Raw genomic sequence first — 52825 nt, forward strand, 5'->3', positions numbered from 1 at the left:
CCGAGCCTGCCGAGCCTGCCGAGCCTGCCGAGCCTGCCGAGCCTGCCGAGCCTGCCGAGCCTGCCGAGCCTGCCGAGCCTGCCGAGCCTGCCGAGATACGGCTACGCCGAACATCAATTTTTCGCGCCTGAACTGCGCATTCACAACCAATCTGAAATTGGGAGTTGCGTAGTCACTATGACTACGCTCTAATTGGTGCCAGGCCGCCCCGAGAGGGTAGGCGGGCAAGGGTTCCGAGCGAAGCTCCCCAAGTCACCCGCACGGCTAGTCCCGATAAGGGCATGAGGGCAGCAGCGGCATTTCTGCCGCTCCCACGCCAGCGCACCGGCATAACTTCGGGTGCGCGCCGCACCGGGCATCGGTGATTTCGCGAGAGACAAAAGCGAAATTTGCTGTTGACGTAGCCACGCCGGAGTGTTCCCACTCGGAAGGGCAGACGTCAGCGGGTGAACTTTGAGAACTCAATAGTGTGACTGAACGCGAGCCAAGGGCTACGCATGTCTTACGTAGCTTTTTCGCGAGTGCCGGAGCAGTCCGGTATAGACGATTCAGCGAAACACGTTGACGTGTCCGAGTAGATGCGCGTCGATTGTTCGTAGGTACCAGCGGGAGAACTGTGTTCTTCGCGTCGGACCTTGAAAACGGACGGGCAAGCTCGTGGCATGAGGACATGCACAAGCCTCAATGGTGAGCGTTCGGGGTTACGTGAAGATACACACCCGCCTGTCTGCTGCGGAACGCACGGGGCAGGGGTACGGCGGTAGGTCCCGCCAGGGAAAGCAAACGTAGCCCCAACAATTCTCGTCGCTAGAGGATACCTCTCTGTCTGCCTGTTGCGGATCGCACGGGACAGGGAACCGGCGGTAGGTCCCGCCAGGGAAAGCAAACGGCGACGAGAGAATGAGCGGGCACTCGGCGTGGCATGGTTTTGTAGGACTGTGCTCGGGGTTCGATTCCCCACCCGCTTACCACATCGGTCAATTCTTGCTGAACAATCGAACGGAGACGTTCTATGGATTCATTCATGCCGAACGCGCGCCGGAATGTGCGTGCGCACAGGGATACTGTCGGCCTGCTCACGAAGGGCAACCGCCGAAATACTGAACTCGACTTGAACCGTCCGACGCGTAGCGCCGACCACTGTGCGGTCTGCGGCGGTTCTTTCGAACCACGCGTTTACTGGAAGGGCTCGGAGTGGGTCAACGGTCGCACGCGTTCGGAGAAACGACCGAACCGGTGCGTCAAGTGTGAGTCGCGCAGCTCTGGCACGGTGGCGGGCGCGACGGAACACCGTAGTGTCATTCTGTCCGTTTTCGAGTGGGCCGACCGGGCACGTCGCATCGCTCCGCAGGATACGAAATCATTCTGGCGGAGTGTGCCTCACAAACTGCGAGGAGACGTGCACGCGGTCACGGATCTTGACTACCTTTCCGAAATCGCACGCCGCGCGGGTATAGACGAGTATGCGGGAACGAAACCGGACGAAATAGTTTTCGGGTTGCTCGGTGCGCGGGTTGCGGTTGTTTTCGATGAGTCCGGGCGTTTGATCAAAGCGCAAACCTCGGATGCGCGTACGGGCTACCGAGGGCGTTCGACGGTGATCGGACGGAACCGCGCTGCTAAAGTTGCGGACTTCATGAATTCGATTCGTGGGTGAAGTGTGCCCTTTTCCGGAACGCGCTAGTCGGTAGGTGAGCAGCCGTCGCAGCATCGGCGCGGCGGCTGTTGACTGATCAACTGGCGTTGATCGATATTCACTCGCACCGTATTTCAAGGGCGAATTACGCCTGGCGGAGGTTGAAGCAATGGACGACAGCAGCGTTTCTCGCGAAATAGCCGAGTCAGTGGTTACCGCAATCAAAGCACTGTTTCCGCAGTCGGATTTCTCGTACGGCCCGAACCTGCGCGACGCCGATCATGAGGGGTTGAGTCCGGGATCGTGGTCGATCGATTGGGAGGATGGCGCACCGGATGAGTGGGCGATCGAAGCCGCGCGTGAGCTGCGAGCGTTTGACGGGGCGTTTCTTGAGCCGCGAAACCATCTGATCCTCGGCGTATATCAGAACTGAACGGCCGAGTACGAACCGAATTCCAGCTTGCGCCTTGTGAAGGCGCAAGCTGGCTGGTCGGTTTGTCCGACTACCGAGAATCGGAGGGTATGGAATGAATGAATCTGTGAAATTGGATAAGCTCCCCCACCTACCGGCAATGAATTCCCTATTCGCAGCGATCGAGTCGGCAGAAATGGGGAGGCCCGCCGAGGTGGTCGAGGGGCATCGGCGGGTGTTCCGGCGCGTCGCGGCTCGTCTGGACTCCGACTCGCAGCGTGCGATGGCGATCGCGGTCCGCAATCACTACGCCGCCAGGCCAGTCCAGTGACGTCTGTTCCGTTGGTGCGATTGGACCGCCGCCCGCCGCTCAGCGTGAATCTGACACGCTGGGACTGGTCCGCGAACCGTGCCTACGCGGAGTTGCTGTACTCCGAATTGAGTCGTGGGTACGTCGTCGCCGTCGATGAACGGAGGTGGTTCGGGTACACGCGCACCTTGGGCCGATCGGAATACGTCGCGGCGGGTGAAGAGGTTTCGACGGTGATGGCCCTGGTCGAGCGGGCGCTCCCTCCTGCCACGAGCTGCAAGGCAATGAGCTGCGCGGGTACCAGCGACACGTGCGACGGGAAGTTGCACGTGGATGTGACCGGCTACACGTGGTTCGAGGACACGCGGAGTTATCCGGGTGCCGTACTCGGACATATCTACGGCTGAAATAGACATATGACGATAATGGCCCTCATGCATTGAGGGCCATTTCTATACGTCGAGCCGGGCGTGAACGCGGCGGCAGGACGAATTATTTCCTGCCGCCAATTCAATTCCGTGCCCGAGTAGAAAGAATAGGGAAATGCGTGGATCTGGCGAACGAAAAATAAATGTTGCGATGCAATGTGAGGTATCGCAAATAACGGAGGGCGGGCAGTCCCTGCGTACCGTGTCGGCGTACGGACTCACCGGCGTTGGCGTCAACCTTTCTGCGGCTAAGTCCGATTTCGTGGACCGCCTCGGCTACGCCATCGAAATGGCCGGTCGAGGGATTGTGGTCGTACAGGACCAGAAGTACAGCGTCGTGGTGCTCGCGGCGACGCTCGCCGGGTACACGGCGGTGAGGCTCATGGTCGACGAAAAATCCGGAAGGGCGTACGAATGGGGTCCCTGGTCCGAAGAATACAAATCCCCCCAGGATGAAGCCGCGCGCACTTTTCGGATCAACTCGGGCGCGGGAACTATCGTGTACCAGTCGGAACCAGATCTCGCTATCGAGGCGAAGTAACCGCGATGATATGGACAGCATATCGCAACGGAGATCGTCTGGGTTACGGTTTCGCGGACAGTATCGACGGATGTTTGTATGCGTGCCACCGCCTGTGCGGTCCGGCATCTCTGCAACGCATCGGCGTCCTCGGCGGTGAAGTTAAATTCACCGACTCGAGAACGGGCATGGCTGTGTATATTCGCCGCGAAGCGCCTGGGGATTTGCCTTTCAAGCAGGAAATGTGGATGGAGTACGCGCGGTATCTCTTTCACGTCGCGGCGACCGGACAGTTCTTCGCTGGTTACCAGAGAAGACCTCCTTGGTGGGCGGTGAATTTCGCGGACAATTTCGGGCACGAGGCGGTATTCGTCTGAGCCGGATGAAGCAGTTTGGTGGTGCGCAGCGAGCTTCGCTGCGCACCGCGATGTTGTCTCATCGGGGCAGCGGTCAGAGACCAGGAAGGACGCTACGAATCATGAGCAGGAGTCGCAAGGCGAAGGAGTCCAGGCGGAAGGAGTGGGAATTCCGTCGCGCGGTGAAGCGCGGTGGCGGACGCTTCGGTCGAGGTGGCCGTGCCGTCACGGTGATGCCTACGATCGGCGCGTAGCCGAGCGGTCCGCGTCCGAACCCCCTAGGGATGCCCTGGGGGGTTTGTGCATTCATAGGGAGGGATTCAAATGACAAATGGATCGATGACCCCGGCGAGACTGCGCGAGGTCATGGAATTCGACCACGTGATCCACGTGGACTCCGACGGGCGTGTCAGCGAACCGAAGGATGTGTACGCCCCCGATGTCACCGAGTCGAACGGCACCGTAGCCGTCGACCCCGTCGACTGGGAGTTGCTGACCGGGTGGACCGGTCAATGGAATTACTCCGGCCCGGTCATGCATCCCAGCGAGTTCGTCGGCGGCAGGCTCGCCGACCACATCCTCACAACGCCGGGAACGTACGTGACGGTTGTGGTGACTGACCTCGACGAACTGGACGCTGACGGCGAAAGTGCCTTGGCCGGATGGGCGATCGCTTACCGGGAGGATACGCGATGAGTTCCGTCGTCAACCCGTACGCCGTCGCTATCGATTCGGGGAACTTCCACGCTGGGGTCGCGTGCTGGGACTGCGTTCTCGCGCTCGCGAACGGCGAGAACGGACCCGCCGAACCGAGCTGGGACGCAGCGCGTTTCGCAGCGACCTGCCAGGAGTACGACGTCACCCTGGGCCACACGCACAGCGGACCGTACTCGACCTGCCCGCACGCCGGTCAGCCGTGCGCCGACGACTGTGACTGCGAGCGCGACACCTTCTCGCGCCGCGATTGCTCGGTGTGCGGATCGCATCTGCACGGCTGCCGCGAAGACGTGATCATGATCCGCTGGGCGGATCTCGAGCGGGGGGACGCGTGACCGCGATGACTGAGAAGTTCGACCCGGACGGATCGCTGAAGCTGCTGAGGAAGCGGCTGGAGGAATGGGCCCGGCAGGTTCCATCCTCGACGCGGGGCCCCGACCCGTACTACGGCGAGCCGGAATGCCCACAGTGGTGGCATCTCGCGCAGGTGCTAGAAGGCCATCGCGCACAGGAGATCTCGTCCAGAGCAGCCATGAGGTTGGCGCGGGAGCTGATCCAGCGGCACTACGTCGACCATCCGATCTGGAGCCGGAGCGCTCGGGGCGCGATGGTCATCAGCGCCTGGAACGGGGACTGGTGGGAGTATGGATCGCCGATTCCCGAATTGGGTACTCTGCCTGGCCCGTTGTGGGTGGTGTCTTCCAATGCCCCGGGCTACATGCCGGCGGACACAGACCCGCTGCGCGTTCACGTCTCGGGTGAGGCGGACGCTGGTGTGCTCGCACGGCACCTGGCGGATTTGATGATCCGCGACGGGGAGGCGCAGGAGGACGAGTTTCCTGATTCGGCCGATGATCTGGGCGGGTGGGCGTCGGACTGCGCCGTAGTGGAATCCCTGAGGCCGGGAGGGAGCATGCTTACCGATATCAGCTTCTCCCTTGCGCGCGCTATCGCGGCTGGTGAAATGTTCAGTTATGTCGTGAATTGGAGCGGCGATTCGGTGTCGTATTTCGCGACTCCGGTCGCTGATGAAGACGACGAAGTATGCAGTGACGAAGCATGCGATTACTGCTTCGTCGATAGCCCAGCGGTTGACGAGCTGGCGCACGACGCCGCATAGCTGTCCTTCTCATGATTGAGGTTGAAAGTATGATCCTGTATCGCTCGATCGTTTCTTACGACCGCGCCCGCGCAACCTGGCAATTGTGCGTCCTGTGGGACGATTCCGATCCCAACAACATCATCACTCAAGGGACGATCGCCGAGAACACACAGGAGGCGATCGACCAAGAACTCGCCTGGATGGGATTCCGCATAGTCGGAAGCGAAGGACCGGGGCTGCACCCTGGCGAGCGAATCGTCCAGAGATCCGACGCCCGCCATCCGTTTTTCGATCCGAAGTCCCGTTCGTGGCATTCGACTCCGCCCGGTACCTGATTTGGGGCTGGGCTGGCTGAACGGCACGCGGCGTTCGGCCTACCGAGCTACGAAACCAGACCGAAAGGAGAGCAAATGAGCGCAGATGAGCCTCACGCGATGGTGGATATCGATTCTGCACTGGACGCCGCGCGATCGATGGTGGTGGATGGCCTCGATATGAGCGAGCCCTACACGGACGCTATCGATGTCTTCGAGTCGGCTTTTCGCGCCGCACTGGACAACTCGACGCCCACCCTGGAGTCGGTGTTGGCCTCGCGTGGCGAGTCGGTCGAGGAAGTCCGGCAGTGGTGGGGCGGGTGGTGAACACGACCGGCGCGGAGACTGGCCCCAGCTATGCACTACTGAAATCGACGGGCGAGGAATCCGGTCCGCCCGTGCCCGCGGAGAGTTCGCGAGTCTGGACGGTGAACGTCTCCGGCCCGGAGCGACACGACGGCGAAGCGCCGTACACCTACGTTGTCTGCGCGGAATCGCTGGAGTTGGCGGTGCGCCACGCGTGGCTTGTGCACGTGTGGATCGACTACGCCGAGGGTGGCGCGATCACCCTTCACGAACTTCCGGATGTCGTGGTGATCGACTCGCCGGAGTTCCCCTGCCATCCGGGACCACCTCTGTTTCCCTCTGTGACCGACGACGTCGGCCGCCCCACGCTGTGCCGGGCACGTCACCACTACGTCCTCGGCGTCGACATCCAGCACTGCGGCTGCGAGTTCCACTGGTTCTGGATCGGAGCCGGGGTCGGCGATACACCACCGCCTGCGCACGCAGCACCGAGTGAGTACACGAAAGCCATTGCACATCAATCAGATCGGAGATCATGAAAGACTTGATTCTGCTGGGAGAAGCCCTGACCGAGTTCAACGACGCGTTCCAGGACACGCTGCTCATCAGCACCATTGCGGAGAACATGTCGTGCCGTGAGGTCGAGGCGCTGGCTGCCGTGTTGCGGGCCTCGGGGCACGATGACGTGGCACAGATGTGGATCGGCTCGCACGCCGCGTACGACGTGGACGGCGACCGACACTACCGGCCTGCTCCGGAACCCGAGACGCGAGTCGACCACCGGTTCGGCGACCTGCTGGTGAGGGCGATGGGGATCGGCCTCACGGCGACATACCACGGCACTATCAGGGTCCGCGACGCGGTCGGCGAGTATCTGTACGACGACTTCACCGTCAAGCTGAGCTGCCACGACAGGCGTGCGGAGTTCCCGTGGAAGCAGGGCATGGCGTACGCCGGGCGCGAACCCGAGGCGGGGATGATCCTCGACTCGCTGTTGGACGACGCGCACAAGTATCTGACCGAGCCCGCCGAGTTCCACGCCCAGTTCGGTGGCGGGGAGACCGTGCCGTGCAAGGAGGCGAGCGCTGCCATCGAGCGGTTCTTCGAGCTGGTCGGCGGTGACGTGGTGTGCGCGCTGCGCGATGACGGAGTCGAAACCCTGGTCGTGGTGCGCGATCCCGCCCGAGCACCGGAATGGACGCCCCCCGGCACCTTCGACGTGGTCCACGTCGGGTCCGGCACGGTTCTCAGCCGCCACACCGGCCAGGAGGGACGGCGCGAGGCCGACCAGGCGGCCGAGCATTGGAACAGCCGCCCCGAGCACGTCCGCGCGATCCTGCGAGTGCACGCGCGAAGCACCGAATCGAACCACCGACAGGAGGGTGGTGCGGCGTGAGCTGGGTTGTAATCAAAGAGGTTGGGTTCGAGTTGTTCGTCTACGCGACCCCGGACGCCGACGAAGCCGCGCAGCACCGCACCGAGTGCGCCGCCGACGGCGACCGCACCACCGACCCGTTCGAGATGGACGACGACACCGATTGGAACGCGCTCGAGTCCGCCCTCCTGAGCCACCGCGGCCAGCGAGTGACCTCGCCGCCGCGCGGCACCACCGCCGAGCAGTGGCACGACCTATGCGCTCACCTGAGCACCCTCGAGCTGGTCGAAGTTCCCGACACCTACGACGAAATCAATTACGCCTGAGCAGATTTGGACTGCCTGCCGACGCAATCACGTTGGTAGACAGCACAACTGAAGAGAGGAGATCCGATGGACCTGCTGATCGTGGTGGTCGCCCTTCTCGTGGGGACCGGCCCTTCGATGGCCGAGTTCGAGGCCGGCCCGCTCCACATCGCGCCCGCCGTCGTCGACGCACCGGCCGAGGACGATCCGACGTGGGACTGCCGCACGATGGGCAACCGCATCTGCGGCCCCCACCTGAGCGTGCGGCCGTGGGGGCATCAGAGCGGGCAGGTGCGATGACTCGCCCGGTCTTGCAGGCGGCGCAGGAGATTGCTACGCACCTCGGACCGGAGTGGACGGCCATCGAGAGGCCGTCCAGATTGGGCGCGCCCGCCGCCACCCTGGCCGGACCGGACTCGATGCGCCTGTCCCTGTCCCTGGTCGACCAGAGATGGCGGATCGACGGCGAACTCGGCGACCGATGGAGCGACGTACCCGACGGCGAGAAGGACACCCACGTGATCACCGCGTCCGAAGCCAAATCGGCACAGCGACTCGCGGGTGAGATTCGGCGAAGGCTGTTGCCGGACTATCAGCGAGTGCTCGCCTTGGCCATCGAGCGCAAGCGCCAACATGACGAACGGACAGCGTTGGCCCATCAACAGGCCGATCGGCTCAGCATGCTGCTCGGCGGCCACCGCTACAACAAGGGCCTTAGTTCCAAGTTCGGCGACCCGTACCAGCGCGGTGGTGAATTCCGTGTCCATGGCACCTACGTCCAATTCGAAATCAGGATGCCGAAGGGCGAGGCCGACGCGCTCGCGATGGCCGTCGCGCGAGTTCTCGGCCAGGCGAACGCGGCCAGCGATGAAACGGCCGCGCAGGCGGAGGCGGAGCTGTCGTGACAGAGCCCTACCGCGAGCACACGATCGACAGAGACGGCAGCACCTACCGCCTCGCCTGGTTCCAAGACGAGGACTCGGACAGCCCACGCGAATGGGATTGCAGTGCACGACTTCTCGTCTACGAGGCGCGAGGATTCCGACCACTGCTGGACGAAATCGGCACGGACACCCCCGAGGCGCGAGCACTGAAGCACGTCCTCCAGCAATACGGTCACACCGATGAGGACAAGGTGACCCGCGCGTTCAGCTTGTGGCGGGCGATCACCGGTGCCTCGGTGCAGCTCGTCACCGGGGCGATCCACTGCTGGCGTGAGGAATTCGCGTTCTTCGCGCTCGCCAACGACGACAAGACCGCGCACGCCGAGGCCCGCGAGTACGAGCAGTGGATCGCTGGCGAAGTCGCGCGATACGAGTTGCACGGCCCCGGCGGGGAACTGATCGCCGCAGTCGGTGGCTGGTACAGCGAGGACGACGCCGAGTACTGCTGGAGGGCCGAGCTGGAGGAGTTCCATGCCGAGCGACTGCGCCAGACGCGTTGCGTCGGAGCCGGTCTGATCGGGGTGATCTGATGCCGTGGCGCTGTCGCCTTTTCGGCCACCGGGTGAGGCAAACCGCCTACGGACTCCGCTACTGCCGCCGCTGCACCGAACCGGTGCCCCTCCGGCAGCGCATGTTGCCACCAAAGCGCTGCGGCATCGAACAGCGTTGCCTCCCAATTTTGGGGGCGTCTCGGACACGCCGTGTACCGAGACCGACTTGTGAGAGGAACCGTGAGTAAACGTCCGATGCGTACGGCTGCTGACCGGGCGCTTGTGGCGCTGACCGCCTGGGCCGGAACGCATGGCCCGGATTGCACCGTAGCCCAGATCACCGACCGCGACCAGTTGGAGATGCTGGGCGATTTCGTGGCCGACGTGCTCCATCTGGTCGATCGGCAGGCAGTTGACGTCGGCGAGGTGCTGGACATGGCATTACTGCACTACGGCGACGAGATCCGTGACGCGGCAAATGAAGCGTTCACTGTCGACAGCCTGACGGAGGAATCCGAGCTGAGCGAACGGCTGAACAGCCTGCTCGACCGGGCCGCCGAACCCGACGCACCTGGCTAGTCCCGACCACCAAGTCCCCCGGTATGCGGGGCCACGCGAACCCGTTCCCGCCCGCCGATCGCGCATGCCCTGATCCCTTACCTGACCTTCCAGAAGCAGGAGAAGTATGTCCTTACCCACGATCTTCTACACCCTGCCCGCAGATGCTGTGCGGGCAGGTATGTCCACCGAGGACGGCTGCGACGTACTGACCGCGAAGACGCGCACCGACCACAACGGCACGCAGTTCGTCCTCCTCGACGTCTATGTCCCGCGTCCCGACGAACCCGAGATCGACGCCGCTAACCGCGAGTTCACGGAGGGCCGCGTCTACCAGCGCGACCAGCGCGTCGAGCTGGCGGTGTTCGCCGACACCACCGTGGACGGGTCCACCGATCCACGCGCGGTCATCCCCCGAGGCGACGCGGAACCCGCCGTCCCCAAGGTGGAGGTGGTGATCCATCGGGACCCCGACGATGCGACAACCGTCACCGTTTACCTGAACGGACAGCCCGTCGACGCTGCCGAATTCCACGTCGATCCGGGCCGGGCCGGAAACGAGCCTGAAGAGGTCGCCGCGCAGCGCGCCAGCCGCGCCGACAACCTGGCCCAGGCATCACCTCGGGCCGCGGCACAGCTCGCCGAGCTGTACGGCCACTACCCCCTCCCAGGACCGCGTACCTTCGACCCGCAGCACGCACCCGACCCCGAGCGCAACCCGTTGGGCGCGACGCTGTGGGCGCTGGAGGCCGCAGCCGCCGCCGTGCAGCGCCGCGACCGCGAATATTGGCTGGCCATCACCGCGTGGGCGCGCGAGCACGACGTGCTCAACGCCGAGCAGATCGCCGATACCTACCGCCACACGGTCCGCAAAATGGCTGTGCCCCCGGACTTTTGGGAGGACGGGCAGCTCCGATGACGGAGTTTCATCGCCGCCGTGCCCGGGTCGGCGGCGGATTCAGCTGGTACTGCCAACTTCCCGCGACGCACTGGGCGACCGAGCCCGCGCCGAATGGCTGGCACCTGGTGTACATGCGGTGGCCGCACTGGTGGCTCGTCGGCCACCACCTCCGCATAGAGCTTCACACCCAATCGCTCGACACGGCGATGGATCGCGCCGGCATAGTCCAGGCCGCGCTGGAGCAAGGAGCCACCGCAGACACCCTGGGTCAGCATCTGGGCTGGTCCCGGCCAGGTATCCAGGTCAACGCCCACACCTGCGCCCGCTGCGGCCGCGTCGGCACGGCCGGATTCACCCTCGCCTCCGGAGAAAACTCAAGATCCACGCCGACGATGCACTGCCCGTGGGCGGCAGCGTGCTCCGAACACGTCGCCGCCGAAGTGGTCGCCTACGAGATCTATCGCACGAGTGCTCCGTTCGGAACTGCGGACCTCGACCCCCCGGGCTGACCTCTCCACTCCGGCCAGCCCATTCCACCATCGAAACAAGGAGGGTTCAACATCAGCAAGAGCACCACGAAGGACGATCGTGGACAGGTCGTGGCCGTGCTGCGCGGCCACACGAGCGCCGACACCGCCGTGGTCGTGGACGACTACCCGAACGGCCGATTCTATCGGGTGAAGATGCGGTACTGGGTCGAAGAGGCGACCAAGGGCCAGTACCGCGGCCGACAGCGACTGATCCACCAGTCCACCAACCCCCGAGTCGCGGGCGAGGTCGAGCGGTGGTTCAAGCCGCAGCGCGGGCAGTACAGCAGTTGGTGGATGTACCTGGTCCAGTACGAAAACGGCCACATCGACGGTGTGGGCTTCCCGGTCTACCTCGACGGCCCAAGCTGGACCCGCTTCTACAACACCGGGATCTGGACCCATCTCACCGAAAGCGAGCGGGCCGGATGCGTGTTCATGCTGGATGGCTACCCCCAGAGATCACCGAACTCCTGGCGCGACTGGCACACGATGGTCGACAAGGTGAGGGACCTGGGCGTGCCGACCCTCGAGGAGTGGAAGGTGATCAACGAGGGCAACTACGTGAACGAGGACGCCTACACGGCGCTGCGCCGGTACCTCGAGGCGGGTGGCCCCGACATCCGGCAGGAGAACTGGTGGAAGTGAACGACCTTCGCTTTCTCGTGGCACGCGAGGGTGCACCGGACCTCTTGATTGTCGGGTTCGTGCACGCCCTTTCCAGTCACCCCCGCCCCCGGACGCCGGTGACCCAGTTTCAGGAGATCGGGTCCGCCGACCTGCTCGCCGACGGAGCCCTGCCCTACGCCGTCGTCGTCGTCGACCACGACGCACCGGTGGACTCCGTCGACAGGGGTTCCAGGTCGCAGTATCGATCGATCCTGAGGCTGGGAGTTCGGTGGTATGTGCAGCCCGCCGAACTGGTCGAAAAGGAATGGGTACTGCACTCCGACCGTTTCGCGGCCGGGGCCACCAGCGTGCAGCTGCCATCGGCCGTGCGCGAGGCAATGGCCGCGGTCGCCGATGACGTCCCAGCAGCGGTGCGCGTACACGACTACTCGCTGAGCGAAGAGCGTCGCCGCGCTCCGCGCCGCTGATCGGCTCGGACTCCGCTCTCCCGCATCCCGATTCCGGGTGCGGGACTTGGGGTGTCCGATCACTCCGACCAACGACGACAGGAGAAGTGTTGACCAATTCGAGACACCGTGTCGCGGGCGGGCCGATTGCCGAGGCGGTCAGGGCCGTCGTCGGTGAGGAGGCATTGCTGTCCACCGAAGATACGGACCTCGCCGACGTGTCGAACGGGTTGTACTGGTTGCGATTTCACGATGGCGCGGAGGACGTGACCGGCGATCCTCGCCGGGCGTTGATCGCCTCCCAGGTGACCGTCATGGACGGCGACGACAAGTTGCTGTCGGTGGACGAATTCGCGCCCGGATTATGGGTCCGCGACGAACCGCCGCACGGCCTGTTGAACTTTCCCTCGTGGGAGGATGCGTTCGCCGCATCCGGTGTGACGCCTCAGTTTGTCCGCGCGACCGATCGTTGGCTGCGCGGATGTGGTGCCGACGAGCTGGAGCAGATCCTCGCGCATGTGATCGAGCAGCTGTACGTGTGGGCCGACGCGATAGCCGCCGGAACGGTGCCCCAGCGCCTTCGGGAGTCGGTGCAGGTAATCGCTGAGCTGGGCCAGCCGTACTCGATCGTGCTGTCGTCGTACCCGGTGATCGAACTCACCGCGCGCGGAAGGGGACACGTCGACCTGGTCGGCTACCTCGGTGGGCACTTCACGCGACAGTCGGCGGAAGAGGTCAGGGCCGTGTTCGACCACCTCATCCAGCGCAGCTGATGGACGGGTGCGACTCCGCGGATCTGCGGTCCCCGTCGATGATCGACACGGAACTCGCCGACGTCTACCAGCGGCTCGCCGAGGTGGATTGGCGAATGTCGGCGATCGATCGGCGACTGCGTCACCGCCCCGACGACGCCGCCTTGATCAACGAGCGGGTCGGTCTGGCCAGCGCGCTGCGGATCTTGTTGGCGCGCCGCGACGCGCTCGACGCCGTATTTCAAGCCCGCGGCGGCTGGTCGCGTGCATTCCTGGTGAACAATCCGTCCGGGCATGTTCACAGCTCGATGGATTGCGCGACGTGCAACCGAAACGGGCGAGCGACCAACTTCAAATGGCTCGTCGAGTACTCCGGTCGAACCGAGGAACAGATCATCGAGGCGGCCGGGTCACGAGCGTGCACAGTGTGCTATCCGGACGCGCCGATCGACCGGCCGAGCGTCTTCCGGTCGGATGAGGAGCTGGCCCGTGACCTTCGCCGCGCCGACCGCGAACATCGACGGGAAGCGGCGCAGGCGAAGGCAATTCATATGCCGGACGGATCGCCCCTGCGCGACCGCTGGGGCGTCATCCGCACCGAACGGGCTGCGGAGATCGCCGCGGTCGACGCCTTGGTCGACCTCATGTGGTACGGGACCGCCAGCGGCGGCGACGGATGGGCGTTCATCGACGCCGCAGTCGATGCCTTGGCCGCCAAGCGTGACGAGCCCGTGCGCGACGTTGCCGACCTGATCACGGCCAAGGCAATCAAGAAGTACCGCAGGGTGTTCGGCGACTCGCGCCGGACCGACAGCAGATAGGAGATCGGTGCCGTACTACCAGACAACGACAACCGATGCCGACGGACGGCATCAATACGGTCCCACCTATTTCCGGGACCGAGCATCGCTTCACCGGTGGCGTGTGATGTACGTCGGGGCACACGCGATCGCCCACGGATCGATCGATGATCTGACGATCACCGACGAGGCGATCAGCGAGCGCACCGAGGAGGGACATCGGCTCACCTGCCTGGAATGGGATACTCCCACCGTCGGTGAACCCGAATGCGCGGACTTCTGGTCGAACACACCCTCCCCGCTGTGCCCGTGCACATGCGAGGCCGGCGAGTGCGACGGCCACTACGTCAGTTCCGTAGGCCCCGTCCACCGCGGCATTTTGCTCTCGCTCCTCGAGACGGGGCAGATCAACAGTCAAGGTGCGGAACGGCTTTCGATGATCAACCATCCTCCGGGGAAGTCATGACGCGGCGGATCGCGCTGCACACCGACGCCTCGTTCCAACGCCACGACGGCACGTATGTGGTTCTCGTGGAGGATGGGCAAATGGGCTATAGCGAGCACAACGGGCCATGGGCGTCACCGGAGCGGGCGGAGGAGTACGTGCGCGAACAGAACGCCTTGCTGGGGCTTTCCGAACTCGAGGCGTACGCGATCTATTGGTCCAGCCATACCGGCCGCCCGGCCGCGGAGTGGATGGCCGACGCGACTGCCCGCCCGGAGTCCGAGGTCCAGTGCGCGCACGGCGGTCCGATCTCTGCCGAGGACTGCTTGGCGTGCGCCGAACAGGTACGAGTCGAGCACGTGGCCGATCTCGTCGGAATCACCAGCCCCGGCGCCGAACTGAATCAGATCCTGTGCCGGTCGTGCGGGTGCCGCATTGTGCACCGGGTCCACATCGGCACGCCGATCTGGTCGGGCCCCCGAGAAGGGTGATTCATCGTGTCGGTGTGGGCGAGCATGGGGCGGCGGCGGGCGATGAGTCGCCGCGACGATGCCGCCGCTGCGGCGTATCTGGCCGCGGTGGCGGAGGCCAGGCGAATGCGAGATCAGCTGATCGCAGACGCGCGGAAGGCGCTGAGCGAGGGCCGCTACGCTGACGCTGAGGAACTGGCCGAATCTGCGGCCAGGGCAGATAGTGCGTACTCGGCGGCGGTGTGCGATGTGCTGTAAGCCGTCCGGGTGCCTAGTCGGTGGTGCAGGCGGAGCAGCAGCCTGAACCGTGGCAGGTGTCGCAGGTCTCTCCGCGTACGTCGTCTCCCGCTCCATCGCATTCCGAGCAATCGCCGCTGTCACCGCAATCGCCGCAGGTATCGTCGTCTTCGACTTCGGGGAGATGTGGCGCTGCGGGAATCGGTCCGAGTCGAGTTTGCGCAGCGGCCAGGGCGTCGTCGATCTCTGGGAGCAGGTAGTCCCAGGCAGCCTGCGCTCTCGATCGGCGACCGGAGATATAGGTTTCGGGATCGGCCGTAGGGCCCAGTTCCGCGGCCCATTCCTCGGCCTCGCGACGCAGGTCGTCAACGCTCCGGGGGGTAGCCGCTACCGCGACCGCCACATCGACGCGAGGACGGGCACCGTCAGCTCGTACACACCAGATGAGGCGGGCCGCGTAGGAGCGGATAGTGGCAGCCAGGTCGGGCATCGCCGCGTTGCATGCTCGGCGGTGCGCTTCGGCGACCGTGATGTCGCGGTCTCGGGCAGTCAGAAGGTCGTCGCAGCGACGGCCGATCGAATCCGAATCATGTTGATTACCAGATATTTTCGTCACGACACCAGCGTCGTTCGGTGCGCCGAAGAGCGCAACCTAGCGCGCGTCGGCGCACCACGACGTGATACTGCCGCGTGCGGGGTCGCCAGAGCGCCGATCGCACCGCAGAGAGGCCGCCCGATGGAGTGGGCGGCAGTGCAAAACGCATTCGCGTGTCGTTGAAGCGGCCGAATCTGGCGGGGGCCAGATCCGACGCGCCAGCAACCTGTTATCAAATTGATACTTTAAGGGCTGTTGTGCTACCTCGGCATCAGCCTCACCATCTCGGCAGCCACGCAGTCGTGCCGTCCCGACGACGGGTGATGGACCCGAAGACGACATCGGCGAAGTGCATTCCGACGACCAGCGTTCCGGTGTCGGCCAGTTCGTCGACCAGCTGGCGACGGTAGTGGGCGGCCCGGTCGGGGTCGTGGTCGGCGGCGCACCGCCATTCGGGGTGGCGGACCTGGAGCGGGGTGTGCATGGCATCACCGATGACCAGCGCGGCCCGATCGCCGGAGTCGAGGCGGAACGCGCTGTGCCCGGCGCTGTGACCGCCCGCCGATACGGCGGTGATCCCCGGGGCGAGCAGATCGCCGTGACGGAACGTGATCACCCGCGGACTGAGCACGCCGAGCAACGCGGGCAGGTTCAGCACGCCCCGCGCCCACGGTGCCGTCTGAGCGAGCAGCGCATCAAATTCATCGGCCGTCATCGAGTTCCACCACAGCCACTCGTCCTCTGCGATCCGCAGCGTCGTAGTTGCCAGAGCGGGGTTGAGCGCCCAGCCGAGATGGTCGATGTGCATGTGGGTGATCAGCACCGCGTCGATACGTTCAGGCGCAGAGCCCACACGCGACAGGTTTCGCAGCAGCTCACCACCGTTCATCGCACCTGTCAGCCAGGAGTCGGGGTGATCGGGAACAGTGATCGGCCCCGCCCCGGAGTCGATAAGGAGTTGCTGGTCGCCGGTGTCCAGATGCAGCGCACCGATACCCGCGACCAGATGGGCGTTGTCGTCGAGAAACCGTGCGCGTCGGGACCATTCAGCGCGCGGAACGGATGGCAGCCAGCCGCGCGGCTTGAGCGCTACCACGCCGTCGGGCAGATAGGTCATGGCCATATCGGGCCAGCGCACCGAGCGCAGAAGAGGCGGGCGATGCCACCGTGCCCGGCAGCAGCTAGGGAGGTTCATTTTCAGCCTTCGCGAAGTTCGTCACCGGTATCGGTGGGCGGAAATGAGTTGGCGGGCATAGGCTGCGGCGGCGTGCGCGATAGTCCGGGGTAGCGACAGGCCCAGCACGTCGGCGGCCTCGATGAGGACCGCGTGGTCGTCGTTTCCGAATGGCAGGTCCGGGCCCTTCAGATCGTCTGTCACGGTGAGTCCTCGATGACGGTCACCTCCAGGCGGACCCCGAGGTGGCGCGCGACGGTGTCGAGGTCCGACAGCAGGGCGCGTGCTACAGCCAGCAGCTGCGTCATGGGGAAGTCGTCGGTTCCGGCGGAGGTCGCGGCGGTCGGCAAGCTGATCACGGTCGCGTGCATCAGCTCGAGGTGGACACCGCTGCGTCGGTCAGTGGGTGGCATCGGGATCACCTGCCCGAAAGACAGTGAGTCCGAGGCGATGCCACATGCGAACCACCGCGAGTCGATCGTCGATGACGCCGAGCACGTTATAGGTTTCCCGCAGCGCGGTGTCGAACAGCTCGAGCTTCACCAGCGCGTCGGGGCGGCGGTCCCCGGTCGTTCGCATGTGCAGTTCGTCGAACAGGATGTGGTGCTCTTCGAGCCAGGCGATGGTGTCTTCCTCGGTGCAGGCGTCGCGACCGGACAGGATGATGACGCTGTCGAGGCTGTCGCCGCCGGCGAGCGCGTTGACGATGCTCCTCGTCGGCGCGATCACCGGATCGGACCGAAGATCGTTGTAGTCGTAGGGATCTCGCCACCGGTTATCGGCGAGGGTGCCGTCGAGGTCGACGATCCAGGCTGGCGGCAGGGTCGGGTCGGGCTCGTACGGGGTGATGGCGAGTCGGTCGACCGCAGGAACGACGGGCTTCCACTTCTCGGGTGGCCACCGGCGAAACGACGCCGCGATCAGTTCGGGACCAACGCTTCGTCGACCAGCAAGCGCACGCGCCTCGTCGTTGGCGACGCAGTCGGCGAAAGGGGTTGCCATGTCGTGCAGCACGAACTCCGCGCCCCGCGCGGCAGCGAAATCCGCCCATCCCTGGGCGTGACGGTGTACGAGGTGGGTGGCGTCGATGACGACGTGAGCGCCTTGCCGCAGAGCTTCCTCCGCCGCGCCTCGCATCATTGCCGTGATCAGGTCCTCGTGCTCGCGTTCGAGCACGCCGGTGCGCCCGAGCGCCATACGCCGCATGTCGTCACGCCCGATCCGGACGGTGTTCGGGGTTTCACGGACGAGCTGGCGGCTGCGGCGGGTCTTTCCCGCGCCCTGGGGACCGCGCAGGATGGCGAGCTGTTGCGGTTGCATCAGTCCTCGATTCCGATCTCGGTGTCTGGAGCAAGGACGACCGGAGTCCGGCCGCGGACCGGGTCGTCGACGATCGCCAGGACGTAGGTCGAGTGGGTGAGATCGACCGTGCGGAGGGTGGCGCGGCGGCGCTGGCTGCCGGTGCCGGTCACCAGAACCCGGCCCTCGTGGGCGACGGTGAGCTGATCGGCCCTCATCGGCCAGCCGACTTCCGCACGACCTCCGAGCTGCGCAGCAGCGCCTCCGCTTCCTCACGGCGACGCAGGATCTCCTCACGCGTGACCACGATCTGGCGGGACTTGGACCCCATTCGGTTGAGCAGAGTGACCGACACCGCCACGGTGTCGCCGTCGCCGCTGACCTTCACATCGCCCCGCCACATTCGATCCACGGTGCCCAGCCTCTGGCGGATCACCAAGGCGGCGGCCACGAGGGCGGTGTGCTGTTCGAGCGTGCCGCGGCGCAGACGGATCACCGTCCTGCTCGGTGACATCCCCACCGAGGTGTGTTCGCCAGCGCGAAGCCGGATTTCCAGAGAGGGGCTATCGGTCATGTCAGGCTCCTGGAGGTGTGGGCAGGATGGGGCAGCGCGGACGCGGCGGTGATGAGCCGCATCGCGAGGTTGAGGGTGTTCGGCTGGGACAGGGCGATGGCCGCGCCGACGATCGGGTCGACGCGCGCGGGGTGGCCAGTGGCCGTGGGCCATTCGGTGAGTCCAGCGGCAAGGTGAGGCGGGGTTGGGGCGAGCTTCGACCGGCCGTGCGCGGTGAGAAAGTGCGCCTCGGGCGCGTCGAGCAATCGCTCGGCGATGCGCGCCTCGCCGAGCACATTGCTCACGCGGCCACCTCCGAATCCTGCTCAGGCACAGTCGATTCAGCCGTTTCGATGTCGCGACGACCAGCGTCGGCCTGCCCGGTTTCGTACCGCAGGAATTCCGCCGACTTGGCCTTGAGAAGCAGGGGCACCGCCCCGCGGTCACGGCGGATCACCACACCTTCGTCGGGAAGCGAGCCGGCGTCCAGCCGTACTGCCTGCACGTACCCCTCGTCGTGGTAGCGGCGATCCATCCAGTCCTCGACAGTGAAGTCGGCCGCCCGGCCGCGCCACAGAACCGGCACGGGCACCAGTCCGTACGTCGCGCAGGCCTCTTCGAGCTGGTCCCACACGAGGTCAGTCAGGTAGCCCTGGGCGTTGATCCGAGCGACCCGGTACACGTACATCTCGGCTTTGCCCGGGTCGATGCGGTAGGTGTATCCGCGCTGGATCGGCGTATGAGAATCCGCCCAACCGATCAGTTCGCCGAACACCAGGACTCCTTCGGGCAGCAGGCCATCCAGCATGCGGCCGTGCCGAGTCCACAGGTCGACGCCGTCGACCGGGGTGTAGTGGTGGTTACTGCGACCAGTACCTTTGACGACACGTCGCGATCCATAGACAGGGGCGTACTCATAGGTCTGAATCGGCACGCCGGCCCGGTCGGCGAACCAGCGCGCCAGGCGGGTGAGCGGACGGACCGGCCGCGGCAGCTGGACCGGCACCATCCCGACGCGAATCGAGGTCCCGTGCAATTTCTGGGTGACCACGATCTCGTCGTCCTCGTCGAGCAGCTTGCTCGCGCGCAGCCGCCAGTAGTTTCCGGTGTCCAGATGCTCGGGGAAGTGCCGCTCGACGACCCGAACGCGAGTGCGCGGCTGGGCATTCAGCGCACGGCCGGTCTGCGGCGGGATGTACTTGCGGCAGATCTCGATGTCGGCGAACTTGTCGAAGATGTCACCTTCAGCGAGCAGGCCAGCGTCCAGGCCCAGCGCGGTCAGCGTCTCCAGCGGCAAGAGCAGAGCGTCAGAGCGGTGCCCGCCGATCCGTATCGCACGCACGCGGCGGTTCGGCTCGAGGTAGCCGACCACCGAAGGGTCGGCGTTGAGTGCCGAGTCGCGAAAAAGGTTGGCCGCCTTCGCGTATTCCGGTCCGAGCTGCACTTCTGTGGGGAACATCAGCGCGAGCTGGCCAGGATGGATCTGATACTTGGGGACGATGGCTTGGCGGCCGAGCACGGGAACGCCGACCACGCGGTCACGGCCCAGCAGGGGCACCGGGGTGGGGACACGCACGACCACGGCGGCGTACTCGTCATTTTTGGGACGCGGAAGATGCACGGAATTCCTAAGAAGGTTCTGTCGTGTTCGGAGCATCGACGCGCAGGACCCCGCGCAATTTTTGATCAGGTCGGCACACTGTCGATCGGCACGGCGGAATTCTGCGATTAGCAGTTATCCCCCCGGCTCACGCGTAGTCACGCGGCGGCATATTCCTGCGCGTTGTACTCCTCAACGCATCGACGAATTCGCGACTCCGGTATCGCGGCCTCGACCGTCACTTGATCAGCGATCGAGGCATTCAAATACAGGTGCGCGAATATCAGGCGTGGAACATGGATGACAGGTTGGCGCTGCGTCGCGCGTTCGCGTCGTTTTCGCCGTTTCCGCTGGCGGTCGATCCGGTTGACCGCTTGACGGCATACATCGCAAACCTCACCGCGGCGGCGGTGTCGCCCGTGCGCAGCTTCGGTGCCGCACGGTGGCGGTGGGCGACGATCAGGAGTTTTGCGTCGAGCCTCGGCGTCGAGGCATTCTCGGCAGGCCGGCTGGCGCGATTTCAGGTGACGCTGGTACCCGGCGCGTGTCCCGCGTCGGTCACCGCACACCAGAATCATTCACCGAACGCAGCGCCGCCGCACTCGAGTCCCCGGCGTTCTGGCCGGTGGTTTACTTTCAGTCGCATGGGCTTCACCGTACCAGGGTTTCGTGCACCAAATAAAGCACGAAACCGCCCGAGGGATGTGATCTACGGCATATTGCATGGCGCGCAAGAACGGGCTAGAGACGCAGCTCGACCGCCGGTAACGCACCCGTAGCGAACGCGGCAACGTCCCTGCTACAGCAGGGCAGGCCACCGTGCCATCACAACGCTGCTGTGGCACGCTACGGGAATGACGTATCAAGCGACCGGGGCGGCGGCGCTGATCGCCTTGTTCACGATCGTGCTCCTAGCTCTGGCGATATGGCGGCTACCCACCGCAGTTCTGGTTGTGCTGGGCTGGATCGCCTGCGCGGTGCAGCTGGCGGCTGCCGCGTGGGTCTGGCACCTGGGCGACTCGACCGCCGCCCTGCTCGCTGCCGGGGTCGCAGCGCTCATCGCGCTGCCGCTGATCCGGACCACTCCTCGGGTACACCTGCACGCGAGGGCGGCGCGCCCTCCTCGCCGGAGACGTGCTCCACTGCTCAGGGATTCATAGTTCGGGATGATCGCCGCGCGCGGAAGTAGCCGCTACATCCGGAGTATCGCGCGCTCGAGCCTGTAGAACACGCCGGTCGCCATCGTGATCACCAGCGCGCTCATCGCGACCTGCACCCATCCCGGCTCTTGATGCCTGGAGACCACCATGGCTACCAGGCTGAGCGGAGTCGTGACGTACACAATCCCACGCCACACGGTGGTTCGCTTCGGCTCCTCCACTCGTGCAGCGTAACCCGACCGTCCGGTTCAATCACGCAGCGGCAATCACCTCACCCGCCCGTCGCGCTGCCTGGCGTCGTTTTCGCGAGCGCGCGCGTCCCGCTGTCGCGTCGCGTGGTCGGATCGGACCTTTTCCTGGTCGGGTCGTGGAGGTTCCGGATCACCGGGCAGTATCGGGTCCTGGTGGAGGCCGACCAGCCGAGTGACGCTCTCGTCGACCCCACGATCCAGCATCCACTGGGTTCGCTCCGCGGCTCGTTGCTCACGCTCGGCACGGATTTGCGCCTCACGAGCTTCGCGCTCCGCGGGCACCTGCACCAAGGCCGGCGGCCCGGAACCCCTCGCCTCGCCGCGCTCTCGCACTTCACGCTCCGCGGCCGGCCGCGCCCCGCGCTCACGCACTTCACGCTCCGCGGGCGGGCGCGCCTCACGCTCACGCACCTCACGCGGTACTCGTTCACGGGCTTCCCGGGTCTGGGCAGCCACTCTGTCGAGGTGGTCAAGCGCCTGGTGGATCGGCCGATCTCGCTCTTCGCTGACCATTTTCCAGGCAGCGTTCCACTCGCGCTGCTGCTCCGACGTTTGGCCTGGGATCGGGGCTTCGAAGATCTTCCCTTCGAGCCGAGCTAACGCGCCGACCCGATTCCCATGGGCGTTCACCGCACGCTGGAGGTGCTTGGGGTCGATCTCGCGTCCCTCCTTTCGCGCTCGCTCGACGTCGCGGAGAACTCGCGCCACATCGTGTGCAAGTTCGCTGCGTTCGCGTGAGATCTGATGTACCGCCAGTTCGTTAACCGGCGTCATCCGTTCGTGGTGGCGCTCATCGGCCCGTTCCCGTAGATAGTCGGTGACGTCGCGACCCGCCCGAAATCCCAGGCCGAGCAGTTTTCTCGACTCGTCCGCTCGCTCGAGATCACGGCGATGTTCCCACTCTCCGAGATCTCGTAGCGTCTCTTGAACATATCGGATCTGCTCGACGCCAACTTGACGACCCTCAACTGCCTGATTGTTCAAGCTCGCGAGGTAATCGCGGGCGACCTTGGCTACATCACGGGATTCGCGGTCTTTGGCCGGTATCCGCGCAACGGTGTCACGAGTACGCTGTTTCTCCCGCCGCTCCAATTCCCGCATCCCGCTATCTAAAATGCGATTGTAAACCCGGTCGTTGGCTTCCATGATCCGGAACTGATTCGGATATTGCTTGAGGAGGTTTCCCATGAGTTCGCGTACGTCTTGAGCATGTGCCTGGCCGGCGCGCGTGATATAGGTGACTTTCTCACCTCGGGCCAATTGGGCCCGATATCCGAGCAGCTGGGAAACTTCACGCTCTTGGCTTATTTCACCGGATTTGACCTCAATCGAGTGCGCGACACCATCCGGTGCTTTACCCGAGTCGCGGTAGAAGTCTGCCTGAATAGAACGGCCCGACTCAGGAAGGCTGTGCGTATGGTGACGCTCCCACCCCTGCCGATCCAGGCCAAATACCTTCTCAATCCCCAGCTCCCAGGCCGCGCCTCGACGTGACGCCATTTCCCAAAATCTCAAGGACTGAGCGTAGCCCGGCACTGATCTCGGAACTTCCCCGCTCGCCAACTTCCCCGGAATGTATTTGTTGAGATACTGGTCGCGCGTGGGTGCATCCAGTTCGTTCGGAGTTTGCGGCGGCTCACGGTCCGTCGTCATCTCACCTCATGCTCGGGCTTCATTCTCGGCCGAGAATTCGTTTCATGAGCACTTGATCCCACTCTTCACGGGATGGCCGTCCCGCATCGATCCACCACTGGTGATCGCGAGCGAAGTTCTCATACACCCACGCCAACTCTCCTTCGGGGTGCAGTGGGTTGCGCCTGGTGCCTGGACGGACGCCCGTCGTGATCAGGTCGTGCGGGTCCAGGTGGTCCGGTCGATACGACAGCTCCACGACCGGCCAGAACTCGGCCCCGCCACGCGCGAAATCGGGGAAGTTGCGCCATTCACCGTCGAAGCTTCGCCGGTATACCTCACCGATGAACCGCTCGTAGATGCCGCTCGGCGACCCACGCAATTCCGTCACGTTGGCGAACCGTGAACGCAGGTGCCGCTCGAGCGCCCGGAGACCTTCGACCCCCCACCGCGAGTTCTCCAGCACCGCAATCTCTGGTACGGAGTCGAACAGTGTCTGCATCTCGGCGTCGCCTCTCTCGAGCCACGATCGGAACGCGGGCGCAGTTTGAGCTGCTGCGGTGCGCCGGACACGCTCGGCGATCGCATCTGGGTCGCGGCCAGGGTCGAACGAGTCGAAGTCGGTGTCCATCTCATCCTCCGTCGCTGTGGCGGTCCGTATTGTCCGACACGCTGTTCAGCCGTCGGTTCTGATTCCCGCGATGAGCGTACGGCCGCCGTGGGAGCGAGTGGTGATCTGCTGCCGCAGAGTGGCCGTCGGTTCGCCGGGGGAGTCGACGGAGATGGTCACCGCCCAGGTTTGGAACTCGACACCCGGAGCGGCGGCCGGCGTGATGTGAACGCAGTACGCCTCGACCACGGGAGTGTGATCGATACCTCGCTGCACCATGTGGGCCGGGGGAAGTACTGCATCTTCCGTAGCGAGGTCTCGGGCAATGGTCCCATCGCGCAGGGTGAAATAGGCGTACTCGAATGCGAGGATGACAGACGGTCCGTCATCGGTGCTTCCCGGGCCGTTCCCTGTCACGGTGTCGCCGTCGACGAGGTGTGGACAGCCGCGGGGCGCGTGCGAGGGCAGCTGGTCCGCGCCATTCGGGGCAGCCTGTGCGGGAAGGGTTCTCACTGACTCGGGCGTGGGTTGGGCGGACGGCCACAGCGCCCAGACGGTAAGGCCGCAACCGAGAATGGCGGAGAACGCGAGAATGCGGTTGGTCCAGTCGCTCCGAATCATGACTGCGAATCTCCTTGCGTATCAGTGAGTCGGGGTGGCCAGATGCGAGCCGCTGTGGAGTGGCGGGGCAATCGCAGCCGTCCGGCCATCGTGTCGACCGCGAGCCGGTTCACGGTGTGGATTTGCTGGTACATCACGTCTCGCGCACGCCCTGCGAGGTCGGAGAACTGCTGGTGGACCATGAAATCGATGTAGATCCGCACGAAATGCGCGATGTGGTCGCCGTAGGACGATGGACACAGAGGAGCGGCCGGCTCGGGGTCGACGCCGCGGATTCGGCCCGCCGCTTCGCGATCGACGACCATCGTCAGAACTTGCAGGGCCCGGCTGCCCTGGCGTTGATAGTCGGGCTCGTAGATCAGCCGCACATGGACCGGAAGGAACTCGAGCACGGTCCGTAACAGCAGCGACGGCGGCGGGTTGACCGCTCGGCTGAGGATCGCGATGATGAGCGATGCGTCGGGCAAACGCGCACCGGGGCGGGCCTCCGTCGACGGAATCCACCAGACCAGAGGATCTTCGGTTGGGTGTGGTACGGCATCGATCGGATATGCCCGGGTGAACAGCGCCATGTTCGGCTTTCGGAAGCCGGTGTTCGGATTGATGGGCGAACTCCCTTCACTGGTCATGCGCGAGTGCTCGGAGAGCTTCGAGTTGGTAGGTGCGAACGAACGCGCCGACCCCTCGCAGTGGGAAGTCGGGGTCGGCTTCGAGCAGGGTGTCCTCCAAATGCTCGTACAGGCCAGAGATCCGCCCGCTTGCGTGCAGGATCGTCGGCTCGAACGAGGTACCGCCGAGGTCCACCCATGCCGCTCCGAGTGCGCGGAGGTACACCTCTCCCGCGAACCAGCAGATCTGATCGACCCACTCGCGCTCTGGTTTCGCGACCGCAGATACGTCCCACCCCAACGTGTCCCACGCCGCGCAGGTCAGCACTTCCAAGCCGCTCACCGTGAAGGGGTCTCCCAGCTTCGTCAGCTCGGGGCACCGTCGCCACAGGTCTCCGTGCTGAGAGTCCAGCCGGCCGAGCCACTGCCCCAGTCGCGGCGTCACGCGCTGTCGGCGGAACGGCAGTACCACCCCCACTACGCCTCCTTCGCTCACTCGGACTGCCTACGATCCGGGTCTGCCACGGCGTGGGCTTCGAAATCGCTGCCGCGCAATCGGACCCGGAAAGCGATCCGCTGCCCGGTTTGCAGCGTCGTGCCACGGCGGAGGCGGGTGAGATCGAGTCCATCCCGCCGGACGATCGCTCGAAGGTCCCCGTCCTCGACGATCCCCCAACCAGTTTCCGCGTTGAACCACACGACCACGCCGCAACGTTCCTCTGTATCCGGAGTCAGCGTGTGTTCGGCCTGCATCATCGGCTCCCCGCCGACTGCGACAGCACGGCGGGCCCGTGTCGGTGGAGAAGCGCTATATCGCGCGCAATCATCCAGCGCCGCACCGCATCCGCCAGATCGGCGTCCAGGTCACCCATGAGTTCCGGGCCCGTCGATCAGGACGTCGTATGCCTGCCGCCCCTTGGAAGTGTTTCTGACACGGAGGTAGACGGGCCGAAGTTCGTAGTTTTCCTGGGGTTCAAGAGGTTTCGGCAGGAATTTCCGGTGCACAAACACGTCGCCCCCGTCGTCAACCGCGATGAACCCATAACCGAGGTCGAGATTGACCCACTTGATAACGCCCTTGATCCGGATTGGCTCCGTCACTTCGTCCCTCCGGCAAGAAGCTGAACCTCGGCCGCCAGCGGACCTTTTCGCTCTTGAATCACTCGGAACTGGACCCGCTGGGCTGTATCGACAATTCGGCGGCGGAAAGCGTTCCGGCAAGAGTCCGGCAGCGCCGAGTAGTGCAGGAAAACGTCGGGTCCACCGTCGTCGCGGGTGATGAACCCGTATCCGCGGTCCCGGTGGAACCACTTCACCGCGCCGGTGAGCAGCGCTTCGTCTGGCATCGCAATACCTCGGAATGTGTTCGTGTGACTGATAATTCGTCTCGTGGTCTCGACGGCCCGGCCAGCTTGAGCACCGGGAGGTGAGCCGCACCCCGCCCGGGAGGGGACGGGGCGCGGCTCGATACGCGTCCGCTAGCCGATGGAGGGGCACGGAAGCGGACACGGCTTGCGGGCTACCCCAGCACGGCGATCGCTTCGCGAATGAGCGCGTGCGCGTCGGGTCCGGTGACCGCGTCGCCGCTCAGGGCGTTGAACGCCTTCTGATACCCCGCGACGTCCGGTCCCACAAAGCGCATCCCGCCCGTGATGGTCTCGACCCGGACTTCGCGATCGTCGAAGATCGTGAAACCGGTCGCAGTGAAACGGAACTGGGTCGACCTGGGCACGACGGCGAGGGTCGCGTGCTCCGGCAGCGGGAGCAGCAGCGCTTCCAACTGCCCTCGCGTGATGGCGGGCGTCCCCACGATCGTGGTGAGCGCGGACTCCGCGATGACGAACGCCGTCGAAGGTGCTGCCTCACGCCAGCGCTCCTGGCGCTCCAGTCGGGCGGCGATCGCGTCGGTGACGGCATCGTCGTCGGCCGCGTCGTCGACGAACCCGATTACCGCCTCGAGCACCTCGCGCAGGTAGTCCCGCGTTTGGAGCAGCCCCGGCACGAGGTCCGGCTCGAACCAGCGGATCACGCTGGACTCGACCTCGAGGTCTCGGCGGATGCGCTGCAACTGATCGGACGGGTTGCCCCGCCAGGGGGTGAAGACCGGGTCCGGCGCGGTGGTGGATGCAGACATGATTCTCCTATTTGTGTTGTTGAGACGGCGCGAGTCAGCCTGCGTTTTCGGCGTCGGCGTGCGACTCTCGCCACTTCGAATAGGTCGGGATCGGCGGGAAGGTCAGCCACCGAACTCCGCCGACGTACACGGCGACCGGAACGGGCGGGCATCGCTGCCCGATGCATCGCGGGCAGTTTCGCGGGTCGTGCAGCGCGGGCAGCAACGCGTCGAGGTCTCGATTGATCCAGCTAGCCCCACACTCGTAGCAGCCGCCCACTACACCGACCACCGCCGCGACCACCACGGCGATCTCGACGACTCCCATTCCGTTCTCCGTTACAGCAGTAGGGATTCGACGCGGCATCCAGGTGGACACCGCGCTCGAGTGGGCGGTCCGGCGCATAGGGGAGCCGGACCGCACACTCGGCTGGCCCCGGAGGGGAGCCGGGACCGTGATGATGGATCTCACCCAGAGGGCTGCACATCACCTCCCATCTCTCGCTCGAGCTGGTCCTCCCGCACGCGGCTGACCGCGGCGGCCACCACCTCGATGACCACCCCGACGTGCGGGAGGTGGGTCTGCTCCGGCCCGACCACCCACCGGAACCCGTCGGGCAAGGTTTGCTCCAGCAGTTCGCTCACGGCCGTGTCGGGGTTCACGTACAGCGGTGCACCGCTCAGTTCGAGCCGCGCACGGAAGACTTCGGGATCTTCCGCGGCCAGCATCTGAGCCAGGAACAGCCACTCCTCGTGCGGAGTCGAGACGATCGGCAACATTGGCCAAGGCTTGAGGGCGACCGCCCGGCGGCCGACTTCGCTGGACACACGGACGACGGCGAGCTGCCCGACCGCTAGGTCAGGCCACAGCTGGGCGGCGCGGTCGAAGCTGAGCAGACCGACGCTCTCGCCCGACTGATCACGATGGCGACCGGCATGTTCTACAGGCGGCGTCACACGTCCGCGAAGCTCGGCTATTACACCGGCCGTGATTCGACTCGGTCCTGCCTCGAACGGCGACGGATGTCGGAATAGCCCCTCCGTCAAACCGCGGACGTAGATCTCGAACCGGCTGACCGCCTGCGCGAACTCGCCCTGGTGGTCCTGCGTGATCGCTCCGTCGGAGACCCGGGCGGCGAACAGGCAGGTGTCCAGCGCCAGCAGCATCGCCCAGTCGCCCCATGTTGTAGCGTCGACCGGGGTCTCCGGCGGATACTCGCGGCCGTCCAGGATCGCGTGCACGTGCCAGTTGCACAGTTCGGCAGCTACGTGTATTCCCACCAGGTCATCGGAATCGCGCAGGTGGCGGATACCGGGATTCTTCGCGTGGGCGTAGCGGCACACCTCATACAAGTGCCTTGCAGCTCGCATCAGGCCGGTGTCCGCCTTCGCGTCAGGGTTGGTGAACAGGTCCAAGAGCGCCAGCGCGGACAGCACGGGCCCGGTGCGATCGAGCGCGACTTCTATTCCGTCGACCTCGGTGAGGAAGGCGCTTGCCCCACGGCTGCCTGGATCTCCTGCCGCGCTGATCATTTCGCCGCCTCCACGACATTCGAGTTACGCAGGTCCGGAACTGAATTCACGGAAAGGCCCTCTCGGATTGCGTCGAGCAGCACGGACAGCTGCGGCAGGTCTCCTGTAACGGGCTCGATCCACACCTGCCGGCGATCGCCGGGAGTGGGCAGCAAGATGTGCGACACCGGCGGGCACACATGCACACCACGTATTGCGAGAACCGAATCGAACCCGGCCGCGGCCAACGGCGAGTGCGCGGCGAGTGCGCGCCACTCCCGTCGGTGTTCCCCCATCTCGATCAACAGCTGCGACACGATCGGCGGCCGAGGGGTCATGGCCATCAACGCGTATCGGACCGACGCACCAACCCTCGACGGCATCCGCACAATCCTGGTGGCGGCGCATCGATCCCCTCGGATCACTATCGACCGCGACTTGCGGTCCACAACCGCCGCCAGCCCCATCCTCCGATAGGTCGCGCGACGTTCCTCGATCTCGGACCACGGCGTTAGCGACTGACTCAAACCGACACTGCGGGAATGCAATTCGACGCTCATCGCACCGCCCGCGACGCGAGCGAAGCGGATGCGTGGTCGACCGCTTTGAGTGCATCACGAATGTGCTCGGCGAGCGCGGCCAGGAGAGGCATCGACCGCCCACGCGGAGGATCGATCCACACCTGCCTCGGATCTCTCGGCGTCGGCAGCAGAACGTTGTCAGCCAGGAACAGGCGTACCTGCCGGGTCGCGAACGTCGGCAAGGCGGCGAACGCCGAGTGGAGTGCCGCATCGGCAGTCGAGGCGGCAGCCAGGAACAACCACTCACGTCGCTCGGGCTGTCCTGCGACCGTGTCCGCTACGAGGTTCGCCACGATCGGCGGGCGGACGCCGTTCTGATGCAGCCACGTTCGCACATCGCGCCCCGCGTCGGCGGGCATACGGACAACCCCGAGTCCGCTGCGGAGGCCCGCCGGAACTGTGATTACCCACCGGCGGGAGTCCACGCCGGCGCGCAAGCCGAACACTTCTTCGTAAGTGGTTCTCCGCGACCAGATCTCGGGCGGCGGTGCAGGTGTCAACACGGTGAACTCCATAGGTATTCGCACTTCATTCGTGGCAGCCCTGCCGGATCGTCGTCCACCAGGAGCAGTCGAAGCTGAGGGGAATGGGAGCGCGTCCAATCCGCGAGAAAGGCCGTGGCTGCGGATACGCACGCGCGGTAGTCCAGGACGAGCGGGTCACCAGCCCCGTCCCAGACCAGCCGGACATGTACGTCCGGCTCGTCTGGGCGAGGGCTGGTGGCGGGCATCGCGGCCTACCACCTCGAGTCCGGCTCAACTGCCGCACGCCGCCGCGCCCACGCTCGACGCCGCAGACCTCGGCGGGCAACGTGCCAATCCGCGATCTGGGTTCGCGACGCTAAGCCGTTGTGTACCAATATGTTTCCACTCAAAGCCGCGCCAGTTGGTGCGACGCCGGGCAAGATGTGCGGTCTGCCGAGGTGAGTCACGATGAGCCCTTTTGTCGGCTGGGTTGGTGAGGCAGTCCCATCCGGGCCGAGGATGGACGACCGGATCGGACCGCCTGTTTCGAGACTCGCCCACGGGAGCCGATCAGCCCAGCCACGGAACTAACCAGAAACCGCTACGCTTCTACTACGGTCCGGTCCGTACGGGGTAAGGGGCGGTGAATGATTGTCGAAGTGTGGACAGGGGCGGAAGTGCGTGCGCTTCGCGATGCGCTCCGAATGACCCAGGAACAGTTTGCAGAACTGATAGGGTGGGCGACCTCCACCATCAGGAAATGGGAGCAGCATGCGACCCCGGAGCGGCCAGTGCGCGGTAGCCGCGCTGCGGATTTGGATAGTTGCCTGGCATCGTTGACTCCAGAACAGGCGCGCCGATTCGTGTCGGCGGTCGGGGCGAGCGCGGGTACCGCTCCTGATCCGCTGATACCCGCAGAGGAGGACGACGTGAAGCGCCGCGACCTCGCGAAGCTAGCAGCGTTCACCGCGGTTTCGCTTCCGACCGCGGCCACGTCACGTATCAGCATGGACGACGTACACAAGCTCAACGCACTTACCATCGACCTGGACGCCATCGACCAACTGGTCGGTGGCGCGGATCTGGTCGAGCACGCCCGGCGCACGCTCGAGCGTTCTCTTGGGCTGCTCAACACCGCCGCGTTCGATGGGCGTACGGCTAAGGCGTGGATGTCGGCAGTGGGCAACCTGGCGATCATCACGGGATGGCTCGCGTACGACGGTGCCCAGCACGCCCTTGCACGCCGCTGCTACTCCGATGCTCTTTCGCTGGCGGCGTGCTCCGAGGACGACGATCTCACCGTGCACGCCCTCCTCAACGCGTCGCTACAGACCATCGGACTTGCGAGGACCGGCGAGGCGTCGCCGTCCTACGCGCTCGCTCTAGTGCGGCGCGCCGCCGATCTGATGCGCCGACGGCCGCCCGGCCGAATTCAAGCATTGATCTCGGTGCGAGAGGCCGCCGCTCACGGCGTGAATGGGGATGGTCAGGCATTTCAGCGAGCGATGGCTGTCGCGTGGCGGGAAATGGACGAGGCAGCGAGTCACGAGCCCCTTGAGGAGTGCCAAACGTGGCTCCGGTTCGTCACACACGCTGAACTTCGTGGCCACGAGGCCCGGGGGTGGGCTGATACCGGCAACAGCGCCCGAGCACTCGCGCTGTACGAGGTGTCGGCGCGCGAACCTGCCCGCCCCCGCAACTCGGCGCACGCCCGCGCCTGGTTTTCGGCGGCTCTTGCCCGCACTGGAGACACGCCGCGAGCGGTCCATGAGGCAACGTCCGTCCTGGCAGATCTCGAAGCTGAAATCGCATCGACACGCACACTGAAATCGCTGAACCCTGTCCGCACCGCCGCTGGCTCGTGGGCAGGTATGGACGAGTTCGTTGAGCGATTCGATGCGCTAGCGCGGTCGAAAGGGCATGTCCATGCCTGAATTCCGCCGCTTCGATAACATCGCGGCACGCGGCATTCGCGATGTGGTCCAGGACGTGTACCGGCGCTCATACGTTGACGCAATTGCGTCCGGAGACCCCTTCGACTCACCCGTCCAGTTCATGCAACGGTTCGATAACTACACCAACGCAGCCGGGTTCGACCTCGTCGTCGCCTTCATTGCTGGCGAACCGGTCGGACAGTCGTGGGGGTGGCCCCTCCGCCAGACGTCCCGATGGTGGGAAGGTCTGGCCCTCGATACACCAGATCCAACATTTGTTCAGGAGGACGGTTCGCGGACGTTCGCGCTGTCGGAGGTCATGGTCTGCGCCTCACATACCGGTCGCGGACTGGGTCGTTCGCTGCACGACGAACTGTTGCGGACGCGCCCCGAGCAGCGCGCCACGTTACTGGTCGATCCGGACAATCAGCTCGCGTACGCTGCATACCGCCGCTGGGGGTGGCATCGCGTCGGAACGCTGCGTCCCAGCTGGGAGAATGCGCCGACTTTCGACGTGTTGATCCGCGACCTGAGCACGCGCGCGAACGCAGACGAGATCGCCGCGGACGGCTAAGAGCGCGACGACTGCGCGAAGGCGTCCCAGAGCAGGTTGAGAGGGTGCGCGTCGTCGTAGAGGTCGCGCTCGAGCTTGCGCGCGAAAACCCCTGCTAGCAGGTGCAGAGGCGGGTGAAAGTCGCCCGTAAGCGGGACCAGCCGCAGGGGGTGGGCCCCAGACGGTCGCCCTTCGAGGGCAGCTTCGGCAGTGTTGTGAGGGCAGAGAAGCGCACCGCGCGTGAGTCCGGACCGCAGCAGCGCGAGCCCGTAGTAGACACTGTCGACCTCGGCGACGATGTTGAGGTGGGTGGCGAAATCCGGCCCGTACCAGCGACGCAGGAACTCCGAGATGAGGCCGGCTGTTCCGGTCGTTGGTGCCAGGATCGGTATCTCAGTCAGCCGGCTCTGGCTCACCGCGCCGACGGGAAGCTCGCGATCTCCGAGGTTGGTTATGAGCACCAGCTTTTCTCGGTGCCACTCGATGACGTCGTACGCGGCGAAGATTGGGTCGGTCGCAGCTGACACGGGCACGGAACCGCACACGAGGTCGACATCCGCGCCGTCCAGCCTCTCCCAGAATGCGCGAGTGCGCGTGTGAACGATGTTCACCTCGATCTCGCGCCGCGTGAACTCCTCGGCCACCAGCGGCCACGCCTTGGCGAGGAAATCCACGGTGAACTCCGTCGTGGCCACCGTAATACTCGAGCCGAGTTTGCGGCGGCGCGCGGTGATCACCGCCTGCCAATCGACGAGCATGCCACGGCTACGCGCCGCAACCGCTTCGCCGGTAGGCGTGAACAGATAGTCCCGCCCGCGGCCCTGCTTAACGCACAGCACTTCGCCGCACAGCAGGGCGAAGCTGCGGTTGAGTGTGGCGATCTGCTTGCGGACCGAGGAGTGCTCTCTGTTCAGCAGCCGCGCCGCGGCCAGTGGAGAGCCTGTCTGGTGAACAGCCACGAGGGTGCGCATCTGGTCGAACGTGAGGTCGAGCAGCGGCGCGGGGCAGTCACGAATAGCTGCGAATCCCTCTGTCGCACCTGCTGATCCGGACATCGGTACGGCCTTTCGACGGCCTTTCGGCGGGATGATGTTCGAGCGAGTTTCTTGGCGGGAAGTGGGGACACTTCCCGCCAGAAGGTTCCGAAAATGTTCTACCGGATTCCAGCGCCGCGCGCAGAGGGAAGCAGGAACATCTGAGCATGGGAACGCTCAGCCTCACCGGCCAAGGCCGGGCCTCGTCGTGCTACTTCCGCACCTCGACCAGCAAAGGAAAACGAAAAGCGCTGGTGCAGATCGACGAACGCTGCAACTTGCACTGCGCACACTGCTTTGTCTCGGCAACGAAGCAAGGCGGGTGGATGGACATCGACGAAGTGATGAACAAGCTGATCCCACGCCTGGCGTCCGCCCGCGTAGAGCGGGTCACCCTGACTGGCGGCGAACCGACGATCCACCCTCAGTTTCTCGAGGTTGTGCGCGGGTTCCGCGCCGCCGCGATGGACGTCGGCATCTGCACGAATGCGACAACACTCACCGAACAGGACATCGCCGACCTCGTCACGATCGGCGGCGTGCACGCCAACGTCTCTCTCGATGGTTTCGCGCCCGACTCGCACGGTCGATTCCGAGGAGACCGCGGCAGCTTCTTCACCACTGTCGAAACCACCAAATCCCTTGCCCGTGCAGGTCTTCTGCAAGGGCTGCTCTGCACACCGAACTCGCTGGCGGAAGACGATGAATACCGGCAGCTGTGCGAGTTCGCCGTCCAGAACGGCGCAGAGTACGTCCTGATGAATCCTCTCGGCTCGATGGGCCGTGGAGTGAAGAGTAAGCGCGTGCTGGCCGCCACCGAGGACAGGATGGCCCACATCCAGGACATCACCGTGCCGTTCGCGGACGCCGGGCTCGATGTCGTGCACATCCGCTTCCCGAACGGCGAGGGCCTGCCCCTGGCAGGGTGCGAAGCGGGCACGATCATTTACGTGTTCACTCCAGGGGAGGTGACCGTCTGCCCTTATCTGACCTTCGCGGCGAAAACGCCTCAGTCCCAACATGATCCGTCAGAATTCATAGTCGGCAACATCTTCGAAGACGCCGACATCGCCGCTCGGCTCGACGACTACCCGATGACCAGGCTCCGCATGGGCGCGAACACGACATGCACAAGCTGCGGAGTGGCTGACACATGCGGAAAGGGGTGCCCGGCCGCGGTCATCGCCAGCGGACAGCGAATCGGGGCAGTGGACGCCGAAGTGTGCCCGGTCACCACCGACGAACGGCGGCTGCTGCCGCTGACGGTGCGATGACAGGGGTGTTCGTCACCTTCGACGGCCCCGGCGCGGCGGGGAAGTCGACCCTGATCAGAGCGGTAGCCGACGCCCTGACTCGCCGTGGAATTGCTCCGGTGACCACATGCTCGCCCACACGCACACCCCTCGGTGACCAGTTACGTGCCGGGACGCACACCTACCGCGGCATGGCGATGGCGTGCCTGATCGCCGGAGATCGCCACCACCAGCTGGTGACCGAGATCGAGCCGGCGATCACGGCCGGCCGCATCGTGCTGTGCGATCGGTTCCTGCCCTCGTCATTGGTGCTGCAAGGCGGGATTGACGGCATCGACAGCGACGTCATATGGCACCTACACCGCGGCATCTGGACCCCGGATCTCGCGATCTTGCTCCGCGCCGAAGTGCCCGTCCTCGAGCACCGCCTCGCTCTTCGCGGTGCGCACAGCCGCTATGAGCAGCAGCCCGGTTCCAGCCGCACTGAATCCGAACTGTTTGCCACCGTGGCGGCCGACCTTCGACGGAAAGGCTGGCCTATTGCGGAAGTCGACACCACCCGCCGCAGCTGTGAGAACATCGCCGCCATGCTGGTCGACCACATCCTGCATCTTCACACTCGGAGAACATCGGCATGACCCTGAGCCTGCTGACGCTCAACATCCAGAACCCGTCGCCGCAGCGTGCTGAACGTCAAATCCACTGGCTTGCCGGACGCGACGACGACGTGATCGTGTTGACGGAAACCAAGGGCAGCACCGGGTGCCGACTCATCGCCGACACCTTCACCGCCGCAGGCTTCGACGTCCACTATCCAGTCCCCGACGCCGGAGACTACGGCGTGATGGTTATCAGCCGACTGCCGACGAACGCCAGCGACTTCGGCGACAGGATCGGCTACCTTCCCGCCCGTGCCTTGGGAGTTGTCATCGAGACCTCGCACGGCCGGATCGAAATCATCGGAGCGTACGTTCCATCCCGCGATGCCAGCGCAGAGAAGACCGCCCGCAAGCGGAAGTGGCTGCATGCCTGCCTGACCGGCCTCACCACCCGCTCCGGCCCGACCGCATTCATCGGGGATCTGAACGTCCTCGAGCCTGACCACGATCCGCGGTACAGGTTCTTCGCCGACTTCGAATACGACTTCTACCGCCGCATCACCACCGACGGCGGCCTGGACGACGCCTTTCGCGCGCTTCACCCCGACCTCACCGAGTACTCCTGGGTCGGACGCACCGGAGACGGCTACCGCTACGACCACCTTCACATGAGCCGGGATCTCACCGCGACTTTGCTCGAGTGCAATTACCTGCACGCCCCCCGGCTGGATCGCCTCACCGACCACTCCGCACTGGCGGCGCGGCTGGCGGTCGAACCCGCGGCCAGATTGGTAACCTCCGACCCGGCCGCCGCAGGCGAACCCCACACCTTGTTCTGACCGTCCCCCGAAGGACCAATGCCAGCGACCAACACCCCCTCGCCCCGACTCGGTGCGCGCGTCCTGCTCCTCGACGCCGACGACCGAGTACTGCTCATCCACGCCAAAGACCCCGACGACCCCGACCACCGCTGGTGGGAGCTGCCTGGAGGCGGGTGCGATCCCGGCGAGGCCGCCCGCGACGCCGCACGCCGCGAACTCGCAGAAGAAACGGGTATCGCCTTGGGCGACATCGGCATTCACCTGTGGGACCGCGAAAGCCGGTTCACCTACCGAGGCCGTCGTCATCACCGCATCGACGCCGTCTTCCTCGCCCGCGCCACTGAAACCGCCCCCGCGCTCGCGCCGCGCCACAGCGCCAACGAGCAGTCCGGACTCCTCGGATGGCGCTGGTGGGCACACGACGAACTCGCGGCCACCCGCGACAAAGTTCTACCAGCCAACCTTGCCGAACTCCATGCCGACCTGATCGCCGGTCGCCTCGAATATCCGCTGACCCTGCACGACTGAGCACCAGGGCCGAGCCGGGGACGCTCGAGGACGGCGTTCGACCACCCAAGTAGAAAGTAGGGACATCAATGTACGGTCAGAAGTTCCAGTTCGGGTCATCAGTGTGGCCGCAGGGCCGGGGTGTCGTGCAGGTCTACGCGCTCGTGGACCTGGATAAACACATCGAGCTGGCGGAGCTACTGCGAGCGGCACGTCAGGCCATGGACGGTGCCCCGGTGGTCGCCGTGCGAGACGAACACGTCCACGTCACTATCGACGTGGTCGCTGGCGTGACAGCGGATCGAATACCGAATTCGGAGCGTGCCGAGCTTGCGGTCGCGATTAGCGACGCCCTGGCCGATGTGCCGATTTTCCGCGGTACCGTCGGCCCGACCGTAGCGGGCGGCACGGGTGCGAAGATGTACATCAGCCCGGCCTCACCATTGGTCCTCGTCCAAGACCAGGTGCGGAAGGCGATTCGGACGTTACGCGGTGATGCCGCATCCACCTGGACTCAGCCGCGCCCCCATCTCACGACGCACTTCTGCACGGCCCCCGACGGAGAAATTGTGGACAGCGACCCATGGAACCGTCGCCTGTACAAAGCGGCAGACTCTCTACTCGCCCCAATCGAAATCGCATACGTGCAGCTTGTCGATGTGCGCGCCGACAACGCGACCAAAGCCTTCTCCTGGACGCCGGTATCCGACCCGATCCCGCTGGGAAGGGAGCGTGGATAGCCTCTCGCAGCCCGCCACCCCGACATACACCGGCCTTCGGCTCAGCAGCCTCGCCCGGCGTTCACTGCCAAGGAGCAGCCGGGAGCCGTCCGCCGTTGCGTGCGCGATACCGCGACTGGTCGACAGGCACGTCGTGCTCGTTCCAGAGCAGGCGGCTGACGGCATCATCCGCCCAGGGGTCGTGATCACCCACTCTCACGAAAACCACCTTGGTAGAACGGTCTTCGCAATTCGATGGTAAGGCCAGGGGGCCGCTCGTGGTCTCCACGTCGTCGAAGCCATGGGCGACGGTGATGTGAGGTGACCAGTCCGACGCCGGGCCACCCCGCACTGGAGCATCCGGTCCAAAGCGATCATGGAGCGTGGCGACGGCCACGTCAGCCAGCTGATCCAGCTCCGGCGTACGACGCACGGTCAGCCGGATGTCATGGTCGGACACAACCAGCCCGGTGAGGGTCAACGTAACTGGAGGAAAGTCCTCCAACCTGGTCCACAAACTCGAAGCGATGCGCCGGCATGCCGACCCACCCATCGTGACGGCCAGCTCCGAGGAAGGCACGTCCAGCCAAGCCAGCGTCAGATGGTGGTCCGTCGTAATCAACGGTCGCACGAACGCACGCCACGTGGGGTGCCAGTCGTCGAGCGAACAGGGAATCTGGTCACCAGGGAGTACGCCCTTGCCCAGAACACGGTCTGTCACCACCGGCCCGAACGGCGACGTGATCCAGACATGAGGGCGCGGGCCGGGCGGCGTAGGTTCTGCGTGGGCAATGTTTCGCATGGCCCGAAACTACCTGGTATATCCGCGAAATACGTTGCAGCCGTGGGCGAGGACCCTAGTTCCACTGCGCTGGGCGAGTGGATGCCGCGGGCAAGTGGCCAACCGGTTAGGCACTCGTCAAGCTCGGTTTCGCGGCTCGAGCGCGGCGGCCGAACACCACTGGCGGATCGGCACACGACCTTGTCGCGATCCGGTGACGATGACCGCTTCAACCAGGCCGATCCACGCGCCGGTTGTGGTGCGCGCCCACGCAAGAAGCATGCCCGGAACCCGGTCCGACACTTGCAGTCCTCCCTGGGTGACCGCCAGGGGGAGCGAGTCCCTGAATCGCCCCCCGGGCGTGGGTATTGCGACCGCCAGGTCCACCACAACCGGAACTGGCGGGTCAAGCTCGTGCCGTAACCGCCTCTCGAAAGAACTGGGCCACTCTTCGAACATACATTCGAGTCTATCCTGTGGGCCTGGGGACGGGCCTCCTGGCGGCGTTGATCGCGGCTGCGCGAGCGAGAAGTGCCGAGTTGTCCTTGGCGTAAACGACCCCGAGCGCGACTTCGACCATCTCCGCAGCTTCCAGAGCGTCGTCCACCGTGAACGACGCCGTTTCGTGTGCACCGGTGTTTCCAACCCACTTCACGGCCAGCAATAGCTCTCCAGCCACGGGCTGTGCTTGCCTGAACGTTTCCAGCCGGTCATGGAGTCGGGCTCGGCCTCCGGTGTGCCGAACGAGAACTCCTTGCTCGTCCATCAAACACTCGACCGCGGACCGCAGCGCTGCCGCGAACGCGAGTGGGTCCAGCCATATGAGGGCCGAGGCGCGGACTATGGCCTTCCGTACGGACTCGGGGAGACCTTCGGGCAGGTCCATGACCGGGATCGGTGGATAGATTGTCCGCACCCGCAGCATCGGCCACACGTCGATGAACGTGTCGGTAACAGGCTCAAAGTCAGTGGTGTAGTCGCCGGTGAGAATGACCCAGGATTGGCACGACGCACGACCGCACACCAGCTGTAGGGAGAAGCGCCCGCGGAGATCTGTCGGGTCTTCATCATGACTTTTCACGCCCGTCTCGTGCTCGTGGGCGAAGTTTCCGACTCCGAGTCCACCTACTCCGCAGACCGGACACACCAGGTGCGGCCAGTCGCCTATCCGAATAGGGTGTGCCAGTTTGCGAATGTTCTGCTGCATGCCGTAGAGCATGAACCACCGTGCTCCGTCGAGCGAGCAGATTGACTTCCCTGTGCCGCGGAGGTCAGCTACGCGGGAACGACTGGGGAAGTGCGACAAGGCGTTCGCTTCGATCGTTGGCCCGTGCACATCGACCGCCAGTGCAGACCGCTCAAGCTGAGCGGCGAACTCGTCGCAGAGTTTCGGCGACGACCCATCCTGGTAGATGCTGGAGCGATCCCAGATATGTTGATCGACCGGCGCATCGCGGCAATAGATGTCGTCCAGGGTTGCGAAGGGCGGAAGGCACTGCATGGCAGAGATCGAATGGCAGGAGAACATCCCCGGAGGTGTGCGGTGCGTGCGCGACGCACTCGGGATGAGCTTCGCGTCCGCGCTGAACGGCATGCCGGTGACCGTACATATGCCTGGTCCGCCGATCTCGGACATCGCCCTGCCACTGATTCAGCCGGCTGCGCTCCTCGGCAAGTTCGACCTGGACACGATGGCGTGGGGGTTCCGCACAGATTCTCCGACCATGGTGGTCGTCAACCGCATCGGCTTCACAGCGACTGTCCCTGATCCGCAAGTTGTCGGCGACACGATGAACGAGTGGGCACTGCACTTCCTGTCGTGGCTCGACGTCCTCACCGGCCAGCACCTCACCCCCGTCGGTTTCCGGCCGCCGCAGCAGGCCAGCAATCGAACCTGCTTGATGGAGCGGGAAGGGGAAACCCTGGTACCGGCTCCGGTCTATCGGCCGTTTCCGCACACGTATCCGCTCGCCCAGCTCGACGCCACCACGGACGTTCTCGAACACTGCTGCGCACTGGCAGGCGAGAACGAACCCGTCCCACTGGCATGGACGCTGCTGCGTGATGCTCGCGCCCTGCATCGAGTCGTTCAAACACGTAGAGCTGTGATCGAGTGCGGCAGCGCCGCGGAGATGGCGATCAAGGCCCTACTTGACAGGCGGGGCGTTCGAATTCCCAGGGACAAACGGACGCTCGGCAACGTCGCGACTCTGCTTCGGGACAGCGGATATCCGCTAGCCCACGACTTCACACCCGCCTTCTTGAAGGTCCGGAACCGAGAGGTCCATCTGAATCCCGGGTGGGGACGCGTCACCGAAGCGGAGTCGCAGCGCATGCTCGAGATCGCTGTCGATCTTGTCGAGGACGCCTTCCCGCTGCCTCGCGGCATGAAGCGTCCGTGGTGACTCGCAGACAGCAGCAGCGCGAACGGCCATCGTGGCGCGAGCATCGCGGGTGTCAGCTCGCGTTCGGCATCTGAACCACAGGGCACCGTCACGCCGATCCGCCCGGCCTGGAATCAGATGACGGGGTCCGGCTCAGCGGCCGGGCAGACATGGGCGGCGAGCAGGTCGGACTCGTCGGTTTGAGAGAGCGGCTGCGCGAGGCCCGTGACGAGCAGTTCGTCGCAGTGCCCGCAGGAGTAGGAAATGCCGTCCTCGATCTCGTCGGCGGGCTCAACGCGCGCGGACGCGGAAGCGGTGACCTCGAGGTGGAGCAGTTCGTACCCGAAGATCCGCATGGAGATGACCGTCATTCGGTCACCTCGTACCAGATCCAGAGTCCGAGCGCGGCGACGGCGATAACGGGCCAGGCCAGGAGCAGGACGAGTGCGCCGCCGAGATTGGTCGGCGAATCGGGCGGGGAGTCCTGGGCGTCTCTCCAGGAGATTGCCAGGTACGCCGCGGCGAGGGCGACCCCGACGCCCAGGTAGAGCAGGGCAATCACGGGGCCGCCATCCACGACCCGACCAGGTAGGTTCCCACACTTGCCTCCAAATCTGTTTCATCACAACGAATTTCGATGCCTAGCCCGATTGCCGGTGTCGGCTACTGCGCGGGGCCGGAGTTGGCGATGGCGTTCAGGCGGGCGATCGCGCGGGCGTAGTAGCTGGTGTGGGGCATCTCCGGGACCGGAACGCCGGCCCACACCATTCCGCCGGGGCCGGTCGCCAGTCCGTAGCGTGCGCACTCGCGCATCACCGTGCACCCGCGGCATGCGTCAACAACCGCGTTACCGTCGCCCCCGCGGTTGTCGGCCTCCCACGCCCGGAGGTTATCCCCTGTCGAGCCACGGCACTTCGCTGCCACCATCCAGTCGCGGTCAACACCCATCCGTGCCTCTCGTCACCCTGTCCCGCCCTACGTGGCGGAGCTGCACCGAGGGGGCAGTTGCCGAGTTCACTTACCGGTGAGGGTGATCCGGCCCGCGGCCCACGCGGTGCGCACGCGCTCGATGGCCGCGTCGATCGCCGGGTCCTGGGTTCGCGGGTTGGTCAGAATCGCAGTCAGATCCTCGGTCAGCGTCGGTGGCGCGGAAAGCTGGAGCTTGATCGCCATGGCGAGCGCGCCGACGGCGATCAGGTCGTCGACCTGGTCGGTGGCGATTCGAATTCCGCGACCTTCCGAGCCCTTCGGGTACCAGGTGCCGCCCAGCGGGGATCGTTCCGCGTCGGGCAGCTCGATCACCGCCGCCCGCCGCGCGTTGACGAATGCGTCGTAGTCCCAGTCGTGGGAATCGGTCCGGACGAAGTAGCGCTCGCCTCGGTCGTCGGCCTCAGATACCACGAAAGTAGCGCCGCCCTCTCGCTGGTCGGCAATGGTCGCCTCGAGCAAAGTTGCCACAGTCAGTCTCTATTCAGTTGTGAAATAATGGATTTCGATCTCAGAAGGGCCGAGCGGCTTCGGCTTCGGCCTGGATTCCCCCACCTCGCGACGCCTTCGTCACGCGCGCGCTGGCGTAGCGCAGCGAGGGACCCACCTCGTCGACCTCGACTTCGACGACCGTGCGCTTCTCACCCTCACGGGTTTCGTAGGAGCGCTGCTTGAGTCGTCCCTGCACGATGACGCGAGACCCGCGGGTCAGGCTCTCGGCGACGTTCTCCGCGGCTTCCCGCCAGATGTTGCAGCGCAGGAAAAGCGCTTCGCCGTCTTTCCATTCATTAGTATTACGGTCGAACACACGGGGTGTGGAAGCGACGGTGAAGTTCGCCACCGCCTGCCCATTGGGGAGAAATCGAATCTCGGGATCGGCGGTCAGATTCCCTATGATGGTGATGACCGTATCGCCAGCCACGTGCAGATATGTCCTCGTCGACGATGTAGGGCCACTTGCCGCCCCGCCGAAGCTTGAACGCCACGGCGGGGCGGCACACCCCAATTCGGATAGATTCAGCCACCACGTTTCAGATCACGCGGGCCACGTCGCAGCGGACGTTCCTCAGCAAGAGTAGCGCTTGAACAACAACAGCAGCAACATAATTCGGCGCTGCCTCGCGGGAGGTTCGTCCGACGTCAGCCAATCCGTGCCAAATGTCCACGCCATGGCAGGGTAACGATCGTCGGCGACGGACCGGTCCTATTCTTTCCGAGAATGATCTCGACATCTCCGGTGGGAAGACCTTCAAACCGAGGGTGGTGCAGGAGCGCAACGACATCGGCATTCTGCTCCAGATCGCCCGATTCTTTCAGGTCAGACGGCGCAGGACGTTTTCCGTCTTGTTCCGGGCCACGGTTGAGCTGGGACGCGATAATTACCGGAATATCAAGCTCTTTCGCCATCACCGTGCATGACCATGACGCGTGCGCGACCACCTCCCGGCGTGTCACGCCGGACCGCGACGGTTTCACAAGTCCGATATGGTCGATCGCCAACAGGTCCAACCCAACCGAGTCCTTCATCCGCTCCGCCACCGCACGAATCTGCTCGATCGTCATACTCGCGTGGTCGAGCAGCCACAGTTCGGTGTCGGCGACGCGCCCGGACCGCAAGTAGATCTCGACGCGCCGGCGGTGAGTTTCGTTCAACGTACGACTGGTGATCTGGCCGTAGTCAGCCCCGGCTCCGGCGGCGACCAGTCGGGATGCCATCTCCAGTTCAGGCATCTCCAGCGAGCAGATCAGAGTCGGAGCACGATGCTGCTCGGCGACGTGCTGCGCCACGTTCAACACGGAGATGGTCTTGCCGGACCCGGGCCGCCCGGCGAACACGTACGTCCTGCGCGGGTGCAGCCCGCCCGAGATCACTTCGTTCAGGGACTCCCAGGGGGTCGGGACCACACGGTGCTGGGTCGGCGGCGCGGTCTGCCACCCCCACCAGTCCGCGACGGCGTCCGCGTAACTGCGCACACCGTCCGGCGGAGGCACCCGCAACTCCACGAAATCGTCGAGCGAGTGGCCGGAGGCGATATGGTCGGCCGCATCCGCACCGGCAGCGGGCTCGACGATCGACACGTCGGCGTGGCTGGCCAACAGGTCGGCCACACGAAGCGCATGCGCGAGACCGACATCGTCCATATCGCGCACCACGACCACGGAGCGGCCGTATAAGGGTGTCCAATCGAACCTTGTCGGGGGCGTGCTCGACCCCTGTGGCGGCGACACCGCGTACCCGCCGACGGCGACGATCGCGGCCACGTCCTTCTCCCCCTCGACAACGTGCACCGGAAGTTCCGGATCGGCGGGCAGATGCTCGACGGCGAAGAGACTGACGCCAGCCTTGTTGCCGGACTGGGCGAATCGCTTCCGTCCCTCTTCGTAATAGCGGGTGACGCGACGACCGTCGCTGTACTGATACTCGGTGCGCTCGGCGTCGAACAGATCGGCCATCGTGAGGCCGATCTGCGCGAGGACGTCGTCGCGGTCGCCGTTGTGCACCCACACGAGAACGCCATCCGCGGTCCGCCGGAACGTGGTGCCGCGGTCAGCCGGGCTGTGGCCCGGAGTCGACGCTGCGCCGTGGTCGCCGCGATCGACGACCGTGCATCCGTGCTCGCGCAGTCGGGTGAGCAGTAGATCGTATGCTGTTGTGCCGTTAGCCATTTCGCTGCCTCTACAGCGGAGGCTCGTCGCGCGATCCGGCCACGAGCGGGGTGTGGAGGGATTCAAACTCGGTCCGCTCCATCGCGACGATTCGCCGACCGTCGCGGACGATCCAGTCGCCGAGCCGCGCCCACCTCCGCTCCGTGCCGGAGCGCACACACAGCACGTGATCGGCGTCGGGCAGGAAGGGCTCGTCGACCTCCCCGCCCGAGGAAGTGATCCAGGCCGCGACGGAGGCGACGTGATCAGGATCGTCGTGGAGCTGAATCGCGTCCACCGCCGCGCTGGTGCTCTTGCGCAGAAACTGCTGAGGCAGTGCGGGTTCGGCTGAGCGCAGCTCGGCCCGAAGGCCGCCGGTGCTGCCATCGGAGCGGTAGTCGATGTGCGCAGCGCCGGCCAACACCATAGATCCGCAGTACGAGCAACGGTACTGACCGATCGGCGCGCCCGAGAACTGCTGCGGCTCCCAGGGCCACGGGCACGGCTGACCGTCCTCACCGTGCGGGCCGTCGATGCCGGGGTACGGCAGCGTGATGTCGACCGCATCGGCCGGGGCGATGTCACACCACGACCGCGAGTTCTTGCCGGTCACGCGGCATTCCTTTCCGTGATGTCGCGGTAGATTTCGTCGCTGACCGCTTGGAGTCGTGCGGGCGAGGGAGCCTGACGGCGAAGGCGACTGCGCGCCCGGTCGCAGGCCAGGCAGGTCCGTTTGCCCTTACGCACTTGATCCGAGCGCAGGTTGACCGGAATCAGGCGGTGCCCGCGAGGACACTGGGTCTTCGCTGCCTCGTTGTGCGTTCCGTGCCTGACGCGATCGAGCGCGTTGTCTGACGGCGTTCCGAATCGGAGGTTGCTGGCCCGGTTGTCGCGCCGATGCCCGTTTTGGTGGCAGACTTCATGTCCGGGCGGACGAGGGCCGACGAAGGTCGCGGCAACGAGCGCGTGCACGAACGCCGCGGTCCGCGTGCCGTCGCGACACAGGTAGACCTTCTCGTAGCCGCCTGCCAGAAACGGCCTGAGAACTACTCCGCCGCGCCGCCGGTTTCCTCTTGGGTGCTTGATGATTCGATCCAATGACCTGATGCGTCCGTGGTCAGACGCCTGATACAGCCCTTCCCAGCCGGGCAGGTCACGCCAGCTCTCGGCGTTCGGGATGCGCATAGTCGAGTTCCTTCGGGATCTCGCGCGCCATGCCTGCACGCATCAGCTCTGTCCAGTGCTCCCGTACCCAGCTCTGCAATTCGGCGACGTGGAAATCACGCTCGGCAACCGGATCGCCGTGGGTACCTTCGGGTGTGGGATACGTTGGTTCCCAGTACATCCCGGTCACTCGCTGGATCTGGCCGGAGTACGGGTACGCCGACCAGCGCACGATGAAACTCCGCAGACGCGCCTGCGAGAAGTTCGGTGGCATCGCCCCGACCGCAACGATGATGTCTCCCGGAAGGACCGGGAACGCGTTGGCCCGGCGGTAGTGCACCTTCACGGCCTCGACCGCATCGTCCGCTGATACATCCTGGCCGTCGAGAACAGCGGCCCAAGCCGCCAGCCTCGCGGGGTCCGGGTCGGGAATCCGCGGGTCCAGCGCGGCGGCCACGGCATATGCGCGACTCGCCGCTTGCATCGCCTGATCTGAAGTCACGCCGACAGCTCCAATGGCGGAGGAAGCTCGGCAGCCTGCGGCTCGGACGGAATTGCTCGGCGCAAATCCTCCCCGATTCGTATTGCGGCGCTGGCGCGTTCCCCGGCCGATTTCGCTCCGGCGGTGCGGTGACGCGCGGGTTGCGGAGGGTCGTTCCATCGCTCTTGATTCAGCCATGTCGCCGGGTGCGGGATGAACCTCGCGTCAGCGCCCGTCGGCAGATTCGGATCAGAAGCGAATTGCTCAGTGCGAGCGAGCAATTCTCCGCTTTCAACTTTCCGCACCGCAGCATGGAACGCTTTCCGGGCGGCGGGTTTGCCGACCTTGCGAGGGTAGCAGTCCCACCACCGCTCGAACGAGATGTCCTCCGCGGCAGGGGGGTTGGGGGGATAGCTCTCGTAATCTTCTTCTTGCTCTTCTTCTGTTCGGCGGCCGACCAGCGTGTCAGGCGCTGCGACCTTCGGCCGTTCCCGCGTACGCCGCCGGCGGGATTCTCCGGACCGCACACCCGCCGACCTGGCGCGATCCCGGCTGGCAGCCACCTCCGCCCGGCTACGCTGATGCTGCGTGTAGTCGGTGAAAACAAGCCCAGTGCCGTCTTCGAGGAACACGACTCCGTCGGTAGCTCGCAGCAAGTCCACAACATTTTTGCGACAGATCTGGTGGAGAATCGAGGTCGGCACGAAGCCGTCGGTGTGGTGTCGCGCGCAGTACGTCCACAGCCGGATCAGTTTGAACCGCGCCGAGTCGGACCAGGCCGCGAATTTGGGATGATCGGGGAAATCGAGTGCGATGGTGATGTATTCGCGAGGATCAGCGGGCACGTTCACCCACCAGAGTTCTGCAATTCATTCTGGCTCTCTGGAACATCAGGCGGTCGGCTCGGCGGTGATATCAAGCACGTCCACTTCGTCGATCACCTCGGCGTCGTAGACGGTGCTCACTTCGTCGACCGCAGGGGGCTCAGTCGGGGCGGCGGGCCGGGGGCGAGGCTCGGCCGAGGTGTGCACGTAGGAAGCCAGCTCCCTGATCGCCGTCTTGCGATACATGACGCCCGTCGGGGAATTCCAAGGCGAATCCTTGCGATCCACCCCGCGCGCTTTCGCTTTCGCCGCGATGATGCGCTCCGGCGTCGCCTCGCCGACGGTCGACGGCGTGCCGTCCCACCGAACAGCGAACGCGTACGCGCGCGCGGGCGCACCCCGCTCACCTTCTGCGGGACGATGATCCGGGATCTCATCGATGCGCGGGTCGAACGAAAACCGGTCGCGCTCGTGCACGACGCGCGCCACCACGCGCTGGTACTCCCCGGAGTTGAGAATTCGCTTGATAATCCCGCGGTAGGACTCCTCCCCGGACACGATTCCGCCACGCGGGATCAGATAGAACTCGGGGCTCCCTGGCTCGTGCCCGAGCCGGGCGCACTCGATCAGCGCACGCATCAGGGACGCCCCCTGGTCGCGGCGCACGATCTCCATCAGGTCCGGACTCCGGCGCACAGCCATCTCGGCCACCATCAGCCAGCGGTCCACGTCATGCCGCACCGCCGCCGGCAGGGACCCCGCCAGTTCGGACCTGTATCGCGCGACTACTGCCAGCGGAGATGCCTGACGCGCCACCTCAGACGAAATCGATTCGGCCACTGTGCTCCCTATTGAGTTGTGATGGACGGTCGGTCGGATCTGCTAAGCGGCAGACTCCGTGATGGTCAGCGGAATTCCGGCGGCCACGATCCGCGCAATGCAGTCACGGGTGCCCCGCGAACCGGGCAAGGGAAATGCGAACGCGTGGAGATGCCCAAGATCCACCATTCGCTGGTTGCGGTCGGGACCCGCCCGAGGGCAACCCCCACGCCGAGGAGAGTGTCGGCAAGCCGAATCACAAGCGCGACGATGCATGGGCACCGCCCGCACGGGACGTTCGGACTCCAGCCAGAACCGCGCGGCGATGAGGTCCGCGCCACCATAGGGACACGCGCCATGCACGAGTTCCACGCCCTGCGGGCGGCCCGCATCCTGCCACCAGGTGCCCAGCACGCGATGGATCGTCGCGACATCGTCCCAGTTCCGAGAGCCGGTGACCAGGATGCGCTGGCTCATGCCGCGACCGCCTCGACAATGCTGGTACCGGCGACCGGCCGCGGCGCGGATCTAACGTAGGGGTCACCGTCGGAGGTCCACGGCCGTACGCGGTACGCCACCGGCGCATCACCACAGCGCGCCTTCCACGCGGTCCCCATCAGGTCGGCCAGCTCCGACCGCACTGACGAGAATTCGTCACCCGCGCGGTCGACGGCCGCCTGCGCGGCCCACCAGCGCTGCGCCAGGTCGAACGGCACATCGACGATGTTCGACCTGTCGATGTCGGGATGCAGCTCACGCAGCGCCCGGTACGTCTCGGTGTGCGAATCCAGGTTCGGCGGGACGTCGTCGGCAAGATCGCGCCAGAATTGCTCGCCCTCAGCGCGCAGATATTCCCGATCCGAAAGAGTCGGTCGGACGCGGTAGGAGCGGGCATCGTGGCCGCCGATCAGAACGCGCAGCACCATGCTGTCGAGGTCGAGTACGTCGCAGTACCACGCGATCTGGCATCTGTAGTAGATCGGAATCGCATCGCTGCCAGCCCTCGGCCACTTCTCGTGGTGGTCCTCACCGACCACCTTGATCTCGACCCCGTCGACCAGGTCCCCGGCCTCTGACCAGATCAGTCCGTCGGGATTCGCGATCTGGTACGCACGGTGTCGATGTCGAAAAGTGCCCCCCGTCGTCATCGTGCAGCCGGGCGGCAGGTGGTGCTGAGCGTACTCAGCGGCAATCACCGGCTCCAGGAGCGTGCCCCATCGCATCGGCTCCGACACCCGCACAGGACGCAGACGCCCTTTTTTCCGATGCCACAGAGAATAGCGACTCTCCCACGGCGAAAGACCCACAACGGCAGCAATTTCACTGCCGCCGATCCCATTTGCGCGAGCCTCGTGCCAGCTCTCGGAACCCGCTTCGAATTCGCCGACGAAGACTGCGTTCTCGATACCCGAAAAGTCAGCCAAGAACAAAATTTGCCTCCTTGCGTATAAAGGTCCGGCACCAGCGCAGGTGAACCGGTTCCATACCAGTGCCACACTCGCGGCTGGACGTGAGATCGACAACTAGAGGCACGTTTCCGCTGGCCCCTCCCTTTTGGGAGAGCTGGCACGGCGCGTAACAAACCTTTGTAACGCAAGGGATACAGATCTTGTTACGCCACCAACTCCGCGCCCGATTTAAACGTACACAAGTCAAACTTGATATAGTCGCCCCCAGGCGCACGATGTCAACTATTCCAATATGAACCGAAGGCGTTTGCCAGAGAATGGCCCGGTCACTAAGAGCGGACATGAATGACGCCTCAATATTGACTCACCGCTGCACGATGCGGCACGATGTCCAATGCAGATAGAGTAGTTAGGAGAGCCGCCTTGGCCCGCCCCCAAAATCGGGTTCCGCCAGCCTGGGCCGCCGCCATGGTACGGGTGGGACTAGTCCAGGAGGACGGGACGCCCGATCGGGTGGCGCTCGGACGCGAAGCGGGACTCAACCCGAGCCAGATCTACCGCATCCTCGAGAACAAGGCCGACGGCCGTCGCCTTCGCGAGTCAACGATCAACGCCCTGGCTCGCGCACTCCAGGTGACGCCATCGCAAGTGCGAGACCTACTCGGCCCCAACGTGCGAGTCACCATGGCCCTGACTGAAGACGAAGTCGAGCTGATCACCTGGTATCGCGGCCTCGATCGCGAGGCCCGTGCGGAGGTCAACGCATGCGTCGCCTCGCGTCGGCGCGAGCCCAACCACGAGAGCTAGCTAGCCCGCAAGGTCTCCTCGTTCGCCGGGCAGGGAATTGCGCGCAGCGCGGGCGCGCGCATCACGTACTCGCGGGACCTGCGACGCGCACCTACCCGATCCGCCGCTCAGGGCGCGGATGAGCTGATTTACCTGGTCAGGCTGCATGTCGATCGAGTCGTCAGGGTCTTCACCCCAGGACAGGGTTGTCAGCTCGACGCCGTCGAACAATGCCCGAACTACTCGAAGCTGCCCCGCCACACCTTCAACCACCACGGGGTCGTCCTGATCCGGCGCGTCCTCCGGCATACATCCCCCCTTCCGCGCCGCCTGCACCGCTAGCCCAGTCCCCGCACGCCGAGCCCACCGAACCCTCCAGGGTTTCCGATCACACGATCGCTGCAAACATGATGTCTCTCACACCGACTCATACCATCATCCTCCGGTCGTAAACCGCCGAGTGTCAACCGATCTAGCCAGACCCACGCGTAGATCACAGATGCACTTGCATATGCTCATGCATCTGCACGAGCGTGAAATTAGTTGCCGCGCTGACGTATCCGCGCACGTCATTCCGCCGCCCGAACATGGGGAACAGAGTCGCAGGAGCCCACCTGGCGCGAACTTCTTGACCCAGACCCGCCGGACGCCTGCGCTGCCTCGAATTCTGTTGCTGCACAAGACGAATGAACTTTCGGTCCCAGTCTGCTACTTCCGAGCCGACTCGATCAACCGGCACGCACGCGACCAAGACCGTGACGAACGTCCCACCCCCGAGCGGCCGACCTGTGCCAAAATCGTTGTCACAGAACCGTATAGGCGTGTGCGTAAACGCGCGACTGATCAGTACCACTGCATGCGGTACAGAAAGGTCGCCATGAGCCGCCAACGAGTCGATTACAGCCGCTCCGATATCCGATGGGCACTCAAGCATGGGTGGACACTCGACGGCTACACAGGACGAGGGCACATCCGAGTCGTCCTGACCCACAACCGCGGTCGGATCTCAGCCGGCCTCGCCGCCACGCCGGGCGACCATCGGACCCCCGCGAACAACATCTCCCGCATGAGGCGGCTCATGCGTCGCCTGGAGCACGCCGAATGACGCTGCCCACGCTGTACACCCCCGACGAAGTTGCCAAGCACCTCCGGAAGCCCGTGGCCTGGCTCGAGGACGCCGCGCGCCGAAAAGAGATCCCCCACACGCGGCTTGGCCGAACGCTACGGTTCACGCAGCAACAGGTCGAACAGCTGATTGCGCAACGCGAGGTCACCGAGCCTGAGATCGGACCACCCCGCCGAGGACCGGGGGTCCGCCCCGCGGCTTCCCTCGCCCCCCGCCGCCTCCCGGACCATGTGCGAGCCCAGTTGCAGTAGCGAGGAAGTCCCCCAACCCGTTGCGGGTTGGGGGACTTCGTCACTTACGCAGCACTCCGGCGCTGCGGAGTTGTCAGTTGACGCGCGCGGTCGTCCAGCAGTCGCTGGAGCACACTGACCTCCGACCTCGGAGACAGCGCGAGCCGCGCATCCAGTGCATCGTACCAGAATCGATCGAGAACTTCGATCAACCGCCGCCGCATATCTGGCGTAACGTGGCTGTACGCCGCCTGGACAGACCCATCCTCGTGTCCAATCCGCTCGTCGATCAGAACCCGGGGAATACCTTCCTGGTCGAGGTCTGTCCGATGGCCGTGGCGAGCGCCGTGCGGCGTAAGCCCTTCGGCAATCGGCAACCACGACGCATTCGCCAGGGTGTGGGCCCGCGGTCCGCGCACTGGGGTAGCCAGCATGCCGTCCACGACAGTCACACCCGTCAGTGGAAACGCATTTGCCACGTCGACGCGCACAGGCACGGGCGTTGGGGCACCGCCCTTTTTGAACGGAGGATACGATCCGCTGGCGGCAGGGGTCGCGATCCACCGGCGGTAGCTTTCACGAGACCAGTGTGCGACGCACTCACCAGGTTGTGGCAACTGGTACCCGATCTCCTCGGCGGCCGTGTGGACGCGGCGACGCGTCTCCTCGCTGACGCCGGGTTTGGACCTGAGTGCCAGGCTGACTGCGCGTTCAGACACTCCTGCTCGTTTGGCGATCGCCGCCATCGTCACGCCTCGAGGGTTCTTTCCACGAACCCGTGGGAGTCCGCGGAATACATATGTCGCGCCATGACACGGGCACGGCGATGGCCGCGATCGCTCGATGTGGTCCGCGAGGAGCTGCCACAGCCAGTGTGGGAGATCGATGTTCCGGCGCGACTCATCCTTCGGAACGTCGCGGTACAGGCGTCCGTCCACCTCGAGCAACTGCCATTCGATCCGCAGGCGACCGGGCCGGACATGCTGCGTCTCCAGGCCCCACAGCTCGCCGCTGCGGATTCCAGTGAAGCGCCTGGTGACCTCGGCGACGAACTCATCGTCACGGCCCGCCAGAAGCGCTGCTCGCTCAGCCACCAGCAGACCACCGAATGCGGAGGTGAACACTCGCTCGGCAGCCCGGCTACCTCGCTTGCTGCGTCGCCGCCCTCGTCCTCGTCGGCGCTGCGCTGGATTGGCCGGGATCAGTTTGTCCACGTGCTGCGCGTCGCTGAGAATGGTCGTCAGTAGTCCACGCCACTGAATTACGCTCGAGCGCGCGTTTGTCTCGCGTTCTCTTTTCTCCCACGAGGCGATCGATTCCGCATCGATGTCACCGATTGCATAGTCCCCGAAAGTGGGGAGCAAATGGCACTCAAGATATCGGCGGTAGTTCGCCAGTGTATTGCGCGCCAGGTCCTGTCGAGGCAGCCACTTCGTCGCGTAGTCGTAGAATCTCACGCCGGGCGATCCAGCAGAGGTCCGAAGAGTCGGCGCGGTGGTGGTCAGATTGACTTCCGCCGCGTTGGCAGCCTTCTCGGCTGCGCGCCGACTCGGATATCGGACCACTCGGCCAGCCGCGTCCTTGACAGTGGTGTACTTTCCCGGCCCGACCAAATACTTGGCCTCGAAATATCCGGACCGTGGGTTGGCATAACCCAACGCAAAACCTCCCCTTGGGCGCTTATGCGCGACGTGCGCAAGATGGGATGGATGGGCTCAGCAGCGGCAGGCTGACCGGGCGCTATCGCAGTTGTGGTGCTGAGCAGCTTCGCGCCGATCTCATCCCTCGACGCCTCCTGCGGCAGAACGCCAGCAGGGCACCATCAAGATACGCGTGCTTCAGCCCGTTCTGCAACAGCATTCTTCCCGACACGACACGCCGATCGGCAACACGCCGAGATCCATAGGAATTTCTGGCGACCGATCAGCTAACCATGTTCGCCACGGTCGCGCGCGGGACGCAGCTAGGCGCTGCCCCGCTCGGCCCCGCGGCGGAAATCCTGGGAAGATTCTT

The 52825-nt window shown here is 65.0% G+C and carries 78 protein-coding genes and 1 pseudogene; 38 read left to right on the forward strand and 41 right to left on the reverse strand.

Annotated elements, in window-relative coordinates:
- The 26 genes from DFR74_RS36645 to DFR74_RS13110 all read left to right on the forward strand — a co-directional run.
- The coding region (locus tag DFR74_RS36645; protein ID WP_211334138.1) for a hypothetical protein at positions 1-192 on the forward strand (192 nt) is incomplete at its 5' end.
- 820 nt (positions 193-1012) lie between these two features.
- Positions 1013-1657, forward strand: coding sequence for a hypothetical protein (locus DFR74_RS35340; RefSeq protein WP_147265790.1), 645 nt, complete (start codon positions 1013-1015; stop codon positions 1655-1657).
- A 148-nt stretch (positions 1658-1805) separates the two neighbouring features.
- Positions 1806-2069, forward strand: a complete 264-nt coding sequence (locus DFR74_RS35345) for a hypothetical protein (protein ID WP_147265791.1) — start codon at positions 1806-1808, stop codon at positions 2067-2069.
- 919 nt (positions 2070-2988) lie between these two features.
- Positions 2989-3327, forward strand: a complete 339-nt coding sequence (locus DFR74_RS13000) for a hypothetical protein (protein ID WP_147265792.1) — start codon at positions 2989-2991, stop codon at positions 3325-3327.
- A 5-nt stretch (positions 3328-3332) separates the two neighbouring features.
- Positions 3333-3683, forward strand: coding sequence for a hypothetical protein (locus DFR74_RS35350; protein WP_147265793.1), 351 nt, complete (start codon positions 3333-3335; stop codon positions 3681-3683).
- Between the two features lie 318 nt (positions 3684-4001).
- The gene (locus tag DFR74_RS13010) at positions 4002-4358 is read left to right on the forward strand and encodes a hypothetical protein (protein WP_147265794.1); all 357 of its coding nucleotides are present in this window, start codon (positions 4002-4004) and stop codon (positions 4356-4358) included.
- Positions 4355-4714 carry a hypothetical protein gene (locus DFR74_RS13015; RefSeq protein WP_067503808.1) on the forward strand — a complete coding sequence of 120 codons (360 nt, stop codon included), beginning with the start codon at positions 4355-4357 and terminating at the stop codon, positions 4712-4714. Before DFR74_RS13010 ends, DFR74_RS13015 begins: the two co-directional genes overlap by 4 nt.
- 5 nt (positions 4715-4719) lie before the next feature.
- Positions 4720-5499: a hypothetical protein gene (locus DFR74_RS13020; protein ID WP_147265795.1), complete on the forward strand. Its 780-nt coding sequence runs from the start codon at positions 4720-4722 to the stop codon at positions 5497-5499.
- Between the two features lie 29 nt (positions 5500-5528).
- A complete protein-coding gene (locus DFR74_RS13025) occupies positions 5529-5816 on the forward strand; it encodes a hypothetical protein (protein ID WP_067503802.1) in 288 nt (95 codons plus the stop codon).
- A gap of 75 nt (positions 5817-5891) precedes the next feature.
- Positions 5892-6122: a hypothetical protein gene (locus DFR74_RS13030; protein WP_067503799.1), complete on the forward strand. Its 231-nt coding sequence runs from the start codon at positions 5892-5894 to the stop codon at positions 6120-6122.
- Positions 6116-6640: a hypothetical protein gene (locus DFR74_RS13035; protein WP_147265796.1), complete on the forward strand. Its 525-nt coding sequence runs from the start codon at positions 6116-6118 to the stop codon at positions 6638-6640. The genes DFR74_RS13030 and DFR74_RS13035 overlap by 7 nt, the downstream gene beginning before the upstream one ends.
- On the forward strand, positions 6637-7497 hold the full coding sequence (locus tag DFR74_RS36650) for a hypothetical protein (protein WP_067503793.1): 861 nt from the start codon (positions 6637-6639) through the stop codon (positions 7495-7497). The genes DFR74_RS13035 and DFR74_RS36650 overlap by 4 nt, the downstream gene beginning before the upstream one ends.
- Positions 7494-7802 carry a hypothetical protein gene (locus DFR74_RS13045; RefSeq protein WP_067503789.1) on the forward strand — a complete coding sequence of 103 codons (309 nt, stop codon included), beginning with the start codon at positions 7494-7496 and terminating at the stop codon, positions 7800-7802. The genes DFR74_RS36650 and DFR74_RS13045 overlap by 4 nt, the downstream gene beginning before the upstream one ends.
- Before the next feature lie 66 nt (positions 7803-7868).
- The gene (locus DFR74_RS13050; protein WP_067503786.1) at positions 7869-8081 is read left to right on the forward strand and encodes a hypothetical protein; all 213 of its coding nucleotides are present in this window, start codon (positions 7869-7871) and stop codon (positions 8079-8081) included.
- 11 nt (positions 8082-8092) lie between these two features.
- Complete coding sequence (locus DFR74_RS13055) at positions 8093-8686, forward strand: hypothetical protein (protein WP_147265797.1); 594 nt, start codon at positions 8093-8095, stop codon at positions 8684-8686.
- Positions 8683-9255 carry a hypothetical protein gene (locus DFR74_RS13060; protein WP_067503779.1) on the forward strand — a complete coding sequence of 191 codons (573 nt, stop codon included), beginning with the start codon at positions 8683-8685 and terminating at the stop codon, positions 9253-9255. Before DFR74_RS13055 ends, DFR74_RS13060 begins: the two co-directional genes overlap by 4 nt.
- 201 nt (positions 9256-9456) lie before the next feature.
- On the forward strand, positions 9457-9795 hold the full coding sequence (locus DFR74_RS13065) for a hypothetical protein (RefSeq protein ID WP_147265798.1): 339 nt from the start codon (positions 9457-9459) through the stop codon (positions 9793-9795).
- A 106-nt stretch (positions 9796-9901) separates the two neighbouring features.
- Positions 9902-10693 (forward strand): hypothetical protein, encoded by a 792-nt coding sequence (locus DFR74_RS13070; protein WP_147265799.1) that lies wholly within the window; start codon positions 9902-9904, stop codon positions 10691-10693.
- Positions 10690-11184: a hypothetical protein gene (locus tag DFR74_RS13075; RefSeq protein WP_147265800.1), complete on the forward strand. Its 495-nt coding sequence runs from the start codon at positions 10690-10692 to the stop codon at positions 11182-11184. Before DFR74_RS13070 ends, DFR74_RS13075 begins: the two co-directional genes overlap by 4 nt.
- Before the next feature lie 90 nt (positions 11185-11274).
- A complete protein-coding gene (locus DFR74_RS13080; RefSeq protein WP_067503766.1) occupies positions 11275-11850 on the forward strand; it encodes a hypothetical protein in 576 nt (191 codons plus the stop codon).
- Entirely contained in the window at positions 11841-12299 is a 459-nt protein-coding gene (locus DFR74_RS13085) for a hypothetical protein (protein WP_147265801.1), read from the forward strand. Before DFR74_RS13080 ends, DFR74_RS13085 begins: the two co-directional genes overlap by 10 nt.
- Before the next feature lie 293 nt (positions 12300-12592).
- Complete coding sequence (locus DFR74_RS13090) at positions 12593-13051, forward strand: hypothetical protein (protein WP_147265802.1); 459 nt, start codon at positions 12593-12595, stop codon at positions 13049-13051.
- A 95-nt stretch (positions 13052-13146) separates the two neighbouring features.
- A complete protein-coding gene (locus tag DFR74_RS13095) occupies positions 13147-13851 on the forward strand; it encodes a hypothetical protein (RefSeq protein ID WP_147265803.1) in 705 nt (234 codons plus the stop codon).
- A 7-nt stretch (positions 13852-13858) separates the two neighbouring features.
- Positions 13859-14296 carry a hypothetical protein gene (locus DFR74_RS13100; RefSeq protein WP_147265804.1) on the forward strand — a complete coding sequence of 146 codons (438 nt, stop codon included), beginning with the start codon at positions 13859-13861 and terminating at the stop codon, positions 14294-14296.
- A complete protein-coding gene (locus DFR74_RS13105; RefSeq protein WP_067503752.1) occupies positions 14293-14766 on the forward strand; it encodes a hypothetical protein in 474 nt (157 codons plus the stop codon). Before DFR74_RS13100 ends, DFR74_RS13105 begins: the two co-directional genes overlap by 4 nt.
- Before the next feature lie 6 nt (positions 14767-14772).
- Complete coding sequence (locus tag DFR74_RS13110; protein ID WP_067503749.1) at positions 14773-15003, forward strand: hypothetical protein; 231 nt, start codon at positions 14773-14775, stop codon at positions 15001-15003.
- 13 nt (positions 15004-15016) lie between these two features.
- Here the strand turns inward: DFR74_RS13110 and DFR74_RS35355 are convergent, their stop codons facing one another.
- The 9 genes from DFR74_RS35355 to DFR74_RS13140 all read right to left on the reverse strand — a co-directional run bounded on the left by DFR74_RS35355 (position 15017) and on the right by DFR74_RS13140 (position 20224).
- Entirely contained in the window at positions 15017-15598 is a 582-nt protein-coding gene (locus DFR74_RS35355) for a hypothetical protein (protein ID WP_147265805.1), read from the reverse strand.
- A gap of 256 nt (positions 15599-15854) precedes the next feature.
- Entirely contained in the window at positions 15855-16715 is an 861-nt protein-coding gene (locus DFR74_RS13115; protein ID WP_170160750.1) for an MBL fold metallo-hydrolase, read from the reverse strand.
- Positions 16716-16793: 78 nt separating this feature from the next.
- Complete coding sequence (locus tag DFR74_RS35930) at positions 16794-16955, reverse strand: hypothetical protein (RefSeq protein WP_157115794.1); 162 nt, start codon at positions 16953-16955, stop codon at positions 16794-16796.
- On the reverse strand, positions 16952-17164 hold the full coding sequence (locus DFR74_RS35360) for a hypothetical protein (protein ID WP_147265806.1): 213 nt from the start codon (positions 17162-17164) through the stop codon (positions 16952-16954). Before DFR74_RS35360 ends, DFR74_RS35930 begins: the two co-directional genes overlap by 4 nt.
- Positions 17151-18071 (reverse strand): phosphatase domain-containing protein, encoded by a 921-nt coding sequence (locus DFR74_RS13120; RefSeq protein WP_067503743.1) that lies wholly within the window; start codon positions 18069-18071, stop codon positions 17151-17153. Before DFR74_RS13120 ends, DFR74_RS35360 begins: the two co-directional genes overlap by 14 nt.
- Positions 18071-18268 (reverse strand): hypothetical protein, encoded by a 198-nt coding sequence (locus DFR74_RS13125; protein ID WP_067503738.1) that lies wholly within the window; start codon positions 18266-18268, stop codon positions 18071-18073. The genes DFR74_RS13120 and DFR74_RS13125 overlap by 1 nt, the downstream gene beginning before the upstream one ends.
- Positions 18265-18624, reverse strand: coding sequence for a hypothetical protein (locus DFR74_RS13130; RefSeq protein ID WP_147265807.1), 360 nt, complete (start codon positions 18622-18624; stop codon positions 18265-18267). Before DFR74_RS13130 ends, DFR74_RS13125 begins: the two co-directional genes overlap by 4 nt.
- A complete protein-coding gene (locus DFR74_RS13135; RefSeq protein WP_067503731.1) occupies positions 18621-18908 on the reverse strand; it encodes a hypothetical protein in 288 nt (95 codons plus the stop codon). Before DFR74_RS13135 ends, DFR74_RS13130 begins: the two co-directional genes overlap by 4 nt.
- On the reverse strand, positions 18905-20224 hold the full coding sequence (locus DFR74_RS13140; protein WP_067503728.1) for an RNA ligase family protein: 1320 nt from the start codon (positions 20222-20224) through the stop codon (positions 18905-18907). Before DFR74_RS13140 ends, DFR74_RS13135 begins: the two co-directional genes overlap by 4 nt.
- A gap of 251 nt (positions 20225-20475) precedes the next feature.
- On the opposite strand from DFR74_RS13140, the gene DFR74_RS35365 reads away from it, so the two are divergent.
- Positions 20476-20982 carry a hypothetical protein gene (locus DFR74_RS35365; RefSeq protein WP_147265808.1) on the forward strand — a complete coding sequence of 169 codons (507 nt, stop codon included), beginning with the start codon at positions 20476-20478 and terminating at the stop codon, positions 20980-20982.
- A 75-nt stretch (positions 20983-21057) separates the two neighbouring features.
- Positions 21058-21363, forward strand: a complete 306-nt coding sequence (locus tag DFR74_RS13145; protein WP_067503725.1) for a hypothetical protein — start codon at positions 21058-21060, stop codon at positions 21361-21363.
- Between the two features lie 32 nt (positions 21364-21395).
- Here DFR74_RS13145 and DFR74_RS13150 read toward each other — a convergent pair whose 3' ends face one another.
- The 14 genes from DFR74_RS13150 to DFR74_RS13225 all read right to left on the reverse strand — a co-directional run bounded on the left by DFR74_RS13150 (position 21396) and on the right by DFR74_RS13225 (position 29806).
- Positions 21396-21584, reverse strand: a complete 189-nt coding sequence (locus DFR74_RS13150) for a hypothetical protein (protein ID WP_067503722.1) — start codon at positions 21582-21584, stop codon at positions 21396-21398.
- 45 nt (positions 21585-21629) lie between these two features.
- On the reverse strand, positions 21630-23267 hold the full coding sequence (locus tag DFR74_RS35370) for a hypothetical protein (protein WP_147265809.1): 1638 nt from the start codon (positions 23265-23267) through the stop codon (positions 21630-21632).
- A gap of 19 nt (positions 23268-23286) precedes the next feature.
- Positions 23287-23877, reverse strand: coding sequence for a hypothetical protein (locus DFR74_RS13170; protein WP_067503713.1), 591 nt, complete (start codon positions 23875-23877; stop codon positions 23287-23289).
- A 45-nt stretch (positions 23878-23922) separates the two neighbouring features.
- The gene (locus DFR74_RS35375; RefSeq protein WP_147265810.1) at positions 23923-24477 is read right to left on the reverse strand and encodes a hypothetical protein; all 555 of its coding nucleotides are present in this window, start codon (positions 24475-24477) and stop codon (positions 23923-23925) included.
- Entirely contained in the window at positions 24474-25106 is a 633-nt protein-coding gene (locus DFR74_RS13180) for a hypothetical protein (protein ID WP_067503709.1), read from the reverse strand. Before DFR74_RS13180 ends, DFR74_RS35375 begins: the two co-directional genes overlap by 4 nt.
- Positions 25096-25419, reverse strand: a complete 324-nt coding sequence (locus DFR74_RS13185; RefSeq protein WP_157115792.1) for a hypothetical protein — start codon at positions 25417-25419, stop codon at positions 25096-25098. The genes DFR74_RS13180 and DFR74_RS13185 overlap by 11 nt, the downstream gene beginning before the upstream one ends.
- Before the next feature lie 158 nt (positions 25420-25577).
- Entirely contained in the window at positions 25578-25841 is a 264-nt protein-coding gene (locus DFR74_RS13190) for a hypothetical protein (protein WP_113975100.1), read from the reverse strand.
- 108 nt (positions 25842-25949) lie between these two features.
- Positions 25950-26186: a cold-shock protein gene (locus DFR74_RS13195; protein WP_170160751.1), complete on the reverse strand. Its 237-nt coding sequence runs from the start codon at positions 26184-26186 to the stop codon at positions 25950-25952.
- Positions 26183-26431 carry a cold-shock protein gene (locus tag DFR74_RS13200; protein ID WP_439955898.1) on the reverse strand — a complete coding sequence of 83 codons (249 nt, stop codon included), beginning with the start codon at positions 26429-26431 and terminating at the stop codon, positions 26183-26185. Before DFR74_RS13200 ends, DFR74_RS13195 begins: the two co-directional genes overlap by 4 nt.
- A gap of 173 nt (positions 26432-26604) precedes the next feature.
- The gene (locus DFR74_RS13205; RefSeq protein WP_067503695.1) at positions 26605-27219 is read right to left on the reverse strand and encodes a Scr1 family TA system antitoxin-like transcriptional regulator; all 615 of its coding nucleotides are present in this window, start codon (positions 27217-27219) and stop codon (positions 26605-26607) included.
- A 34-nt stretch (positions 27220-27253) separates the two neighbouring features.
- A complete protein-coding gene (locus DFR74_RS13210; protein ID WP_067503692.1) occupies positions 27254-27526 on the reverse strand; it encodes a hypothetical protein in 273 nt (90 codons plus the stop codon).
- A 140-nt stretch (positions 27527-27666) separates the two neighbouring features.
- Positions 27667-28731, reverse strand: a complete 1065-nt coding sequence (locus DFR74_RS13215) for a hypothetical protein (RefSeq protein ID WP_067503689.1) — start codon at positions 28729-28731, stop codon at positions 27667-27669.
- On the reverse strand, positions 28728-29270 hold the full coding sequence (locus DFR74_RS13220; protein WP_147265812.1) for a hypothetical protein: 543 nt from the start codon (positions 29268-29270) through the stop codon (positions 28728-28730). Before DFR74_RS13220 ends, DFR74_RS13215 begins: the two co-directional genes overlap by 4 nt.
- On the reverse strand, positions 29267-29806 hold the full coding sequence (locus tag DFR74_RS13225) for a hypothetical protein (RefSeq protein ID WP_147265813.1): 540 nt from the start codon (positions 29804-29806) through the stop codon (positions 29267-29269). The genes DFR74_RS13220 and DFR74_RS13225 overlap by 4 nt, the downstream gene beginning before the upstream one ends.
- Before the next feature lie 596 nt (positions 29807-30402).
- Between DFR74_RS13225 and DFR74_RS13230 the strand changes: the two genes are divergently transcribed.
- Both DFR74_RS13230 and DFR74_RS13235 read left to right on the forward strand, forming a co-directional pair.
- Positions 30403-31689 carry a helix-turn-helix domain-containing protein gene (locus DFR74_RS13230; RefSeq protein WP_084537336.1) on the forward strand — a complete coding sequence of 429 codons (1287 nt, stop codon included), beginning with the start codon at positions 30403-30405 and terminating at the stop codon, positions 31687-31689.
- A complete protein-coding gene (locus tag DFR74_RS13235; protein ID WP_067503677.1) occupies positions 31682-32263 on the forward strand; it encodes a GNAT family N-acetyltransferase in 582 nt (193 codons plus the stop codon). The genes DFR74_RS13230 and DFR74_RS13235 overlap by 8 nt, the downstream gene beginning before the upstream one ends.
- Here DFR74_RS13235 and DFR74_RS13240 read toward each other — a convergent pair.
- On the reverse strand, positions 32260-33297 hold the full coding sequence (locus DFR74_RS13240) for a LysR family transcriptional regulator (protein WP_067503674.1): 1038 nt from the start codon (positions 33295-33297) through the stop codon (positions 32260-32262). The genes DFR74_RS13235 and DFR74_RS13240 overlap by 4 nt on opposite strands.
- Before the next feature lie 146 nt (positions 33298-33443).
- Between DFR74_RS13240 and DFR74_RS13245 the strand changes: the two genes are divergently transcribed.
- The 5 genes from DFR74_RS13245 (at position 33444) to DFR74_RS13265 (ending at position 37196) form a co-directional block, all read left to right on the forward strand.
- A complete protein-coding gene (locus DFR74_RS13245) occupies positions 33444-34550 on the forward strand; it encodes a radical SAM protein (protein WP_084537335.1) in 1107 nt (368 codons plus the stop codon).
- Positions 34547-35167, forward strand: coding sequence for a dTMP kinase (gene tmk / locus DFR74_RS13250; protein ID WP_067503672.1), 621 nt, complete (start codon positions 34547-34549; stop codon positions 35165-35167). The genes DFR74_RS13245 and tmk overlap by 4 nt, the downstream gene beginning before the upstream one ends.
- On the forward strand, positions 35164-35967 hold the full coding sequence (locus DFR74_RS13255) for an endonuclease/exonuclease/phosphatase family protein (RefSeq protein WP_067503668.1): 804 nt from the start codon (positions 35164-35166) through the stop codon (positions 35965-35967). Before tmk ends, DFR74_RS13255 begins: the two co-directional genes overlap by 4 nt.
- 18 nt (positions 35968-35985) lie before the next feature.
- The gene (locus DFR74_RS13260; protein ID WP_067503665.1) at positions 35986-36477 is read left to right on the forward strand and encodes an NUDIX hydrolase; all 492 of its coding nucleotides are present in this window, start codon (positions 35986-35988) and stop codon (positions 36475-36477) included.
- A gap of 68 nt (positions 36478-36545) precedes the next feature.
- Entirely contained in the window at positions 36546-37196 is a 651-nt protein-coding gene (locus tag DFR74_RS13265) for a hypothetical protein (protein ID WP_067503662.1), read from the forward strand.
- 61 nt (positions 37197-37257) lie between these two features.
- Here DFR74_RS13265 and DFR74_RS13270 read toward each other — a convergent pair whose 3' ends face one another.
- A complete protein-coding gene (locus DFR74_RS13270) occupies positions 37258-37977 on the reverse strand; it encodes a 2'-5' RNA ligase family protein (protein ID WP_147265815.1) in 720 nt (239 codons plus the stop codon).
- 448 nt (positions 37978-38425) lie between these two features.
- Positions 38426-39457 (reverse strand): DUF4145 domain-containing protein, encoded by a 1032-nt coding sequence (locus DFR74_RS13275; protein WP_067503659.1) that lies wholly within the window; start codon positions 39455-39457, stop codon positions 38426-38428.
- Between DFR74_RS13275 and DFR74_RS13280 the strand changes: the two genes are divergently transcribed.
- Positions 39456-40361, forward strand: a complete 906-nt coding sequence (locus DFR74_RS13280; protein WP_170160752.1) for a hypothetical protein — start codon at positions 39456-39458, stop codon at positions 40359-40361. The two genes, DFR74_RS13275 and DFR74_RS13280, sit on opposite strands and share 2 nt — an antisense overlap.
- Before the next feature lie 113 nt (positions 40362-40474).
- Here DFR74_RS13280 and DFR74_RS13285 read toward each other — a convergent pair whose 3' ends face one another.
- The 13 genes and pseudogenes from DFR74_RS13285 to DFR74_RS13335 all read right to left on the reverse strand — a co-directional run bounded on the left by DFR74_RS13285 (position 40475) and on the right by DFR74_RS13335 (position 48691).
- Positions 40475-40711: a hypothetical protein gene (locus DFR74_RS13285; RefSeq protein WP_067503654.1), complete on the reverse strand. Its 237-nt coding sequence runs from the start codon at positions 40709-40711 to the stop codon at positions 40475-40477.
- Positions 40708-40902, reverse strand: a complete 195-nt coding sequence (locus DFR74_RS13290; RefSeq protein WP_147265817.1) for a hypothetical protein — start codon at positions 40900-40902, stop codon at positions 40708-40710. Before DFR74_RS13290 ends, DFR74_RS13285 begins: the two co-directional genes overlap by 4 nt.
- 101 nt (positions 40903-41003) lie before the next feature.
- The gene (locus DFR74_RS13295; protein WP_084537332.1) at positions 41004-41288 is read right to left on the reverse strand and encodes a WhiB family transcriptional regulator; all 285 of its coding nucleotides are present in this window, start codon (positions 41286-41288) and stop codon (positions 41004-41006) included.
- 66 nt (positions 41289-41354) lie between these two features.
- The gene (locus DFR74_RS13300; RefSeq protein WP_067503648.1) at positions 41355-41798 is read right to left on the reverse strand and encodes a hypothetical protein; all 444 of its coding nucleotides are present in this window, start codon (positions 41796-41798) and stop codon (positions 41355-41357) included.
- Between the two features lie 76 nt (positions 41799-41874).
- Positions 41875-42249, reverse strand: a pseudogene (locus DFR74_RS13305) (single-stranded DNA-binding protein); the annotation flags it as partial.
- Positions 42250-42467: 218 nt separating this feature from the next.
- On the reverse strand, positions 42468-43994 hold the full coding sequence (locus tag DFR74_RS13310; protein ID WP_067503645.1) for a DnaB-like helicase C-terminal domain-containing protein: 1527 nt from the start codon (positions 43992-43994) through the stop codon (positions 42468-42470).
- Positions 43995-44004: 10 nt separating this feature from the next.
- The gene (locus DFR74_RS35935; protein ID WP_067503642.1) at positions 44005-44586 is read right to left on the reverse strand and encodes a hypothetical protein; all 582 of its coding nucleotides are present in this window, start codon (positions 44584-44586) and stop codon (positions 44005-44007) included.
- On the reverse strand, positions 44583-45158 hold the full coding sequence (locus tag DFR74_RS13315) for an NUMOD4 motif-containing HNH endonuclease (protein ID WP_084537330.1): 576 nt from the start codon (positions 45156-45158) through the stop codon (positions 44583-44585). The genes DFR74_RS35935 and DFR74_RS13315 overlap by 4 nt, the downstream gene beginning before the upstream one ends.
- Complete coding sequence (locus DFR74_RS13320; RefSeq protein WP_067503640.1) at positions 45127-45594, reverse strand: hypothetical protein; 468 nt, start codon at positions 45592-45594, stop codon at positions 45127-45129. Before DFR74_RS13320 ends, DFR74_RS13315 begins: the two co-directional genes overlap by 32 nt.
- Positions 45595-45635: 41 nt before the next feature.
- Positions 45636-46469 carry a hypothetical protein gene (locus DFR74_RS35380; RefSeq protein WP_147265818.1) on the reverse strand — a complete coding sequence of 278 codons (834 nt, stop codon included), beginning with the start codon at positions 46467-46469 and terminating at the stop codon, positions 45636-45638.
- Between the two features lie 39 nt (positions 46470-46508).
- Positions 46509-47282 carry a RecT family recombinase gene (locus DFR74_RS13325; protein ID WP_147265819.1) on the reverse strand — a complete coding sequence of 258 codons (774 nt, stop codon included), beginning with the start codon at positions 47280-47282 and terminating at the stop codon, positions 46509-46511.
- A 42-nt stretch (positions 47283-47324) separates the two neighbouring features.
- Positions 47325-47738 carry an SLOG family protein gene (locus tag DFR74_RS37095; RefSeq protein WP_084537329.1) on the reverse strand — a complete coding sequence of 138 codons (414 nt, stop codon included), beginning with the start codon at positions 47736-47738 and terminating at the stop codon, positions 47325-47327.
- On the reverse strand, positions 47735-48691 hold the full coding sequence (locus DFR74_RS13335) for a YqaJ viral recombinase family nuclease (protein WP_170160753.1): 957 nt from the start codon (positions 48689-48691) through the stop codon (positions 47735-47737). The genes DFR74_RS37095 and DFR74_RS13335 overlap by 4 nt, the downstream gene beginning before the upstream one ends.
- 492 nt (positions 48692-49183) lie before the next feature.
- Here DFR74_RS13335 and DFR74_RS13340 point away from each other — a divergent pair, with 492 nt between their 5' ends.
- Positions 49184-49477: a helix-turn-helix domain-containing protein gene (locus DFR74_RS13340; RefSeq protein WP_067503629.1), complete on the forward strand. Its 294-nt coding sequence runs from the start codon at positions 49184-49186 to the stop codon at positions 49475-49477.
- Here the strand turns inward: DFR74_RS13340 and DFR74_RS35385 are convergent, their stop codons facing one another.
- Positions 49478-49765 carry a hypothetical protein gene (locus DFR74_RS35385; RefSeq protein ID WP_147265820.1) on the reverse strand — a complete coding sequence of 96 codons (288 nt, stop codon included), beginning with the start codon at positions 49763-49765 and terminating at the stop codon, positions 49478-49480.
- Between the two features lie 792 nt (positions 49766-50557).
- On the opposite strand from DFR74_RS35385, the gene DFR74_RS37970 reads away from it, so the two are divergent.
- Positions 50558-50833: a helix-turn-helix domain-containing protein gene (locus DFR74_RS37970; RefSeq protein WP_170160754.1), complete on the forward strand. Its 276-nt coding sequence runs from the start codon at positions 50558-50560 to the stop codon at positions 50831-50833.
- Positions 50834-50877: 44 nt separating this feature from the next.
- Here the strand turns inward: DFR74_RS37970 and DFR74_RS13350 are convergent, their stop codons facing one another.
- Positions 50878-52470, reverse strand: a complete 1593-nt coding sequence (locus tag DFR74_RS13350) for a LacI family DNA-binding transcriptional regulator (RefSeq protein ID WP_067503626.1) — start codon at positions 52468-52470, stop codon at positions 50878-50880.
- Between the last annotated feature and the right edge of the window lie 355 nt (positions 52471-52825).

Source organism: Nocardia puris, from assembly GCF_003315035.1.
GTDB lineage: Bacteria > Actinomycetota > Actinomycetes > Mycobacteriales > Mycobacteriaceae > Nocardia > Nocardia puris.

Excerpts from the sequence above, each read along its gene's own strand:
- DFR74_RS13245 (WP_084537335.1), top strand. The coding sequence starts at position 33,444 with ATGGGAACGCTCAGCCTCACCGGCCAAGGCCGGGCCTCGTCGTGCTAC.
- DFR74_RS35375 (WP_147265810.1), bottom strand. The coding sequence starts at position 24,477 with ATGATTCGGAGCGACTGGACCAACCGCATTCTCGCGTTCTCCGCCATT.
- DFR74_RS13070 (WP_147265799.1), top strand. The coding sequence starts at position 9,902 with ATGTCCTTACCCACGATCTTCTACACCCTGCCCGCAGATGCTGTGCGG.
- DFR74_RS13315 (WP_084537330.1), bottom strand. The coding sequence starts at position 45,158 with ATGCGCATCCCGAACGCCGAGAGCTGGCGTGACCTGCCCGGCTGGGAA.
- tmk (WP_067503672.1), top strand. The coding sequence starts at position 34,547 with ATGACAGGGGTGTTCGTCACCTTCGACGGCCCCGGCGCGGCGGGGAAG.
- DFR74_RS13270 (WP_147265815.1), bottom strand. The coding sequence starts at position 37,977 with ATGCGAAACATTGCCCACGCAGAACCTACGCCGCCCGGCCCGCGCCCT.
- DFR74_RS13235 (WP_067503677.1), top strand. The coding sequence starts at position 31,682 with ATGCCTGAATTCCGCCGCTTCGATAACATCGCGGCACGCGGCATTCGC.
- DFR74_RS13120 (WP_067503743.1), bottom strand. The coding sequence starts at position 18,071 with ATGCAACCGCAACAGCTCGCCATCCTGCGCGGTCCCCAGGGCGCGGGA.
- DFR74_RS13130 (WP_147265807.1), bottom strand. The coding sequence starts at position 18,624 with ATGACCGATAGCCCCTCTCTGGAAATCCGGCTTCGCGCTGGCGAACAC.
- DFR74_RS13030 (WP_067503799.1), top strand. The coding sequence starts at position 5,892 with ATGAGCGCAGATGAGCCTCACGCGATGGTGGATATCGATTCTGCACTG.
- DFR74_RS13075 (WP_147265800.1), top strand. The coding sequence starts at position 10,690 with ATGACGGAGTTTCATCGCCGCCGTGCCCGGGTCGGCGGCGGATTCAGC.
- DFR74_RS13170 (WP_067503713.1), bottom strand. The coding sequence starts at position 23,877 with ATGGACACCGACTTCGACTCGTTCGACCCTGGCCGCGACCCAGATGCG.
- DFR74_RS13180 (WP_067503709.1), bottom strand. The coding sequence starts at position 25,106 with ATGACCAGTGAAGGGAGTTCGCCCATCAATCCGAACACCGGCTTCCGA.
- DFR74_RS36650 (WP_067503793.1), top strand. The coding sequence starts at position 6,637 with ATGAAAGACTTGATTCTGCTGGGAGAAGCCCTGACCGAGTTCAACGAC.
- DFR74_RS13125 (WP_067503738.1), bottom strand. The coding sequence starts at position 18,268 with ATGAGGGCCGATCAGCTCACCGTCGCCCACGAGGGCCGGGTTCTGGTG.
- DFR74_RS13090 (WP_147265802.1), top strand. The coding sequence starts at position 12,593 with ATGGACGGCGACGACAAGTTGCTGTCGGTGGACGAATTCGCGCCCGGA.
- DFR74_RS13025 (WP_067503802.1), top strand. The coding sequence starts at position 5,529 with ATGATCCTGTATCGCTCGATCGTTTCTTACGACCGCGCCCGCGCAACC.
- DFR74_RS13310 (WP_067503645.1), bottom strand. The coding sequence starts at position 43,994 with ATGGCTAACGGCACAACAGCATACGATCTACTGCTCACCCGACTGCGC.
- DFR74_RS37095 (WP_084537329.1), bottom strand. The coding sequence starts at position 47,738 with ATGAGCCAGCGCATCCTGGTCACCGGCTCTCGGAACTGGGACGATGTC.
- DFR74_RS13220 (WP_147265812.1), bottom strand. The coding sequence starts at position 29,270 with ATGAGCGTCGAATTGCATTCCCGCAGTGTCGGTTTGAGTCAGTCGCTA.
- DFR74_RS13095 (WP_147265803.1), top strand. The coding sequence starts at position 13,147 with ATGTCGGCGATCGATCGGCGACTGCGTCACCGCCCCGACGACGCCGCC.
- DFR74_RS13275 (WP_067503659.1), bottom strand. The coding sequence starts at position 39,457 with ATGCAGTGCCTTCCGCCCTTCGCAACCCTGGACGACATCTATTGCCGC.
- DFR74_RS13225 (WP_147265813.1), bottom strand. The coding sequence starts at position 29,806 with ATGGAGTTCACCGTGTTGACACCTGCACCGCCGCCCGAGATCTGGTCG.
- DFR74_RS13280 (WP_170160752.1), top strand. The coding sequence starts at position 39,456 with ATGGCAGAGATCGAATGGCAGGAGAACATCCCCGGAGGTGTGCGGTGC.
- DFR74_RS13285 (WP_067503654.1), bottom strand. The coding sequence starts at position 40,711 with ATGACGGTCATCTCCATGCGGATCTTCGGGTACGAACTGCTCCACCTC.
- DFR74_RS13145 (WP_067503725.1), top strand. The coding sequence starts at position 21,058 with ATGACGTATCAAGCGACCGGGGCGGCGGCGCTGATCGCCTTGTTCACG.
- DFR74_RS13015 (WP_067503808.1), top strand. The coding sequence starts at position 4,355 with ATGAGTTCCGTCGTCAACCCGTACGCCGTCGCTATCGATTCGGGGAAC.
- DFR74_RS13205 (WP_067503695.1), bottom strand. The coding sequence starts at position 27,219 with ATGTCTGCATCCACCACCGCGCCGGACCCGGTCTTCACCCCCTGGCGG.
- DFR74_RS35340 (WP_147265790.1), top strand. The coding sequence starts at position 1,013 with ATGGATTCATTCATGCCGAACGCGCGCCGGAATGTGCGTGCGCACAGG.
- DFR74_RS13265 (WP_067503662.1), top strand. The coding sequence starts at position 36,546 with ATGTACGGTCAGAAGTTCCAGTTCGGGTCATCAGTGTGGCCGCAGGGC.
- DFR74_RS13240 (WP_067503674.1), bottom strand. The coding sequence starts at position 33,297 with ATGTCCGGATCAGCAGGTGCGACAGAGGGATTCGCAGCTATTCGTGAC.
- DFR74_RS13050 (WP_067503786.1), top strand. The coding sequence starts at position 7,869 with ATGGACCTGCTGATCGTGGTGGTCGCCCTTCTCGTGGGGACCGGCCCT.
- DFR74_RS13230 (WP_084537336.1), top strand. The coding sequence starts at position 30,403 with ATGATTGTCGAAGTGTGGACAGGGGCGGAAGTGCGTGCGCTTCGCGAT.
- DFR74_RS13260 (WP_067503665.1), top strand. The coding sequence starts at position 35,986 with ATGCCAGCGACCAACACCCCCTCGCCCCGACTCGGTGCGCGCGTCCTG.
- DFR74_RS35370 (WP_147265809.1), bottom strand. The coding sequence starts at position 23,267 with ATGACGACGGACCGTGAGCCGCCGCAAACTCCGAACGAACTGGATGCA.
- DFR74_RS35345 (WP_147265791.1), top strand. The coding sequence starts at position 1,806 with ATGGACGACAGCAGCGTTTCTCGCGAAATAGCCGAGTCAGTGGTTACC.
- DFR74_RS13105 (WP_067503752.1), top strand. The coding sequence starts at position 14,293 with ATGACGCGGCGGATCGCGCTGCACACCGACGCCTCGTTCCAACGCCAC.
- DFR74_RS13010 (WP_147265794.1), top strand. The coding sequence starts at position 4,002 with ATGACCCCGGCGAGACTGCGCGAGGTCATGGAATTCGACCACGTGATC.
- DFR74_RS13200 (WP_439955898.1), bottom strand. The coding sequence starts at position 26,431 with ATGCCAGACGAAGCGCTGCTCACCGGCGCGGTGAAGTGGTTCCACCGG.
- DFR74_RS35385 (WP_147265820.1), bottom strand. The coding sequence starts at position 49,765 with ATGCCGGAGGACGCGCCGGATCAGGACGACCCCGTGGTGGTTGAAGGT.
- DFR74_RS13255 (WP_067503668.1), top strand. The coding sequence starts at position 35,164 with ATGACCCTGAGCCTGCTGACGCTCAACATCCAGAACCCGTCGCCGCAG.
- DFR74_RS13215 (WP_067503689.1), bottom strand. The coding sequence starts at position 28,731 with ATGATCAGCGCGGCAGGAGATCCAGGCAGCCGTGGGGCAAGCGCCTTC.
- DFR74_RS13295 (WP_084537332.1), bottom strand. The coding sequence starts at position 41,288 with ATGGGTGTTGACCGCGACTGGATGGTGGCAGCGAAGTGCCGTGGCTCG.
- DFR74_RS13190 (WP_113975100.1), bottom strand. The coding sequence starts at position 25,841 with ATGATGCAGGCCGAACACACGCTGACTCCGGATACAGAGGAACGTTGC.
- DFR74_RS35350 (WP_147265793.1), top strand. The coding sequence starts at position 3,333 with ATGATATGGACAGCATATCGCAACGGAGATCGTCTGGGTTACGGTTTC.
- DFR74_RS13210 (WP_067503692.1), bottom strand. The coding sequence starts at position 27,526 with ATGGGAGTCGTCGAGATCGCCGTGGTGGTCGCGGCGGTGGTCGGTGTA.
- DFR74_RS13020 (WP_147265795.1), top strand. The coding sequence starts at position 4,720 with ATGACTGAGAAGTTCGACCCGGACGGATCGCTGAAGCTGCTGAGGAAG.
- DFR74_RS35360 (WP_147265806.1), bottom strand. The coding sequence starts at position 17,164 with ATGCCACCCACTGACCGACGCAGCGGTGTCCACCTCGAGCTGATGCAC.
- DFR74_RS37970 (WP_170160754.1), top strand. The coding sequence starts at position 50,558 with ATGACGCTGCCCACGCTGTACACCCCCGACGAAGTTGCCAAGCACCTC.